At 50.7% G+C, this 55324-nt stretch carries 60 protein-coding genes and 1 pseudogene (2 of these 61 only partly in view); 30 read left to right on the top strand and 31 right to left on the bottom strand.

The window, feature by feature from the left end; all coding sequences use genetic code 11:
• Together HFD87_RS08465 and HFD87_RS08460 are read left to right on the top strand one after the other, a co-directional pair.
• Positions 1 to 1026, top strand: the 3' end of a protein-coding gene (locus tag HFD87_RS08465; protein WP_158132219.1) for a beta-galactosidase. Its footprint begins 1050 nt before the window's first position; only the last 1026 of its 2076 coding nucleotides appear in the window; its start codon lies off the left edge, out of view; the stop codon is at positions 1024 to 1026.
• A 511-nt stretch (positions 1027 to 1537) separates the two neighbouring features.
• Positions 1538 to 1861, top strand: a complete 324-nt coding sequence (locus HFD87_RS08460) for a glucose PTS transporter subunit EIIB (RefSeq protein ID WP_010259145.1) — start codon at positions 1538 to 1540, stop codon at positions 1859 to 1861.
• Positions 1862 to 1945: 84 nt separating this feature from the next.
• Here the strand turns inward: HFD87_RS08460 and HFD87_RS08455 are convergent, their stop codons facing one another.
• Positions 1946 to 3208 carry a maltoporin gene (locus HFD87_RS08455; RefSeq protein WP_167423229.1) on the bottom strand — a complete coding sequence of 421 codons (1263 nt, stop codon included), beginning with the start codon at positions 3206 to 3208 and terminating at the stop codon, positions 1946 to 1948.
• A gap of 265 nt (positions 3209 to 3473) precedes the next feature.
• Between HFD87_RS08455 and HFD87_RS08450 the strand changes: the two genes are divergently transcribed.
• Together HFD87_RS08450 and HFD87_RS08445 are read left to right on the top strand one after the other, a co-directional pair.
• Entirely contained in the window at positions 3474 to 4544 is a 1071-nt protein-coding gene (locus tag HFD87_RS08450) for a LacI family DNA-binding transcriptional regulator (protein ID WP_031594605.1), read from the top strand.
• Between the two features lie 185 nt (positions 4545 to 4729).
• Positions 4730 to 5056: a hypothetical protein gene (locus HFD87_RS08445; RefSeq protein ID WP_010259140.1), complete on the top strand. Its 327-nt coding sequence runs from the start codon at positions 4730 to 4732 to the stop codon at positions 5054 to 5056.
• Between the two features lie 100 nt (positions 5057 to 5156).
• Here the strand turns inward: HFD87_RS08445 and HFD87_RS08440 are convergent, their stop codons facing one another.
• The 5 genes from HFD87_RS08440 to HFD87_RS08420 all read right to left on the bottom strand — a co-directional run bounded on the left by HFD87_RS08440 (position 5157) and on the right by HFD87_RS08420 (position 9574).
• The gene (locus HFD87_RS08440; protein ID WP_132498911.1) at positions 5157 to 5930 is read right to left on the bottom strand and encodes a hypothetical protein; all 774 of its coding nucleotides are present in this window, start codon (positions 5928 to 5930) and stop codon (positions 5157 to 5159) included.
• A gap of 405 nt (positions 5931 to 6335) precedes the next feature.
• Positions 6336 to 7079, bottom strand: coding sequence for an SDR family oxidoreductase (locus HFD87_RS08435; protein ID WP_033761021.1), 744 nt, complete (start codon positions 7077 to 7079; stop codon positions 6336 to 6338).
• A gap of 54 nt (positions 7080 to 7133) precedes the next feature.
• Positions 7134 to 8237: an alkene reductase gene (locus HFD87_RS08430; RefSeq protein ID WP_167423228.1), complete on the bottom strand. Its 1104-nt coding sequence runs from the start codon at positions 8235 to 8237 to the stop codon at positions 7134 to 7136.
• 53 nt (positions 8238 to 8290) lie between these two features.
• Positions 8291 to 8872: a TetR/AcrR family transcriptional regulator gene (locus HFD87_RS08425; RefSeq protein ID WP_029519282.1), complete on the bottom strand. Its 582-nt coding sequence runs from the start codon at positions 8870 to 8872 to the stop codon at positions 8291 to 8293.
• Positions 8873 to 8935: 63 nt separating this feature from the next.
• Complete coding sequence (locus tag HFD87_RS08420; RefSeq protein ID WP_045139922.1) at positions 8936 to 9574, bottom strand: TetR/AcrR family transcriptional regulator; 639 nt, start codon at positions 9572 to 9574, stop codon at positions 8936 to 8938.
• 233 nt (positions 9575 to 9807) lie between these two features.
• Here HFD87_RS08420 and HFD87_RS08415 point away from each other — a divergent pair, with 233 nt between their 5' ends.
• Complete coding sequence (locus tag HFD87_RS08415) at positions 9808 to 10191, top strand: nuclear transport factor 2 family protein (RefSeq protein ID WP_163800035.1); 384 nt, start codon at positions 9808 to 9810, stop codon at positions 10189 to 10191.
• A gap of 433 nt (positions 10192 to 10624) precedes the next feature.
• Entirely contained in the window at positions 10625 to 11872 is a 1248-nt protein-coding gene (locus HFD87_RS08410) for a sensor domain-containing diguanylate cyclase (RefSeq protein ID WP_167423227.1), read from the top strand.
• Between the two features lie 292 nt (positions 11873 to 12164).
• On the opposite strand, the gene HFD87_RS08405 is transcribed toward HFD87_RS08410, so the two are convergent.
• The 3 genes from HFD87_RS08405 to HFD87_RS08390 all read right to left on the bottom strand — a co-directional run bounded on the left by HFD87_RS08405 (position 12165) and on the right by HFD87_RS08390 (position 14284).
• Entirely contained in the window at positions 12165 to 12416 is a 252-nt protein-coding gene (locus HFD87_RS08405; RefSeq protein ID WP_010670662.1) for a hypothetical protein, read from the bottom strand.
• Positions 12417 to 12614: 198 nt separating this feature from the next.
• Positions 12615 to 13001, bottom strand: a complete 387-nt coding sequence (locus HFD87_RS08400) for a hypothetical protein (protein WP_045139921.1) — start codon at positions 12999 to 13001, stop codon at positions 12615 to 12617.
• A gap of 509 nt (positions 13002 to 13510) precedes the next feature.
• Positions 13511 to 14284, bottom strand: coding sequence for a helix-turn-helix transcriptional regulator (locus HFD87_RS08390; protein WP_010259125.1), 774 nt, complete (start codon positions 14282 to 14284; stop codon positions 13511 to 13513).
• Positions 14285 to 14397: 113 nt separating this feature from the next.
• On the opposite strand from HFD87_RS08390, the gene HFD87_RS08385 reads away from it, so the two are divergent.
• The 5 genes from HFD87_RS08385 to HFD87_RS08370 all read left to right on the top strand — a co-directional run bounded on the left by HFD87_RS08385 (position 14398) and on the right by HFD87_RS08370 (position 17334).
• On the top strand, positions 14398 to 15123 hold the full coding sequence (locus tag HFD87_RS08385; protein ID WP_167423226.1) for a type 1 glutamine amidotransferase: 726 nt from the start codon (positions 14398 to 14400) through the stop codon (positions 15121 to 15123).
• Between the two features lie 66 nt (positions 15124 to 15189).
• The gene (locus HFD87_RS23060) at positions 15190 to 15495 is read left to right on the top strand and encodes a LysE family transporter (RefSeq protein ID WP_010259123.1); all 306 of its coding nucleotides are present in this window, start codon (positions 15190 to 15192) and stop codon (positions 15493 to 15495) included.
• Complete coding sequence (locus HFD87_RS23055; RefSeq protein WP_254072879.1) at positions 15462 to 15809, top strand: LysE family translocator; 348 nt, start codon at positions 15462 to 15464, stop codon at positions 15807 to 15809. The genes HFD87_RS23060 and HFD87_RS23055 overlap by 34 nt, the downstream gene beginning before the upstream one ends.
• Before the next feature lie 9 nt (positions 15810 to 15818).
• A complete protein-coding gene (locus HFD87_RS08375) occupies positions 15819 to 16757 on the top strand; it encodes a right-handed parallel beta-helix repeat-containing protein (RefSeq protein WP_131541962.1) in 939 nt (312 codons plus the stop codon).
• A gap of 124 nt (positions 16758 to 16881) precedes the next feature.
• Positions 16882 to 17334, top strand: coding sequence for a GNAT family N-acetyltransferase (locus tag HFD87_RS08370; RefSeq protein ID WP_060678986.1), 453 nt, complete (start codon positions 16882 to 16884; stop codon positions 17332 to 17334).
• 240 nt (positions 17335 to 17574) lie between these two features.
• Here the strand turns inward: HFD87_RS08370 and HFD87_RS08365 are convergent, their stop codons facing one another.
• Positions 17575 to 18306 (bottom strand): aspartate/glutamate racemase family protein, encoded by a 732-nt coding sequence (locus tag HFD87_RS08365; RefSeq protein ID WP_033780081.1) that lies wholly within the window; start codon positions 18304 to 18306, stop codon positions 17575 to 17577.
• A gap of 327 nt (positions 18307 to 18633) precedes the next feature.
• Between HFD87_RS08365 and HFD87_RS08360 the strand changes: the two genes are divergently transcribed.
• A complete protein-coding gene (locus HFD87_RS08360; protein WP_033786822.1) occupies positions 18634 to 19050 on the top strand; it encodes a GNAT family N-acetyltransferase in 417 nt (138 codons plus the stop codon).
• An 81-nt stretch (positions 19051 to 19131) separates the two neighbouring features.
• On the opposite strand, the gene HFD87_RS08355 is transcribed toward HFD87_RS08360, so the two are convergent.
• Positions 19132 to 19590: a GNAT family N-acetyltransferase gene (locus HFD87_RS08355; protein ID WP_071998026.1), complete on the bottom strand. Its 459-nt coding sequence runs from the start codon at positions 19588 to 19590 to the stop codon at positions 19132 to 19134.
• Between the two features lie 139 nt (positions 19591 to 19729).
• Between HFD87_RS08355 and HFD87_RS08350 the strand changes: the two are divergent.
• From HFD87_RS08350 to hemH, 3 genes and pseudogenes are all read left to right on the top strand, one after another.
• Positions 19730 to 19864, top strand: a pseudogene (locus HFD87_RS08350) (molecular chaperone DnaJ); the annotation flags it as partial.
• 199 nt (positions 19865 to 20063) lie between these two features.
• Positions 20064 to 20354, top strand: coding sequence for a Bor family protein (locus HFD87_RS08345; protein WP_033760039.1), 291 nt, complete (start codon positions 20064 to 20066; stop codon positions 20352 to 20354).
• A 625-nt stretch (positions 20355 to 20979) separates the two neighbouring features.
• Positions 20980 to 21951, top strand: a complete 972-nt coding sequence (gene hemH, locus HFD87_RS08340) for a ferrochelatase (RefSeq protein ID WP_052271242.1) — start codon at positions 20980 to 20982, stop codon at positions 21949 to 21951.
• A gap of 255 nt (positions 21952 to 22206) precedes the next feature.
• Here hemH and HFD87_RS08335 read toward each other — a convergent pair whose 3' ends face one another.
• Together HFD87_RS08335 and HFD87_RS08330 are read right to left on the bottom strand one after the other, a co-directional pair.
• Positions 22207 to 22731 (bottom strand): VOC family protein, encoded by a 525-nt coding sequence (locus tag HFD87_RS08335; protein WP_010670676.1) that lies wholly within the window; start codon positions 22729 to 22731, stop codon positions 22207 to 22209.
• Between the two features lie 43 nt (positions 22732 to 22774).
• Complete coding sequence (locus HFD87_RS08330; RefSeq protein WP_167423225.1) at positions 22775 to 23341, bottom strand: NADPH-dependent FMN reductase; 567 nt, start codon at positions 23339 to 23341, stop codon at positions 22775 to 22777.
• A gap of 127 nt (positions 23342 to 23468) precedes the next feature.
• Here HFD87_RS08330 and HFD87_RS08325 point away from each other — a divergent pair, with 127 nt between their 5' ends.
• Together HFD87_RS08325 and HFD87_RS08320 are read left to right on the top strand one after the other, a co-directional pair.
• The gene (locus HFD87_RS08325; protein WP_029519724.1) at positions 23469 to 24398 is read left to right on the top strand and encodes a LysR family transcriptional regulator; all 930 of its coding nucleotides are present in this window, start codon (positions 23469 to 23471) and stop codon (positions 24396 to 24398) included.
• 172 nt (positions 24399 to 24570) lie between these two features.
• Positions 24571 to 25758, top strand: a complete 1188-nt coding sequence (locus HFD87_RS08320; protein ID WP_167423224.1) for an MFS transporter — start codon at positions 24571 to 24573, stop codon at positions 25756 to 25758.
• A gap of 116 nt (positions 25759 to 25874) precedes the next feature.
• Here HFD87_RS08320 and HFD87_RS08315 read toward each other — a convergent pair whose 3' ends face one another.
• The 4 genes from HFD87_RS08315 to HFD87_RS08300 form a co-directional block, all read right to left on the bottom strand.
• Entirely contained in the window at positions 25875 to 26351 is a 477-nt protein-coding gene (locus tag HFD87_RS08315) for a glutathione peroxidase (RefSeq protein ID WP_132498942.1), read from the bottom strand.
• A gap of 161 nt (positions 26352 to 26512) precedes the next feature.
• The gene (locus HFD87_RS08310; protein ID WP_167423223.1) at positions 26513 to 27535 is read right to left on the bottom strand and encodes an NADP-dependent oxidoreductase; all 1023 of its coding nucleotides are present in this window, start codon (positions 27533 to 27535) and stop codon (positions 26513 to 26515) included.
• 201 nt (positions 27536 to 27736) lie between these two features.
• Complete coding sequence (locus HFD87_RS08305; protein WP_167423222.1) at positions 27737 to 28519, bottom strand: SDR family oxidoreductase; 783 nt, start codon at positions 28517 to 28519, stop codon at positions 27737 to 27739.
• 75 nt (positions 28520 to 28594) lie between these two features.
• The gene (locus HFD87_RS08300) at positions 28595 to 29683 is read right to left on the bottom strand and encodes an alkene reductase (RefSeq protein ID WP_010670683.1); all 1089 of its coding nucleotides are present in this window, start codon (positions 29681 to 29683) and stop codon (positions 28595 to 28597) included.
• A gap of 127 nt (positions 29684 to 29810) precedes the next feature.
• Here HFD87_RS08300 and HFD87_RS08295 point away from each other — a divergent pair, with 127 nt between their 5' ends.
• Entirely contained in the window at positions 29811 to 30359 is a 549-nt protein-coding gene (locus HFD87_RS08295) for a TetR/AcrR family transcriptional regulator (RefSeq protein ID WP_010670684.1), read from the top strand.
• A 180-nt stretch (positions 30360 to 30539) separates the two neighbouring features.
• On the opposite strand, the gene HFD87_RS08290 is transcribed toward HFD87_RS08295, so the two are convergent.
• Both HFD87_RS08290 and HFD87_RS08285 read right to left on the bottom strand, forming a co-directional pair.
• Complete coding sequence (locus HFD87_RS08290) at positions 30540 to 31340, bottom strand: SDR family oxidoreductase (protein WP_010670685.1); 801 nt, start codon at positions 31338 to 31340, stop codon at positions 30540 to 30542.
• 433 nt (positions 31341 to 31773) lie between these two features.
• Entirely contained in the window at positions 31774 to 32400 is a 627-nt protein-coding gene (locus tag HFD87_RS08285; RefSeq protein ID WP_022624675.1) for a LysE family translocator, read from the bottom strand.
• Between the two features lie 472 nt (positions 32401 to 32872).
• On the opposite strand from HFD87_RS08285, the gene HFD87_RS08280 reads away from it, so the two are divergent.
• Positions 32873 to 33346, top strand: coding sequence for an Lrp/AsnC family transcriptional regulator (locus HFD87_RS08280; RefSeq protein ID WP_122890074.1), 474 nt, complete (start codon positions 32873 to 32875; stop codon positions 33344 to 33346).
• A 490-nt stretch (positions 33347 to 33836) separates the two neighbouring features.
• Here the strand turns inward: HFD87_RS08280 and HFD87_RS08275 are convergent, their stop codons facing one another.
• Positions 33837 to 34811 (bottom strand): nitrilase family protein, encoded by a 975-nt coding sequence (locus tag HFD87_RS08275; protein WP_167423221.1) that lies wholly within the window; start codon positions 34809 to 34811, stop codon positions 33837 to 33839.
• Between the two features lie 100 nt (positions 34812 to 34911).
• Here HFD87_RS08275 and HFD87_RS08270 point away from each other — a divergent pair, with 100 nt between their 5' ends.
• Positions 34912 to 35787 carry a LysR family transcriptional regulator gene (locus tag HFD87_RS08270; protein WP_159226916.1) on the top strand — a complete coding sequence of 292 codons (876 nt, stop codon included), beginning with the start codon at positions 34912 to 34914 and terminating at the stop codon, positions 35785 to 35787.
• Positions 35788 to 35940: 153 nt separating this feature from the next.
• Here the strand turns inward: HFD87_RS08270 and HFD87_RS08265 are convergent, their stop codons facing one another.
• Positions 35941 to 36411 (bottom strand): DUF1203 domain-containing protein, encoded by a 471-nt coding sequence (locus HFD87_RS08265; RefSeq protein ID WP_071998027.1) that lies wholly within the window; start codon positions 36409 to 36411, stop codon positions 35941 to 35943.
• 477 nt (positions 36412 to 36888) lie between these two features.
• Here HFD87_RS08265 and HFD87_RS08260 point away from each other — a divergent pair, with 477 nt between their 5' ends.
• The gene (locus tag HFD87_RS08260; protein ID WP_010259093.1) at positions 36889 to 38229 is read left to right on the top strand and encodes an MFS transporter; all 1341 of its coding nucleotides are present in this window, start codon (positions 36889 to 36891) and stop codon (positions 38227 to 38229) included.
• A gap of 180 nt (positions 38230 to 38409) precedes the next feature.
• Here HFD87_RS08260 and HFD87_RS08255 read toward each other — a convergent pair whose 3' ends face one another.
• Positions 38410 to 39321, bottom strand: a complete 912-nt coding sequence (locus HFD87_RS08255; protein WP_029519295.1) for a LysR family transcriptional regulator — start codon at positions 39319 to 39321, stop codon at positions 38410 to 38412.
• An 89-nt stretch (positions 39322 to 39410) separates the two neighbouring features.
• On the opposite strand from HFD87_RS08255, the gene HFD87_RS08250 reads away from it, so the two are divergent.
• Positions 39411 to 40427 (top strand): NADP-dependent oxidoreductase, encoded by a 1017-nt coding sequence (locus HFD87_RS08250; protein WP_167423220.1) that lies wholly within the window; start codon positions 39411 to 39413, stop codon positions 40425 to 40427.
• Between the two features lie 63 nt (positions 40428 to 40490).
• Positions 40491 to 40793 (top strand): putative quinol monooxygenase, encoded by a 303-nt coding sequence (locus HFD87_RS08245; protein ID WP_167423219.1) that lies wholly within the window; start codon positions 40491 to 40493, stop codon positions 40791 to 40793.
• A gap of 167 nt (positions 40794 to 40960) precedes the next feature.
• Here HFD87_RS08245 and HFD87_RS08240 read toward each other — a convergent pair whose 3' ends face one another.
• From HFD87_RS08240 to HFD87_RS08230, 3 genes are read right to left on the bottom strand one after another with little or no spacing between them, the layout of a single operon-like run.
• Positions 40961 to 41821 (bottom strand): SMP-30/gluconolactonase/LRE family protein, encoded by an 861-nt coding sequence (locus HFD87_RS08240; RefSeq protein WP_010259089.1) that lies wholly within the window; start codon positions 41819 to 41821, stop codon positions 40961 to 40963.
• Positions 41822 to 41878: 57 nt separating this feature from the next.
• Positions 41879 to 42346, bottom strand: coding sequence for a DMT family transporter (locus HFD87_RS08235; protein ID WP_010259088.1), 468 nt, complete (start codon positions 42344 to 42346; stop codon positions 41879 to 41881).
• Positions 42347 to 42360: 14 nt separating this feature from the next.
• Positions 42361 to 43758 carry an amidohydrolase family protein gene (locus tag HFD87_RS08230; protein WP_010259087.1) on the bottom strand — a complete coding sequence of 466 codons (1398 nt, stop codon included), beginning with the start codon at positions 43756 to 43758 and terminating at the stop codon, positions 42361 to 42363.
• A 130-nt stretch (positions 43759 to 43888) separates the two neighbouring features.
• Between HFD87_RS08230 and HFD87_RS08225 the strand changes: the two genes are divergently transcribed.
• Complete coding sequence (locus HFD87_RS08225; RefSeq protein WP_010259086.1) at positions 43889 to 44806, top strand: LysR family transcriptional regulator; 918 nt, start codon at positions 43889 to 43891, stop codon at positions 44804 to 44806.
• 94 nt (positions 44807 to 44900) lie between these two features.
• Here HFD87_RS08225 and HFD87_RS08220 read toward each other — a convergent pair whose 3' ends face one another.
• Positions 44901 to 46091, bottom strand: coding sequence for an MFS transporter (locus HFD87_RS08220; RefSeq protein WP_029519302.1), 1191 nt, complete (start codon positions 46089 to 46091; stop codon positions 44901 to 44903).
• Between the two features lie 87 nt (positions 46092 to 46178).
• Here HFD87_RS08220 and HFD87_RS08215 point away from each other — a divergent pair, with 87 nt between their 5' ends.
• Positions 46179 to 46973, top strand: coding sequence for a helix-turn-helix domain-containing protein (locus tag HFD87_RS08215; RefSeq protein ID WP_010259082.1), 795 nt, complete (start codon positions 46179 to 46181; stop codon positions 46971 to 46973).
• 137 nt (positions 46974 to 47110) lie between these two features.
• Here the strand turns inward: HFD87_RS08215 and HFD87_RS08210 are convergent, their stop codons facing one another.
• From HFD87_RS08210 to HFD87_RS08195, 4 genes are all read right to left on the bottom strand, one after another.
• Positions 47111 to 47707: a glutathione S-transferase family protein gene (locus tag HFD87_RS08210; RefSeq protein WP_167423218.1), complete on the bottom strand. Its 597-nt coding sequence runs from the start codon at positions 47705 to 47707 to the stop codon at positions 47111 to 47113.
• A gap of 228 nt (positions 47708 to 47935) precedes the next feature.
• Positions 47936 to 48334 (bottom strand): TonB family protein, encoded by a 399-nt coding sequence (locus HFD87_RS08205; RefSeq protein WP_231113934.1) that lies wholly within the window; start codon positions 48332 to 48334, stop codon positions 47936 to 47938.
• A gap of 376 nt (positions 48335 to 48710) precedes the next feature.
• Positions 48711 to 49661, bottom strand: coding sequence for a hydroxyacid dehydrogenase (locus tag HFD87_RS08200; RefSeq protein WP_167423217.1), 951 nt, complete (start codon positions 49659 to 49661; stop codon positions 48711 to 48713).
• The gene (locus tag HFD87_RS08195) at positions 49661 to 50353 is read right to left on the bottom strand and encodes an RraA family protein (protein ID WP_010247523.1); all 693 of its coding nucleotides are present in this window, start codon (positions 50351 to 50353) and stop codon (positions 49661 to 49663) included. The genes HFD87_RS08200 and HFD87_RS08195 overlap by 1 nt, the downstream gene beginning before the upstream one ends.
• A 172-nt stretch (positions 50354 to 50525) precedes the next feature.
• On the opposite strand from HFD87_RS08195, the gene HFD87_RS08190 reads away from it, so the two are divergent.
• The 3 genes from HFD87_RS08190 (at position 50526) to HFD87_RS08180 (ending at position 53738) form a co-directional block, all read left to right on the top strand.
• Positions 50526 to 51236, top strand: a complete 711-nt coding sequence (locus HFD87_RS08190) for an IclR family transcriptional regulator (protein ID WP_010247520.1) — start codon at positions 50526 to 50528, stop codon at positions 51234 to 51236.
• 462 nt (positions 51237 to 51698) lie between these two features.
• A complete protein-coding gene (locus tag HFD87_RS08185) occupies positions 51699 to 52679 on the top strand; it encodes a DUF1852 domain-containing protein (RefSeq protein WP_033786847.1) in 981 nt (326 codons plus the stop codon).
• A 27-nt stretch (positions 52680 to 52706) separates the two neighbouring features.
• Positions 52707 to 53738 carry a methionine synthase gene (locus HFD87_RS08180; protein WP_061902257.1) on the top strand — a complete coding sequence of 344 codons (1032 nt, stop codon included), beginning with the start codon at positions 52707 to 52709 and terminating at the stop codon, positions 53736 to 53738.
• Between the two features lie 129 nt (positions 53739 to 53867).
• Here HFD87_RS08180 and HFD87_RS08175 read toward each other — a convergent pair whose 3' ends face one another.
• Positions 53868 to 54446, bottom strand: coding sequence for an XRE family transcriptional regulator (locus HFD87_RS08175; RefSeq protein WP_033780126.1), 579 nt, complete (start codon positions 54444 to 54446; stop codon positions 53868 to 53870).
• Between the two features lie 63 nt (positions 54447 to 54509).
• Between HFD87_RS08175 and HFD87_RS08170 the strand changes: the two genes are divergently transcribed.
• Both HFD87_RS08170 and HFD87_RS08165 read left to right on the top strand, forming a co-directional pair.
• Positions 54510 to 55022, top strand: a complete 513-nt coding sequence (locus HFD87_RS08170; protein WP_122889312.1) for a GNAT family N-acetyltransferase — start codon at positions 54510 to 54512, stop codon at positions 55020 to 55022.
• 195 nt (positions 55023 to 55217) lie between these two features.
• On the top strand, positions 55218 to 55324 hold the beginning of the coding sequence (locus HFD87_RS08165) for a LysE family translocator (protein WP_010670716.1). The gene runs 523 nt beyond the window's last position; 107 of the gene's 630 nt are visible here — the first part of the coding sequence; its start codon is at positions 55218 to 55220; the stop codon falls past the right edge of the window.

Below are 55324 nucleotides of genomic sequence, written 5' to 3'. Positions count from 1 at the left end.
TATTTTCAGTGGCGCAAGAGCCGGGGTTCGGTCGAGAAGTTTCATGGCGCAGTAGTCGATCATGTGGGTCATCTTGATACGCGCACCGGTCGTGAGGTGAGTGAGCTGGGCCGGATGCTGGCCGCAATGACGCCGGTGATGGGCAGCCGGGTTGAGGCGCGGGTGGCGATTATTTTCGACTGGGAGAGTCGCTGGGCGATGGATAATGCGCAGGGGCCGCGCAATCTCGGACTGCATTATGAGCGCACAGTGAACGAGCACTATCGTGCTTTCTGGGAGCAGGGCGTGGCGGTGGATGTGATTAACGGCGACTGCGATCTCAGTGGTTACGATCTGGTGATTGCCCCGATGCTGTATATGGTGCGGGATGGTTTTGCGGCGCGGGTGGAGCAGCATCTTGAGCGGGGCGGGCATTTCGTTGCCAGCTACTGGAGCGGCATCGTGAATGAGAGCGATCTGTGTTATCCCGGTGGCTTCCCGGGGCCGTTGCGGCCGTTGCTTGGCATCTGGTCAGAAGAGATCGATAGTCTGACTGATGAGGAGTTTAATGGTGTACGCGGGGTGCGCGGCAATGAGCTGGGTCTGAGCGGGCCTTATCAGGCGCGAGAGCTTTGCGAGCATATTCATCTGGAAGGGGCAACGGCGCTGGCCAGTTACGAGAGCGATTTTTATGCCGGTACCCCGGCGGTGACGGTGAATCGCGTGGGTCAGGGCAAAGCCTGGTATATCGCGTCGCGTAATGATCTGTCGTTCCAGCGGGATTTTTATGGTGCGTTGATTAAGCAGCTGGCGTTGCCGCGCGCGCTGGCGATTGATCTGCCACCGGGTGTGGTCGTTCAGCGGCGCACTGATGGCGAACAGGCGTTTCTTTTTGTGCAGAATTTTACCGGTCAGGTGCAGCAGCTGTCGTTGCCTGCTGGGCTCAGCGATTTGATCGATGGCTCGGTTGTGGGGGAATCGCTGGTGCTGGCGCCGTGGGGATGTCGCGTTCTGAGTGTGCCGCTAACTGAAGGCGCAAGCCTTTGACGTTAGTTTAATGCCGTTTGCTGGCCCCTGAGCTTTCAGTTTGGTAGTGACCTGTTGGGGAGTGCCTGGAACTGATGGCATGGAGCTGGTTTGGTGGAAGTTGCTGGGAGTCTGAGCACCGGCTCAGGGGGCATATGCCTTCCGCAAAGACGCAAAAGATGGCATCCCTGCCCGCTCAGCACGGGCCATCCCTGGCCCGTGATGCTTTGCTCCAGGCATATGCCCCCATCGCTTTGAGTTTGGGCATTGTCTGTGGCAGGAGGGTGCGGGAACTGTGGATAATGAGCAGGTTTGGTTAAATTTGTTGGCAGGCTGAGCTTTGAGCATGAGAGTTGTGTGTGGGAAGTTCTGCCGTGGCTTTAATTGCGGACTTTGTGGCAGAGGAATAGGGTTTGAGGGCAGGAAGAGTGTATTTTCTGTGAGTGCCCTGAAGCCATTCCCCCTCGTTTTCGTTTATCAGTCGTGAGTGGCGGGCAGCAGCCCGCCTTTTTATTATCTGGAGGAGAACAACATGGTGAGTCTGAAATCGTTTAAGCAATATTTCAGTCGGCAGCCGCTGACGGCGGAAGAGGTTGAGATAGACAGTGCGCTGCTGGAGCGTCTTGTAGAGTGCTTCGGCGGGCGTGAAAATATTCAGCAGGTGGACGCCTGTTTAACCCGGCTGCGGGTGAAAGTGACATCGCTGAGGGCGGTAGATACGGCAGGATTACAGAAGGCGGGGGCGATTGGCGTGGTGATTCTGGGGCAGGAAGTTCATGCCATCTTTGGTACGCAATCCGACCAGCTGCGTCAGTTGCTGGAAGCCCGATTCTTTAAGCCGCTTCAGCCGGAGTAAAAAAAAATGGATAACCGTCGCCGGTTATCCAAATAAGCCCCTGCATAAGAGCTTAACAATGATCACAATGAGGAGACTGCTTGGTTACCACCAGGCTTCGACCTGTACGCCGAAGTTCCAGGTGTTGTTACTGGTGTTGTCCTGGAAACTGTGTCCGTCTTCTGAGTCATTCAGGTAAGAGGCAAACAGACGCAGTTCCGGGCGTGACATAAATTCGGGACCGGCTGCAAGACCCAGCGCCAGCGTATATTTCTGACCCGCCTGTTTATAGTCACTGCCCACTTTGTTCTCATCTTTCTGCCAGAAACTACCCACTTCGCCGATGCCGCGGACATACTGTGTGAACTGATACTGACCACGACCCACCAGCGACAGCAGGGTGCTTTTGCTGGTCTGCGCGGTGACGTCATCCGCTGAACCCCAGGTAAAGACCTGATTCAGGGAGAACTTGTCGGTGATTGGCAGCAGGCCGGTATTGATTACGCGGTAGCCGGTGGCATCGCGGGTATCGTTCCACATGTCATACCAGCCGCCGCCCTGTGAAATCATGTTTTGTGCCAGGCCTTTATTGGCATACTGGAATACCAGTTTCTGATAGCCGCCCCACATATCCTGACTGATTTCACTGGTGAGCATAACGCCGTTTTCCGCATCATACAGGCCACCATACTCTTCCTGCTTTTTAGTCGTGTTCGGCATGGCGTAATCAATACCAAACTCGGTCCAGGCGCCGCTCCACGGTTTCCAGCCAGCATACCGAAGATCGAGGTAGTTAATGTTGACGTCGTTATCGCCATCCACCCGGTAATCGACGTCATTGGCATCGCCACGGATCCAGGCAAAGGAGATCGCGCCCGGGCCCAGAGTGTAATTTTCGATACCCGCACCGGAGCCGGAGATATTCCAGTATTTGGTATCAATGATGTGCAAATCGTGACGCTGGTAGTAACGTTTACCGCCCCAGATCACCGCATTCTTGTCACCCGGCACCAGCCCTTTAATCTGCAGATTAAGCTGACGCAAACCAAACTGCGCATCGTCACCGAAGGTGGTTTCGTTATCGTTAGAACCGTCGGAGAACATGCTGACCATGGTGTCGACGTAAAAACTGACGTCACCCTTTTTGTAGACTTCGCTGCCCAGCTCAACCTCGCCGTAGGTGTCGGCTTCATTGCCGAGACGGCCAATCTTGTTCTTTTGATACTCTTCAATACCGCCATCCTGCGATACGCCAACGCCACCACGCAGATAGCCATGGAAATCAATGTTGTCGATAGCAGCATAGAGCGTCGGGGAGGTCAGGGCCGCAGCGAGCGCCACAGCAGCAGTACGTAACCTTGTTTCCATGTTATCCTCAATTTTATTTGTAATACGTTCACATGACAGCGGCAGTTAACGCTTTTTGTCAGATGAGTGACAAACAAAATCGCGATAATGTGTGATGCAGTGCAAATAAAGTGGCGGTATTTGTAACGATTAGTGAATCAGATCACCAAATCTCGTGATGTGAAGGTATGACTTTTACTTTTTATCTGCGCAATGTGACTGCGGTAACCTGGCTTATTCGGCTGCTGTGATACCATTCCGCCATCGGTAATCAGGGATGCGAATTATGAAATCAAAAAATGCCACCTTAGAGGATGTCGCCCGCCATGCTGGCGTCTCTTATCAGACGGTTTCGCGGGTTTTGAATAAGTCGGCAAACGTCTCAGAATCAACGCGGCGCAAGGTGGAGAACTCTATTGAAACCCTGCGCTACGTGCCAAACAGACTTGCGCAACAGCTGGTGGGTAAGCAGAGCACAACGCTGGGTCTGGTGACCACATCGCTGGCGTTGCATGCCCCTTCGCAGGTGGCCGCTGCGGTTAAACGATATGCCAATGCCGCTGACTATCAGGTGCTGATCGCCATGATTGATGAGAACGTCAATCAAAGTCTGCAGAATTGTATCAATGAGCTGAAGTCGCAGCGCGTGGATAAGGTGATTATCAACGTCCCGCTGGAGAGCAGTGATGCGGAGCGGATCGTGCAGGAGAACGACGATATCCTGTGTCTGTTTCTTGATGTTGATCCGTACAGCGCGGTGTTTAACGTTTCGTTTAACCCGGCTGACGGTACCCGTGCCAGTGTCAAATATCTCTATGAGCAGGGGCATCGGGAATTTGCTCTGCTGGCCGGGCCAGAGGAGTCCGTTTCTGCCAATCTGCGGTTAAAGAGCTGGCTGGATACGCTGGAGAGCTATCGTCTGAAGCCGGTCAGCGTCAGCCACGGTAACTGGGATGCGCAAAGTGGTTACAACGGCGTGCTGCAGCTGCTGCGTGAAGCGCCGGAGTTCAGCGCGCTGCTGGTGGGAAACGATCAGATGGCACTGGGTGTGCTGAGCGCGCTGCATCAGCGCGGTGTAGCGGTGCCGGGGCAGATTTCGGTGATTGGCTACGATGACACCTATGAAAGTGCCTTCTTCCATCCGGCGCTGACCACGGTGTCGCTCGATCTTGATTTACAGGGCAAAGAGGCGGTCGCGCGTCTGTTGTTAGCCAGTGAGCAGGATGAGCAGCGTTCCTCTTCTATCCTTCCGGCAAAACTGGTGGTACGCAGCTCGACGGGTATCGCCGGTCAGCAGCAGCGGGATCTGAAGCAGATTGCTGAGCAGCTGCGGCTGCTCGCCAGTCGTCTTGAGTAGCAGAACACCGTAAGCAGATAAAAAAAGCATAAGAACGCGCCGCTGCTATGCTCAGATCAGGATAACGATTCTGCACGTCGGAAAAATTATCCGATCACTAAATCGGTCAGTGAACGGGCATTCTGCTTCGCGGTAATGCAGCCGACACGTTCAGCCCGGTTTCTCTACTCTCAGGGAGTGACATTATGCTGTGGCTTGAACAGGGGCTTTACCTCAGGATTGAAGAGTTAGCGCATGGCCCCAGGCCACTGCCGCTTTCCAGCGGTTTTACCCCGCAGACGGCTTATCGCGCGCTGGGCTGTTTTAACCCCTCTGAAACATCAGATGCTTACTACATTCTTTCAAATGACCGCGATGAAATATGGTTCATCTGTAACCGTCATCTGAGAACCGTTTTCCTTGATGCCAGCAACACGGCGTTTCGGGTGAAAATGCAGGAGCCAGCAGAGAGTCTGCCGGTACTCTCTGCTGCACCCGATGGTCAAATCGTCTCCTTTGAGCGCTCTGTCTGATGTAGCCTGTTACGCATCAGATAATAAAAAAGCCGCCATCGCTGGCGGCCTTGATTACGTTTAAGTCGATGCGTTATCTGTAAATCTGCCAGTGATGTTTTTAACTCGCCGTGGCGGTCTTCATTGCCGGGCGCTGGGGCAGTATCACCAGAAGAGCGATGATGATTAGCGCCAGCGTTAGCGAGGCACCGTAGCGGCTTAACGCGAGTCCGCCTGAGGCAAGGGGTTTGTCCAGAAAGTCGCCGACCACGGCACCCAATGGTCGGGTCAGGATAAAGGCCGCCCAGAAGAGCCCCGTACGCGAAAGTGATGTAAAGCGACTGGCCGCCCAGATGATTGCCAGCGCGCCAACAAACAGCAGGATCCCGCCATCGTAGCCCAGCCCTTCAGTGTCTGCCGTCCAGTCACCTAAGGCCGTGCCCAGGGTTTGTGAAAACATAATAGTGACCCAGTAAAAACTCTCTGTGACGCCGTTGTTCACCGAACTGACCGCGACTGTACCGCAGGTGATTTTCCACAGGAAAAGCGAGAGGATAAGCAGGGTGCTCAGCAGCAAGGTGCCCCCTAAATATCCTATGCCCAGTGAGCGATCGGCAAAGTCTGCCATCGTCGTGCCAACGGTGGTTGTGGCCACCACGGTGAACCAGTAAATCCATTTGTTGAAACTGTGGCGATTTATCTGCACCACCACCGCGACCAGAAAGATGATGGCAAAAATCAATGTCCCGGTCAGGTAACCGAGATTCATCGACATGGTCACCGCATCGCCGCCGGTTTCACCCAGGGTAGTCGCAGCGATTTTGGTTAACCAGAAAGCCGCGGTAACGGCCGGAACTTTACTGAGAGAGTGAGAAGCTGTGTTGTTATTTTGCATAGGGTGATACTCCGGAACAGCCCAACATGGGCTAATACAGAGACGATGTTATAAGATTAATCTTAAGAAAAGGTTAAGCTAAAGAAAACTATGACAGGAATTTTGATCACAGCTTGTCACTCACTAAGCCGGCATTTACCCTTTGATTTAATGTAATGTTTGCCCAGTCTGAGTGCAGTGTTTGGGCTGTTTTCCCTGTTAACATATAAGAATTAATTCTGAGTTACTCTGTTTTCTTCTTAATTTTCAGACGATGCAAAGAGTGATAGCCCGGCGGCTTAATCAGGCGAAAATTGAAGGAAAGTAGCATCAGGGCGTGCGAGCCATGCCGGGGCAGTATTGCCCTGATAATCAGCATCAGGACAGGGTGGATGGCATGGCAACCCCGACGCTGTTATCCGGATATCACCAGTTTTGTCTGGTGGGAGAAACGATCAGGTCGTTGACGGTAACGTTCTGCGGCTGATTAAGTGCATACACCACCGCATTAGCCACATCCTGTGGGCTGATGGCTAATTTATTGAGTTCCTGAGCCACTTTACGGCCCTGAGGATCGCCGACTTTATCGGCCCAGCCGGTATTGATTACGCCAGGGCTGATGGTATTGACGCGTATCCCGTTATTAACTCCTAAGTCTTTGCGCATCGATTCTGTCATGGCATGGACGAAGAATTTTGTTGCACTGTAAACCCCTGCACCCGCATCCACCTGATGACCTGCAACAGATGCCATATTCAGGATCTGTCCCTCATTTTTCTTCAGCATAACGGGTAACACAGAGGCAATGGCGTTCAGATAGCCTTTGATATTGACGTCGACCATTTTGTTCCACTCTTCCCATGCAACGTCACTCCAGCTTGAGAAAAGCATCAGGCCCGCATTGTTAATCAGTATGTCTATGGAGCCGAAGGTGTCACTGGCGAACTTCACCAGCGCCTGGGTTTCTTCCAGACGCGTAACATCGGTTACCAGGCCGACAGCGCGTCCCCCTTCAGCTTCAATCTGACGTACCAGCGTATCGAGGCCATCCTGGTCCAGTGCTGCCGCCACAATATTCACGCCATGACGCGCAAGTTCCCGCGCGGTAGCCGCACCAATCCCGGAGGATGCACCCGTAATAATGGCTGTTTTCTGTTGCAGGTAATTCATTTTTAATTCTCCTTCTGGTGAAAGGGGCGGGTAGTCACCCGCCATAAACCGTTATCAGCAGCTGGCTTCCGGCCAGTCGGTATAACCCTCTGCACCACCGCCGTAATAGGCTTCTTTCGGCGCGATGGTCAGCGCGGCACCGTAACGCAGACGCTTAACCAGATCCGGGTTGGAGATGAACAGGCGTCCAAAGGCAACCGCATCAATAATTCCGGCGTTGCGGCGGCTGATGGCCATCTCAAGGTCATAGTTGTTATTGCCAATAAACGGACCGTTGAACTGGGCGCTCAGCGCGTCCATGTCCACATCGGCAGGCACATCACGAGAGGTGGCCGTCGCGCCTTCAACGAAGTGCAGATAAGCCAGGTTGAACCGGTTAAGTTGCTGAATGAGGTAGCCGTAGATCGCCATAACATTGCTGTCTGGCGGCGTGTTACCGGCATCAGGTGTGACCGGAGAGAGGCGGATACCGACTTTGTCATTGCCCCAGATGTTGATGATGGCTTCTGTCACTTCCAGCGTCAGGCGGGCGCGGTTTTCAATAGAGCCACCGTAGGCGTCAGTACGGTGATTGGTGGAATCACGCAGGAACTGATCGAGCAGGTAGCTGTTGGCGGAGTGCACCTCAACGCCGTCAAAACCGGCACGCAGGGCATTTTCAGCTGCACGTTTGTATTGCTCAATGATGCCGGGGATTTCTTCTGTTTCCAGCGCCCGCGGCGTCGATACTGGCACAAAACCGTTTACGGTATAAGTCTGTCCTTCCGCTTTGATGGCAGAAGGTGCAACCGGACGCTGGCCCTCAGGCTGCAGTTCCACGCTTGAAAAACGGCCCACGTGCCATAACTGGCAGACGATTTTGCCGCCTTTAGCGTGAACCGCATCAGTGACTTTTTTCCATCCAGCCACCTGCTCTTCACTCCATATCCCCGGCGTAGCGGCATAGCCGCGTCCCTGCGGAGAGATGTTGGTGGCTTCAGAAATAATCAGGCCAGCCCCGGCACGCTGTGCATAGTAGGTAGCATGGAGTTCATCAGGCACACCCTCTTCACCGTAACGGCTACGCGTGACCGGTGCCATGACAATGCGGTTTGACAGCTGAAGGCTGCCCATCGAAACAGGTGAGAATAAATCGGTACGGGTACTGTTGTCAGTCATATAAACCTCTTAATAGTTGACCGGTCGTCTAGTAAATGGATAAAAAAAACCGGCTACCCAAGTAGCCGTGTTGTTGCGTTCATTGCCTGACTGAACGCTTTGTCAGGATCGTGGATTTTCGCCATCAGGGAAGCCCCCAGCCAGAGCTGATAGAGTTCTTCTGCCAGTTCAGTGGCATCCGTTACGGCGGGCAGGGAGCCATCTTCCTGACCGAGCCGGAGGCAGGCGGCAATTTTGAGCACAATTTCATGGGTGCCCGTTGCCAGCACATGCCGCATGTTATCGTACTGGTCGCAGACTTCTGCCCCCAGCTTGACCACGAGACATTTACTTTCAGGCAGGTCTGCGCCCTGGGTGGTTTTCCAGAAGGTAAAATAGCGCAGCAGTCGCTCTCTCGCCGTTCCTGTTCCGCCTAGCTGATGCTCTACTTCCAGCAAATAGTGGCTGAAGTAGTGCTCCAGCAGCGCCTCTGCAAACGCTTCCTTCGACGGAAAGTAGTAATAGAACGAGCCTTTTGGGATATCCGCCGCTTTTACAATCTCGGAAATCCCGACGGCGCTGTAGCCCTTATGAGTAATGATCGCCCTGGCCACATCAATGATGTGCTGCCGCATATCTGTCACGTTTCTTTTCATAATGTTCACACTCTAGTGAAAAACTGACCGGTCGTCTAGTAACTTTTAACCTTTTTCATGCTTTCAGTTTCTGATTGTGAGCGGGTGAAGCAGTCGGGTGGCGTGCTGCCCGATCAATTTCAGGCTCTGAAGCGTCGCACCGTCTTTCGCCTCTATCGACATGCCTTCCAGCAGCGTATTCAGAACGGTAGCCAGCGCGACGGTGTTGGTATCTGCGGGCAGTTGCTTCTCCTGAACCGCTCTGACCAGCCTTTTTTCAAACAGATCTTTTCCTTCCTGCCTGAGAACGCTAACCGCCCTGACAACATCCGTCGATTCTGCTGAAACATTGATGGCTGCCAGCACCACCATGCAGCCGCAGGGCGCTGAAGGGGAGAGCAGAATATCGGCTGCTTCGCTAAAGAAACCGTCAATCGCTTCACCAATATCCTGCGTCTCCTCAAGCCGCAGCCAGGTCGCTTTCCAGTACTTCGTTTCGTAGTAGTTCACGGCCTCCAGAAAAAGTTTTGCCTTGTTGCCAAAGGCGGAATAGAGGCTGGGTGGGTTGATTTCCATGGCAGCGCAAAGTTCGGCAACCGATGCCGGCTCAAAACCTTTGCGCCAGAAAAGATCCAGCGCCTTCAGCAACGCTTTATCACGGTCAAAGCTTCGTGGCCGGCCTTTCGGCTTTTCAGTGGCAGCAGGCTGGTCAGGTATTTTCATAGACGGCCTCAATCATTCTCTTGACATATTACATAGTGATCACTATACAATAATACTATTACGTAGTGCTCACTACAGAATTAAATCGACACAGTGGCTCGCCTTTTATCCCGCCTGCGCTCCTCCGGCAGGCTGCTGTCGCGCTGAGTCGGTACATGTCTGTGTCAGAAAATATCACCCAAAAGCGGGGTGTCTGAAGGGATACCTTATTAATCAGAACGGAGAGAAAACAGATGAATAACACGACCTATGTGCAGGACTATAACGCCATCGTGGCAGTGCTGAATCAGTATAACGAAGGAGGTAAGCAGGCGAAAAGTGAGCTCATGAAGCCCGCTTTCAGCGACAGGGCGACCATTTTTGGTCTCGACAGTGACGGCAACCTCAGCGGCGGTCCAATTCAGGGATTGTTTGACACCATCGACACCGCATTCCGTCCTTCACCCGAAGCAAAAGCGGCTATCGTGCGCGTAGATATTGTTGGGTATGCCGCCAGTGCCCGCATCGACACTGACGACATTTCTGGTTTCCGTTTCACTGATTTTTTTAACCTGCTGAAAGTGAACGATCGCTGGACCGTAGTCAGCAAGATCTATCACACACATACGGCAGACTGATCCAGGTCTGGTCAGCTGACCGTTGCAGCCTGCGTTTGCTGCGGGCTGCAAAAAAGTATTGAGACGAATAAAACAGTAAATTGATTTTACGCCTGATTATCCGGTTGCTATTAATCAACATAATCATACCCCAGCGCTTTTGGCAGAGGTGGCATCATTAAAGATTCTGGCCCGATCGGCCGATAAACACTGGCTCGTACTTCTGACACTGAATCCCGGGTTCGCTCACTTTTGTGCGGGCAGGGCGGCACCTCAGCAGCTGCAGACGGACAAGCGCAGCGTCAGCCGCCGTCAATGGCGGGTATTCTCGCAATGGTGAACCTGTCTCCGGATCCTCCTTCAGCTACAGGCGGACATTAACGGTTATAATCAGGTCTGTAGCGACGAGTATTGAGCCTGTTTAATATCGTCAGCGACGTCGGAGTCGGCCGCCATGAACACAATGATCAAACCCTCTTTTACCGCTGTCTGGTCTACAGACGCCCAGGGTATCTGCGTCGCCAGTCAGGAAAGCCCTGCTGGTCTGATGCCTGAACTGAAGGGTGTGACGCTGAGTTCATGGCTGAGACTGGCACAGGCCGACGACGATGCAAAGATCGCGCTGCAACTTACCGCCGCGCTTGATTTCCTGACGCCTTTTCATATTGAAGTGCCGATCAACTGTCTGGATGGCAAGACGCGTCGGGTTATTGTATCTGGCCTGCCGGATCGCCAGCCTGGCACGTCCCGTCTGCAGTATAACGGCTTCATTCTGGATGTGACCGGACAGCGTAAAGCGCTGGAAGATGCGCTGCGCACGGCGGCAGAATATCGTCTGTTAATTGAAAACAGCACCGATCTGATTGCCCATTGCGACGCGGATGGCCGGTACGTTTCAATCTCGCCCTCTTATAGCGAAATGATTGGCTGGACAGCCGAAGAAGTTGTCGGTCAGCTGGTGGTGGATTTCCTGCATCCCGATGACCGCGGCCCCGCCTTTGAAGCTCTGGCCTGCATCTTCAACGGGGGAGTGCTGCCGGACGTCGTTGAGGTGCGCAAGCTGCATCGTGACGGCCACTACATCATTCTGGGCACCAAAGCCTGTGGCGTCATCAATCCCTCTACCGGCAAAAATATCGGTGCAGTTCTGGTGTCGCGCGACATTACGCGAGACAAAGAGAGGATGCGCAATCTGGAGAAGCTGGCAACGCTGGATACGCTGACCGGGCTGCATAATCGTACCTGGATCAACGACCAGGTCGGGCGCATGCTGGCGAAGGTGGATGATGAGGCCTATACGACGGTGATGTTTATCGATCTGAATGGCTTTAAGGCGGTGAACGATTTGATGGGCCACGCGACAGGGGATGCCTTGCTGCAGCAGGTCAGTGAACGGCTGCAACGCTGTATGCGTCCGGGCGACTCACTGGCGCGACTGGGCGGAGATGAATTTGTTGTGGCGGCAAAGTGCAGAAATCGCGATACAGCCGCTGCCATTGCCCTGCGTATTATTGAAAGTCTGCACGCGCCATTCGCCATTGATAATATGGATGTGCGCATTGGCGCGGCTATCGGTATCAGCCTTGCCCGCTTTGGGACGGCATCGGCCAAAATATTATTCGAAAACGCGGATAAAGCGATGTACCAGGCCAAAGCCCGACGTGATGGGTCGTATCAGTTTTTTGAGTCAGAAGAGCCTTAGTCGATGCATATGATTGCTGGTATGACCTTCCGGATTTGAAGGTAATGGATCTTACGTTTAACGCTTTGCCGCCTGTTCCCGCAAGGATACATTTCCTGAACGCCTGATTAACCCGCCTAATATTCTGAAACCGCGCGCCACAGCAGAAAGATTTTCTGTTTCAGGCTCAAAAAGAAGTCTGTAGCTGATGACCAACATCTATGTGCGAGACAGGCTACTGAATTCATTCAAACGTCTGTGATGAACTGGCCTGAGTGACTTCGCGGAACTCCGCTTAAGGCAATTCATTGCCTCAGTTTATTATTTCTGTTGGTTTTTCACTTTCGGGAGACCAGTAACCCCCACTGCCATGATAGGTTTCAGCTCCCAGCACGAACGAGGTTCCGCAATGATTACATGCAAAATGGTAATCAACGATATCGCCCCAAATCATCTGTTCAGCACATTCAGAAAAGGTGTACTGATTCCAGTTATTGATGGTTGAAACTTCGGAAATGATCTCTTCTTTAACTGCGTTATGTGCAATACGTATTGCCAGGCTCAACTGACGAGGTTCCCGTATAACGTATTTAACACATAGATCCTGACAGAACTCACAACTCACTCTGTAAAACCTCTCTTTTATCTGAATGTTCAGGTGTAGAGCTATCGCAGGACACTGTTTTGCACTTTATATCCCACCTGAAGGGACAGTCGCTTTCACTTCAAAAAGTTTAAATGTGTTCTTTAGTACTCATTGTATTCATTGTGAGGCAGAACGCCGGTCAATGATTTCTTTCACGTAATGCTCAATAACAATGTGATGTTCATGGCTTATCTGAGAAATAAATGTTTGCAGGAAATCGGGTGTGGAGTGAAGGGTATTTGTGACCAGTTTATCGAAGTCTTTCTGGGTAAAGCGGTCATAGCCTTTTAGCGTCGAACGCTGGAGCAAGGTATGCGCAGTAATTTCGAGCACGGCACGTCTGTAATCATCGGAAAGCAGAATGTCCAGATCGTGCCGGCTGATCTCAAAGGCAAATTCATAGCTGATAAAACCAGAATCAACAGGCAATAAGTAGGTCAGTTTACCTTCCTCCTGTGTCACATGAGGTTCGTATCCATCACCCATGAGGTGAACTGATTGCATATTAATCTCCTGCTCTTTCAGCCCTGAGTTGTTACTTCCGCAGATTAAAACCACCGATATCGATATTATTCCGCTTCTGACGACCAGCGCAAATACTCACAATATCAGATTGTTCGATAGCGTAAGTTCCCGGTTGTTCACCTGTTCGCTAACGGCAAAACTGACAAAGTGGTATGCCTGTTACGGAGAGTCATGTCAACCGTGAGCATTGAGCTAAAGTTTTCCAGGTGACTTTATGAGCCGGTCGCCTCTCCCCGCTGGTTTTCTTGTCTGCCACGGATAAGCGCTTTCAAGCTGACCCGCCAGTGCCAGCAATAAATTCTCCTGATTAAATCCTGCACAGAACTGCATGCCAATCGGCAGATTATGGGAAGAAAGGAAGCCCAGAGGAACAGACATCGCGGGGGTTACGCACACGTTCGCCAGCGCAGTAAACGGTGACTGATTGAAAACGTGATGTTAGCGCATCGACTGGCTGCTTTGAGCGAAAAGCGGACATTGGCCATGTGCTAAAGAAGAAAATTGCGTGGTGTTAATTCCAGAATGGAACGAAATGCAGCGGTAAATGCAGCCGGACATGAGAAGCCCAGTTGGTAGGAGACCTGCTTAATTGAGATGCCATTGGCGAGGAGATCTAATGACGCACAAATTCTTGCTCTTTGCTTCCAGGTTCTGAAGCTGAAGCCCGTATCCTTAATAAACATTCGCGAGAAGGTGCGTTCAGACATATTGGCAATATGGGCCAGATCGCTTAGAGACGCTTCCCAGCGGTGACTGACCAGTAACTCTTTGGTTGCCCTGTTTAAGCGCTCATCATGCGGCATAGGTAGCTCCGCGGTCAAAGGCTTTGCCTCACTGAGAATTTCTAAAATTAACAGCGCCATTTTACGCTGGCTCGGTCCAGTGTAGTCGGCATTGAAAAGCCCGGCTATCAGCTCTTTCACCAGTGCGGTGGCTGTAATCACATGCACCTGACGACTCTTAGTAAAATTCAGGCATTCTTCAATAAGACTGCTACTGAAATAAATGGCCCGTAAGTCGGTGTGGGATAGCAGATTGTAGCTGTGAATCTGCAGAGGCGGTAGCCATAATGCCCGCTGAGGGGGGATCACCCAACGATTGCCCTCTGTTTCGACCAACATAACGCCCCTGGTAGCAAATAATAGCTGTCCTTCAATATGATGATGAGGAGGATCGGTCTCTCCGCGTTGATAGCTGATGGCGGTGCTAGACCATCCCGTCGCTTCATCATGTCTTGGCGCTTTATCTATGCTACCTGGCATTTCAAATTTAGTTCCTGCAGTTATCTTAGTTGGACTCACCCGATTCATAACATCCCGACAGGGTGAAACTTGAAAAATTAAGGTTAACATAAGCATTACAGGAGCATATTTAAATGCACGTGCATTTCATCATCCATGAAAGTTTTGAGGCTCCCGGCGCTTATGAGTCCTGGGCCATAGGCAAAGGTAATCACGTCACCTATTCACGAGTTTATGAAGGTGAGGCTCTACCGTCCAGCGTGGATGACATCGATTTTTTGATTGTTATTGGCGGTCCACAGGACCCGGCAACCACCCCTGAAGAGTGCCCGCATTTTGATGCAAAGGCTGAGCAGGCGGTCATCGCATCCGCTGTGCGCGCAGGTAAAGCCGTTATTGGCATCTGCCTGGGTTCCCAGCTCATTGGTGAGGCGCTCGGTGCTTCTTTTGCACACAGCCCGGAAAAAGAGATCGGCAAGTTTCCTGTCTCTCTGACGCAGGCAGGGCAACAGCATGAGCTGTTTTCACATTTCGGACACACGCTTGAGGTCGGTCACTGGCATAACGATATGCCTGGGCTGACGCCTGATGCCACGGTCATCGCCCACAGTGAAGGGTGCCCGCGTCAGATCGTCGCCTACAGCGATCTGGTGTTCGGTTTCCAGTGCCACATGGAGCTGACACCGGAAGTAGTCGAACTGCTTATTGCCCACTCCGAGAAGGATCTGGGCCGGGCGGGTGAATACCGCTTTGTCCATACGCCTGCACAACTGCGTGCACATGATTACCGGGAGATGAACCAGGCTCTGTTCACATTCCTGGACAAACTGGCCGGGCGTTACAACCAGAGCCATCAATGATCGTCTTTTGCGCAGATTATCCTGCTCAAAAGAGGCAATTCTGAAACTAACAGTGCAGGTAACACTATGACTGAATCGCCAGCCGCCCTTCTGACGATAGCCGGCGCTATCCTGGTAGGCGCCATGAGTCCCGGGCCAAGCTTCATCATGATAGTACGTACTGCCGTAGTCTCATCTCGCCTCAGTGCGCTGTCCGCCGCCGCAGGCATGGGCGTGGGATGCATGATTTTCTCAGTCATTGCGCTGGCCGGGCTGCACTCTCTGCTGGAGCTGGTTCCCTGGCTGTATGCCGCGCTTAAAACCGCCGGTGGGGTTTACCTTCTCTGGCTTGGCTGTGCATGCTTTTCAGAACGGGCAACAGCCTGGATCTGAGCCTGGGAGGCGAAAACGCACACCGTCCGGGCCGCGCGTTTCTTACCGGTATGGCGACTCAGCTCAGTAATCCGAATACAGCAATTGTATTTGGCAGTATTTTTGCTGCGCTGCTCAGTCAGCATATCTCGCCCTATCTTTATCTTTTGTTGCCCGGTATGGCGTTCTTCATTGATGCAGTCTGGTATGGCCTGGTGGCATGGCTGTTATCGGCTGAAAAGCCACGTCTCACCTATATGAAATACAAATCCCGGCTGGATAAAGCGAGTGGGCTGGTGATGGGGTATCTGGGGATCCGGCTCCTTCTGAGATGATCTCTGTCAGTGTTGACCTCTCTCTCTGTTCTTAAGTTAACTGTGAGCAAAATTACTTTGAAAGCCCTTTTACGCAATGTCAGTTTTATCGCTGGTTTCATGCTGGCATGTTACCTCCCCGCTGCAGTTGCTGCTGGCACGGTGGCGTGTTCATCTTCACAAAAACTGTCTGAATGCATTAAGCAGGTCGCCGGTGGCGGCACGGTACTGCTCGGTAAAGGTACCTGGTTTCAGGACAGCAGCCTGTTGCTGAGCAGCAATGTGGCACTTCAAGGCACGGGGCCGGGGACAGTTATCACCTGGAGTCCTGCGGTGAGGAGCACCATTAATGCGCCGCTGCTCTATACCACTGCCGCCAGCCACGTCACGATAAAGGATGTGAAACTGGTCGGCACCATTGACCAACGGTCTGACAGTCAGGATTTGAGGAGTAATCAGATTGGTCTCTTTTTTAACTGCAGAGGAGACCCGACCGCCGGTGAAAAAACCGGCTGTAATGATATTACTCTTCAGAACGTTGAAGTGGAGAACAGCAGCGATGGGATCCATATCAAAGGCGCCAGTCATGTCACGGCGACGGATCTGAAGTTGCATAACAATGGCAACACTGAGAATGACTATTTTCACAATATCTACCTTCGCCGCGTCGCAGATGTTCGTCTAATCCAGACCGGAAAAAACAGCGGAGGTTATTATGCCAGCCCACGCGGGCACGGCATTCGGGGTTCGCACCTGATCAACGTTTATATGAGCGATCTGGAGGTGCATGACAATGCCGATTACGGTATCCATATGGATACCGTCTTTAATGTCAGACTGCATAACATGCACGTTTATCACAATTGCCTCAGCGGTAAGCCTGCCTGCCAGCAGATACAATGCTTTGGCCCTCAGTGTGATGTTCATCTCAATGCGCCGGCTGAACCAGCGTCCATAACCTCCCAATAATTTTTGTCCGCTTTTGGCACAAAGCGAGCATTGATGGCAGTAGGAAGTATGAGAGTGCCATTGTCATACTGGACACAATCATAATTCTGTCCTGACTATGCAGATTGAAATCACTGGAAGAATCATGAATATCCAACTCACAAGCGTCACCCCGGACAGCCCAGGATTTACTGAGTTAAGATCGCAGAGCATGGCTGAAGGGTTTAACATGTTACACCGACTGGAAGACAACTGGCTTAGCGGACATAACCGCTTTGACAGACCCGGAGAAAAACTAATTGGGGCTTCTGTAGATGGATTAATCATTGGCGTGTGTGGACTCAACATCGACCCGTTTACACTAAAAACTGGCATCGGACGTCTGCGACATCTCTATGTAGACTCAGGATGGAGAAAAAGGCAGGTTGGCAGCGCTCTGCTCAGAGAGACACTTAAGAATTCTGGCCACTGGTTTGATTTTATCAACACAAACGCTCCTCCATCGGCATTCACATTCTATGAACGAGCTGGCTTTGTTGCTTTGACTGGCATAGAAAAAGTCACGCACCATCTCTGTCTCAGAGACCCAGTGCGTTGATATAGTCACGTCCTGGATAGGCCGCATATCCTGTCCAGTGAACCGCTTTTCAGGAACGCCTGCCGGGATACAGCACTGACATAACCAAACCACTTTCAGGCAAATCAGAGCAATTACAGGTAAATCCGCGCCGCTCTGGACACACTGCGTTTCTGACCAGGCATGCAGAACGGCTGCTTAAACTTCTTCAGGAAATCAAAGGAACTGACTGGCAGCTTTGAGCGAAGAGCGGACATCAGGTTAGCCGGTATTATGGGTGTCGCTTGTAATTTTCCCGGACAGACGTCTGTAGTTTTTAATGGTCGCACTGGAAAGGCTTGCAGCCGTATCCACGATAACAAAGCTGAAAGTGTTTTCTGTTATCAGGGGACTAAGATCTGTACAGGCAATAAGGAGAGCCTCCACCTTAAGAATTGCCACTACAGACATTAAATTCATCCACTCTGACTGTACACCAGAGTCATGAAAACCTTTCTTTTTAACCCGTCCAATTAGCGATGTGGTCATCTCACGAAGCAGAGGTGAATCAATAATCTCTTTGCCAGAAGCTTCTATCCGCTCCTGATAAAAACTCGCTTCCAGTGTAGGTTCCGTAGCCAGTACAGCAATCCTGGTTGCTTCTGCAGGCAGTGACTCAAGTGCACTGTCTGCGATATGCAGAAGTGGAATAGCGAAGCTCACCGCCTTCATTTCGGCAAAGTAGCAGTGCGCAAGATTACAGGGAACAGCTATCAGACTCACTTTGGCCCTGACGAGTTCGGCAATACCCTGCTGCAGGGTTGCGATCATCGCATTATCATCAACTTTCTTGCCAGGCCAGAAAGGTGTCGGCAACGAGATAATATGCATTTTAGGAAAATCCATATCATATTTCGCTCCGTACCCGATGTGACACTCTGTCACCAGCATATCAACGAAGGGGGCTGTGGAGCGGGGTCCCATTCCTGCAAGCACACCTATAGAAACAGTCATTGTCAGTGCCTCCTTTTAAGATCTTCTTTCCGCTTAACAAATTATAGCTAAGTTGCCTGCAAAATTACTGACGAACGGAATGAACATGCGGGAGGTCACTCAGAAAGGTGCAGGTGAACTGCCGCAATTGATCAACATATCATGATGCGGAGAGAGCAGGCTTCAGGCACAAAGCGGACCTACGCTCCGGAAGGTCCGCTATGAGCGAGGAGCAGACGTTTCACTTATGGCAACTGAATGTTCTAATACGTTAAACATAACTTCACTGTTGCGGATCATTGCTCATAAGCTTATAAAATCAGAAACCTATATGGAAATGAAGGCACTATGAACATTTCAATCAGAAAGTTACTGCCGCTAGAATGGGATCATGCTTACAGTCTGATTTCACAGCTACGGAACATTTCCAAAGAAAAATTTATCGAAAGCGTCAGAATTCAGACGTTGAACGGTTATGAACTTGTTGGCGCATTTGGCAATGAAAAAATGCTTGGCTTGATGGGTTTCCGTCCCGTTCATACTCTGGCCAGAGGATCACATCTCCATATTGATGATTTGATCGTAGATGAGGCTTTAAGAAGCACAGGGATAGGGAAAAAATTGCTGGATTTTGCCACCACTGAATCAGAAAGCAGGGATATGAACTTCGTGTTCCTTGATGCCCGACAGCAGGCGATACCGTTTTATGAACGGAATGGCTTTGTGGCTCACACATCACCTTCAATGAAAAAGCCTCTCCGATAAAACCAGATAGCCTGTTCATAGGTGGTGGTGCGGACATTATAACTTTGCATCTACACCCTTTAGCAACATAAAAACATGAAGTTAAGGAAGTTTTTTGCACATAAAAACACTCAACGGATCTGTTGCATAAGGTGGGAATGAATTGCATATCTCATAACCGCATCTACGATAAAGTGCTATAGCCGCTTGCTGGTGAATCCCTGTTTCAAGCTGCAATAGGCTCAAATTCTTTTCTGAAGCAATCGTCTCGATTGCGCTGACTATCTGTTCTCCGAGCTTCCTACGCCGATATTCCGGTCGAATATAAACCCGCTTAATCTCAGCTGAGCCATTTTCATGAAATAGCAAAGCACCACAACCTGCAGGTAAGCCACCTTCATCACGTACGATAATGCACCGGAGCTGCTCATCAGTAACTGTTGAAAGATCCAGGCAGTGATTACTTTCTGCAGGATATAGTGCGTTCTGAAAGGCATCGAGTTCGCTTACCAGCCACAGTAGGTCAGAATCACTTTTATCTACTTCTGAAATGCTAAACATTCGCTATCCTGGATTCAGTTTTAACTACTGAATCTAACATAATGTTCCATCTATGACGGCCTTCAGTATTTTACATAGGAGTGCATGTGAAACATCCGCTCCTGGCGCAAAGCGGACTGACGGCAGGCCAGGGTCCACTATGAGCGAGAAGCATAAGTCGCTGCTGCGTAAGCCGGAATAGAGCTTTGGTGGTGCGGCGGGCGAGAAGAATAGTCCGCATTCAAAAAGCTTTCTCGATGGCGTCAAAAAGTTCTTCGACGATTTGACTCGCTAAGCGGAAACGCTGCGGTAAACATAAAAAGCTCCTGCTGTGCAGGGGCTTTTTTTATTGCTGTACTATTCAGCAAAACGTATCCGTTAGGGGGTACTTAAAAATTTTTCTCATGTTTCCGCTTTCGTTGTCGATAACCTGATTGCTGGTTGAGTGATGATTTCACTCAGCATTTTTTTCATTTCAGGCGATAAGGATATTTATGAACAAGCTTTGTGTTGCGGCGTTTTTGGCTCTGAGTTTAACCGGCTGTGCGCAGCAGACTTTCGTAATGAAACAGAATCAAGTTGGCGCGGCGACGAAAACCACCAGCCAGCCGTTCTTTGTTTCAGGTATCGGTCAGCGTAAGAGCATTGATGCGGCGCAGGTGTGCGGCGGCCAGGAAAAAGTTAACCGGGTTGAAGTGCAGCAAACGTTTGTTAATGGCTTACTGAGCGTGGTGACGTTTGGTATCTACACGCCACGTGAAGCGCGCGTTTATTGCGCCATCTGATAATGCCTCAGGCCGGTTCGCCGGCCTAATCCTGCGGCTGTTATTAAATCGCATTAGTATATTGTAACTATTAAATTCTGCTCTCGCACCGCTGCTCGCCTGCTGACGACGATATCCGAAACGAGTTCAGGCAACGTCGTCCAGCCTGGTAAAAGCAGTGGTAAGCTGTTGAGGCATGTCAGTCCGCTTTGAGCGAGTAACGGACATTGCTAAAAGCGTTCTGTAAGGATTAACAGGGAGCAGGTCAGTCGCCTTCATCACTTATACGCATAAAAAGATCAAGCCTAAAGCATGCATCTGCGCGGGCATCCAGATCCGGTTTTTCTCACCTCCTCCAGCTAACTCCTCCACACCCCGACTTCAATGATGACGTCGCGTAGCCCCGCACCGGTTAAATCTGACGATAGAGAAAGTAATGTTTTCACTGATGATATGTCCTAAAATCATGATCATCGAGTAAAAACGATGGCTGCAATCAGATTCATAGCATCATAAGCCGTGAAACAGTCAATCTGCATTTCAATTATTTCTACAAAATGAGGTCAAATTGAGGCCTTTAAGACAAGCTGCTACGGAGTGACTGGCATGAGTGAGTTAGTGACAATGGCTTTGAGGGTCCCACCTGATGACGAATAAACAGGGTGTTTTGATTGTTAACCTTGGAACACCAAAAGAACCAACGCCTGTTGCGGTAAAGAAATTTTTATCTAAATTTCTGCATGACTACAGAGTGGTCGACTTACCAAGAATCATTTGGTGTCCCATTCTACATGGCGTGATTATCCCATTACGTGCAAGGCGAGTGGCGAAATTATATTCTTCGATTTGGATGGAGGAAGGCTCCCCTCTCATGGTTTACAGCGTCAGGCAAGCCCGTGCGCTTGAAGAAGTGACAGGTATGCCCGTCGAGCTGGGGATGAGTTATGGCGAGCCCAGTATAGGTAGTGCAATTGACAGGCTACTGGAAAAAGGCGTCGATAAAATTATCGTCATTCCTTTGTATCCCCAGTTTTCATCTTCGACCGTTTCTTCTGTTTGGGATAGCGTGAGCCGTCACCTGCAGATAATGAAGAACCGGTATACACCCTCCATAAATTTCATCAATGACTATGCCGATCACCCTGCCTACATTGAAGCGTTAAGAGCATCCGTTCAGGCATCTTTCGAAGCTAACGGCGTTCCAGATGCATTGTTAATTTCATATCATGGTATACCGGTAAGGTTTGTCAAAGAGGGGGACCGATACCAGGAAAGATGTGAGTTAACGACAAAATTACTCATTGAAGCAATCAATATGCCGTCACTGAAAATATTGATGACGTTCCAGTCAAGATTCGGCAGAGAGCCATGGTTAACGCCTTTTACTGATGAGACAATTAAAAATCTACCGAATGAAGGAATAAAAAGCCTGCAGGTAATCAGCCCGGGGTTTGCATCAGACTGTTTAGAAACGCTTGAGGAGCTTGATGAGCAGAACAGGGAGATTTTTATGCATGCGGGTGGTACATCGTTTACTTACATACCGGCGCTTAATGATAAACCGATTCATATCGAAATGCTGCGACAACTTGTGAACCTTAATCGGTTTCAGGGATGATTTTCACACTCTTGTGAGCGGATGTTGCAGGTGTCAACATTCATAGTGAAAGCAGAAGTGGGCCCTCCCGGACATGTATGTGATACGTGCCGGGGCGGCGTTATAGGGGCCGCCTGGAAATCCGCTACTCCAGCTGCAAGCAACTGTCTTGTACGAGGGTATGAGTCGGAGATTATTCGTGGGCAAGTTAGCTATGAGCGAGGAGCGGACGTTTAGTATTTACGGGTACGCCTGCGCTGGCGCACCCGGTTACACTCAGGGCTTCCAGCGGCGCAGAGAGGTATGGTCTTCATACGGCAGCTTTGAAGGTAAAGAAATTAGTTCAATGACGCTACCCCACGGCGTGCGGCCGTAACAGAAAAAGTTATTCTCTCCCACCTCAGTTGGAAACATCAGGGGCTGAGGAGAAGTAAACATTTTCCCGCCAGCCTGCTCGAACAGGCTGATAGCCTCGTTGATGTCATCAACGTAAACAGCAAAATGCTGCAGGCCATAATCGCTGGGTCGCACGGGCTGACTTTGCTCTGGCCCCTTCATTTCAAAAAGTTCCAGTCCCGGGCCGTGCTTCAGCTTCATCATTCTGACCGTGGTAATTTTCGTTCCCGGGAACAGGTTCAGAATATTTTCCGTTTCTTCGCCTTTTACGTCATCGTCTGAAGGCGAGACGGAGTCATAAATAACTTCTGCACCAAAGGCGTCAGAAAAGAAGCGGGTAGCCTCATCAATATCAGAAACGGTAATGCCGACGTGGTCCATACCGCGAATAACGTTGGTAGACATAGTTTTCTCCCTGTGGTTGTTCAGATGTGAGTGATGTTATTAATCAGCCCTGGCGGGCCGCCATTGTCGCGAGCGCACTAAGCTGAGCCGAAATATGGTCACGGGTGTCCGCATCCGTTATGTGGCCGGATTTTGGATCAAGCCGGGATGAGGCCTGTCCAATCATGACCTCTGGCTTGTTAAGCACTCTGCCGTCAAGAAAGACCAGAATCTGACGCAGGTGATACTGCGCCCTTGCGCCACCTATGGCACCGGGTGACGCAGTGATTATGGCGACAGGCTTACCGGCGACAGGGGTATCCGGAAGACGTGAAAGCCAGTCCAGCGCATTTTTCAGGGCACCCGGCACAGAATAGTTATATTCAGGTGTGACAATAATCAGGCCGTCTGCTGCCGCTATCGCTTGTCCCATTTCCACAACCGATTCAGGAAACCCCTGAGCCTGCAGGTCAGCGTCGTAATGCGGTATTTCCCCGACAGAGCTGAGCGCGCTGACATCCACGCCTGCCGGCGCCAGCAGGCTAAGATTGCGGACTACGACGGCGTTAAAAGAATCCGCGCGAAGACTGCCCAGCAGTGAGACAAATTTCAAAGGTCTTGTCTGTGACATGACTGCTCCCCGTGTTTTTAATATGGATACGCCGACAGATGCCGGCACTTTGTTTTCGAACTGACTTAAGCCTGGTATAGAATTACACATCGATAAACACGCTATGAGTCGCCAGAGAGTCAACTTTATGTCTACCGGGTTTACAGCCGAATCCTTGCGAGGAATCACGACTTTTGTCACAACGGCCAGGTCCAGCAGCTTTACTGAAGCTGCGGAGCAATTGGGCATTACAAAATCTGCCGTCGGAAAAAGCGTGGCGCGGCTTGAGGAGAGGCTGGGAACGCGTCTGTTTCACCGCTCAACCCGTAAGCTAAGCCTGACCAGTGACGGAGAGGCCTATCTCACCAGTTGCCTCTCTGCGCTGGAAATTCTGGACTCGGCTGAAAATACGCTAAGCCGGCGGCAGGACAATCCTGCCGGAACGGTGCGTATAGACATGCCAGCATCATTCGGACGCAATCTGATGATGCCGGTGCTGCTTGAAGTGATGAATCGTTATCCAGCCCTGCGTCTGGTGTTGACCTTTAACGACCGTCTGATTGATCCGGTTGAGGAGGGCGTTGACCTGGTACTGCGCCTGGGCGAACTGCAGAGTACCGATGAGCTGATTGCGCGTCGTCTGAGCCGGCAGCGCCTCATGCTCTGCGCATCTCCCGCTTATGTTGAGCGGCATGGTCAGCCCTTTGATGTCGATGCGCTAAAAAAACACTGCTGCATTATGGGGTACCGGCGGGGGGCGCCGCTTGCCTGGCGGCTGCGGCCAGCCGGGGAGCGGGAATTAAAGTTTATCTCGGCCTCGGCACACCAGATAAGCGACGGAGACGCCATGCTTCAGGCCTGCCTCGCAGGAGCAGGTATTGCCCAGTTTCCGGAATCGATGGTGAACAGCCATATTGATGAGGGCAGGCTTGTTGCTGTTATGCCCGATCATATGCCCGTACCCGTCGGGCTGAACGTTGTCTGGCCCCGGACAAGGCATCTGATCCCCAGGGTCAGGCTTATTGTCGATGAACTGCTGAGTAAAGCCGAAAAAGGATACTTTGGCACTCTTAAGTAGAATTTTTGTCACCACTCAGGCGATTTCAGGGCTGTTTATCAACTCTAAGCAAGCTTATATCCTGTCTGTCCTGCTGCCATCACCGTGTCATGTGCCGGTTCTCTAAACGAAAGCCGGCACGTGTTATGCGCAGCTCAGACAAAAAAATAGGTTAACTGACAGGATATTTGTTATGCCACTTGCTCTCTGGGCGCTGGCGATTGGTGCATTCGGTATCGGTACGACTGAATTCATCATTGCCGGCCTGCTTCCCGTTATTGCCGCTGATTTCAACGTTACTATTCCCGTAGCCGGAAATCTGGCAACGGCTTATGCGCTGGGTGTTTTTGTCGGCGCGCCGGCCCTGATTATTCTGGGCTCAAAAGTGCCCCGAAAAGCCATGCTGGTTTTCCTGATGCTGCTGTTTGTGGCGGGTAACCTCGTTACAGCCTTTGCGCCCACGCTGGGCATTGCCATTCTGGGCAGGATCATCACGTCTCTGACTCACGGCGCCTTCTTTGGTATTGGTTCGATCATTGCTGCCGATATGGTTGCGCCGTCTAAGCGGGTAAGGGCGATTGCATTCATGTTCATGGGACTGACCGTAGCAAATCTTATTGGTGTTCCCGTCGGTACCTGGATCGGGCAGCATCTTTCCTGGCGAGATGCTTTTATGGTTATTGCCGCAATTGGAGTTGTTACGGTTATCAGCGTCGGTATGCTTATCCCGCATCAGCCCCGTCCGGAGAACCATAATTTCGCACACGAGTTTAATGCCTTCCGCAACGTCAATGTTCTGCTGGCGATGGGCATAACGGTCTTTGGGCCGGGTGCATTTTTTACCTCCATTACCTATATCGCACCCATGATGATCGGGCTGGCCGGATACAGCGAAAGCAGCCTGGCATGGCTGATGCTGCTGTTCGGTCTGGGGCTATTTGTCGGTAATCAGCTGGGCGGCAGATATGCCGATCGCGCGCTTATGCCGATGCTTTACGTCACCCTGGCTGCTCAGGCCCTAGTCCTGCTGGTATTTAACTTTACTGCCCACAGCCAGGTCATGTCAGCGGTCTGTATTTTTCTGATGGCTGCGTTTGGGTTTGCGACCGTGTCCCCCATCCAGAAACTGGTGATGGACAAAGCGCGGGCGGCAGGGGCTCCGACGCTGGCTGCAGCCGTTAACATAGGTCTCTTCAATCTCGGTAATGCCCTGGGTGCATGGCTGGGAGGGGCAGTTATAGCGGCCGGCTTTGGTCTTCAGTCGCCTGACTGGGCAGGCGCGATACTCTCGGTTATAGCGCTGATTCTGGCAGTTATATCCGGACTGACTGACAAAACCGGGCATAGCGCTGCTATGCGTTCAGCTTCTCACAGTGAGTAACGTCCGCTTCTGGCCCTGAACAGACGTCGATGAGTTACAGGCGCTGCCAGATGGAGCGGAAAGAAACAGTTTACTGGTAATCCCGTCATTGACAGTGAGATGGTAAAACACCTCACTTAAAGAGCAGCAAGAATGGCGGATTCCATTTTCTCCGGGGTGGTGGTCGGGGCAAAGCGTTTGATCGGTTTTCCGTCGCGCCCGATCAGGAACTTAGTGAAGTTCCACTTAATACGACCACCCAGCACGCCGGGTAATTCATCTTTCAGGTAACGGAAAATCTGGTGCGTTGAGGTGCCATTGACCTCAACTTTCCCGAACATCGGAAAACTCACACCATAGTTGATGTGGCATGTCTGCGCGATTTCTTCGGCACCGCCGGGTTCCTGCTTTCCGAACTGGTTGCAGGGAAAACCCAGCACCACCAGGCCCTGCGCGGCGTACTTTTTATAGAGCGATTCAAGACCTGCGTATTGTGGCGTGAATCCACAATGGCTGGCGGTATTAACCACCAGAACCACCTTGTCAGCGTAGTCGGCCATCGGGATAAGCTGGCCATTCAGACTGGTGGCAGTGAGTTGATAAAAGGGAGACATGTCGCAATCCTCAGAGCAAAAACCGTATGGCGTTAACATTACCACAGAGTGCATAACGACAGCGGGGTCTGGAAAGCAGATGCTTAGTTAGCAGGTCAGGCATCCTGGCTTCAGGCGCTAACGCCTGAGTTAATGACTATTTCCCACGTCAGGTCTGGTTGTTATTCCTGATGAATTTCAACCACGACTTTACCCTTTGCATGTCCCTGTTCAAGGTAAGCCAGGGCATCTTTTGTGTCTGCAAATGGGAACACCCTGTCGATTACCGGTTTGATGTGTTCTGCTTCTATAAGTTTGCCGATTTGGGTGAGTTGATCGCCATCAGGACGCATAAAGAGAAATGAATAATCCAGACCGCGCTTTTTTGAAAGGCGCATAATTTTGCGACTCATCAGGGCAAAAATCATCCGCAGCAAGATATTCAGCTGCCGGGCTCGCGCGAAATTAACGTCTAATGGACCGACCAGCGAAACAATCTTTCCACCAGGTTTAAGAATCTGCATGGATTTTTCAATGGAATCCCCCCGCAGCGTGCCGAGTACGAGATCGTAGCCACTCAGCACGGTTTCAAATTCCTGCTTTTTATAGTCGACCACTTCTTCTGCGCCCAGCCGACTCACCCACTCTACGTTGGCTGAACTGGTCGTCGTCGCTACCCGGGCGCCAAGATGCTTTGCCAGCTGAATCGCAATAGTGCCAATTCCTCCCGAACCTGCCGGAATAAACACTTTTTGTCCTGCCCGCAGATGTGTTCTCTCTGTAAACGCCTGCCAGGCGGTGAGGCTAACCATCGGCAACGAAGCAGCCTCAATGAAATCCAGATTTTCAGGCTTAATAGCCGCGAGACGTTCAGGAACGCATGCAAAATCGGCGAGTGAACCTGTTCCCCTGTCGAAAATGCAGGCGAAGACTTCATCGCCCGGCTTGAAACGTGTCACCCGACTTCCTGTTGCAATCACCACGCCTGACAAATCACTGCCCAGCGTCGCCGGAAGTTTAAAATGCAGAATCGGTTTGAAAATTCCGCCGGGGATAATGTTATCAATGGGATTCAGACCAACGGCATAGACTTTTACCAGGATTTCATCGGCACCGGGGGAAGGGTAATCTACATTTTCAAATCCCAGCTCAGGTGATTTCCCGTAGCGTTTAAACGTAAAGGCTCGCATCGTCCTGGTTTTCATTTGGTGTTTATCCTCTGATGTTTAGCACTGACGTACTTTCAGCTGCCTCTGTTGCTGAGCAAAAAATCGGCTCCCGGGAGCAACGTAATCAATAATGGAATAAGGTTTTGCCGGTTAATATGCTCATGCCACCATTAAGAGATTCATGGTCGATTTACCGCTCAGCAGAACCCGTAAAAGGTTCTGCTGAGCAGGGCTTAGCTAAAGGGTTTTGTATCGCTCTGCGGCCTCTTCCTGTCGGATGTCCGAGAGCAGGCCCTGACGGGAGGCATCAAGAATATCCCAGCGCTCAGCTTTATGTAATGGCGGAATCGTCACGTGTTCGCGGCGGTCAAAACCCGCCAGAGCGGCGTCAACCAGTTCGCCCACTTCCATCATTTTTGAGGCGTTACTGATGTCGATACCGGCACGATCCCAGATTTCGGTGTACGTACCTGCAGGGAGCACCGCCTGGATATAAATGCCTTTTGAAGAGAGCTCAACGTTCATTCCCTGAGAGAGGAAAAGAACAAAGGCTTTTGTTGCGCCGTAAACCGTCATTGCAAATTCCGGGGCGAGTCCGACTACGGAACTGATATTGACGATCGAACCTTCTCCGGCTTCTGCGAACCGGCGTGCTGCAGCAGTGGCCAGTCTCGTCAGGGCAGTGACGTTAAGCGCGATAAGGCGTTCAATGGAATCAGGCGTCTGCTCGGTAAACGTGCCGGACTGAGCGATACCTGCGTTATTGATAAGAATACCTATCCGCGTGTCTTCCCGGAGGCGTGCTTCAACAGCAGCTAAATCACTCGCCAGCGTGAGGTCGGCAGGCAGCACATCGACGGAAATATGATTTTCCTGTCGCAGCCGTTCAGCAAGCGCCTCTAATTTCAATTTGTCGCGAGCAACCAGAACAAGGTCATGTCCACGACGTGCAAAGCGCTCAGCGTAAACAGCACCAATACCCGTTGATGCGCCTGTAATGAGGACTGAAGTACGAGTCATAATTTTATCTTCTTCATTTGTTTGATAAAAATCGCTGTTAGCGATGTAGGGTTAACCGTGATACCTGAAGAGTGATTAACTGTTACCGCTAAGCGATGGATAGTCGGTGTAGCCCTCCGCACCTCCGCCATACAGTGTTTCAGGATTAAGCGGGGCCAGAGGTGCTCCCGACTTAAGTCTTTCGACAAAATCGGGGTTAGAAATGAAGGGGCGACCGAATGCGAACAAATCGGCTTTGTCCTGTGCAAGATGGTCAGACGCCAGCGCCAGGTCATAGCCATTGTTACCGATGTAAGTGTTTTTAAAGCGGCGACGCAGCGAAGCGTAATCAAACGGTGAGGCATCACGGGGACCTCCCGTCGCGCCTTCAACAACATGCAGATAAACGATACCTGAAGCATCAAGTTGCTCTGCCAGGTAGTCATATTGTGGCTGCGGATCGCTGCATGAAATCGCATTAGCAGGTGAGACCGGTGAGATGCGAACGCCCGTCCGCGCTGCGCCGATCTTATCTTTCACGGCCTCCACGACCTCTAATAGCACACGCGCACGATTCTCAACTGAACCGCCATATTCATCGGTGCGCTGATTAGCACCATCTTTCAGGAACTGCTCAAGCAGATAGCCATTCGCACCGTGTATCTCTACACCATCAAAACCTGCGGTAATAGCATTGGCTGATGCCTTTCTGAAATCGGCAACAATGCCTTTTATTTCCTTCAGCTCAAGCGCTCTGGGTTCTGAAACATCAACAAAATGGTTGTTCACGAAGGTTTTGGTTTCAGCACGGATAGCTGACGGCGCGCCTGGTGCGGCACCTTCTGGCTGTAAATCGACATGTGAAATTCGACCTGTGTGCCACAACTGCACAAATATCCGTCCGCCTTTGTCATGTACCGCGTCTGTTACTTTACGCCAGCCCTCAATCTGGGCCTGCGTGTAGATGCCCGGCGTATCCTGATAGCCCTGCGCCTCTGCTGAAATCTGCGTAGCTTCGGTAATCAGTAACCCTGCTGTGGCACGCTGAGCGTAGTAAGTCGCTGCCAGTTCACCTGGCACCAGGCCTGCGCCTGCCCGGTTACGCGTAAGCGGGGCCATCACGATGCGATTCGCAAGCGTGACAGATCCCAGTTCATAGGGCTGAAATAAGGATTGATTCGTCATGGTTATTCCTTTGCGGATTAGCGGGTCAGTTAATTGATTTAATGATGATGATCGTAATCATTAAAGTCAACTGGTTTGATTATGATCATCATCAATGTATACTTAAGCTCAGTTTCAGGAGGAAAAGATGAAAGTGTCAAAAGAGCAGGTTCGCGAAAACAGGAACCGAATCGTTGAAACGGCGTCAGAACTTTTTCGTGAGCGGGGTTACGATGGGGTAGGCGTCGCTGAACTGATGTCAGCCGCAGGGTTAACGCATGGCGGGTTCTATAAGCACTTTGGGTCGAAAGCCGATTTGTTAGCCGAAGCGATGAACTGCGGCTTCGCGCAATCGGCGGAAAAAACTCAGGGTGTGAGTCGGGAAAAGTTCGTTGAATATTACCTTTCCCGCCAGCATCGCGATGATATGGCAAAGGGGTGTGTCATGTCGGCCCTGGGTACCGATGCAGCGCGTCAGTCTGAATCCATCCGCGAGACCTTTGCGGCCGGAATTGAACGACAGCTTGCCGTTTTAGAAACGGAACAGGTCACGCGTGCGGATCTGATCAATACGCTCGCGCAGCTTGTGGGTGCCCTGATGCTTTCGCGTGCCTGCCCGGATAATTCCGGGCTTGCTGATGAAATTCTGGAGGTCTGCCGTACGCGTCTGATCAGCCCGGATGCCTGTAAAGATTGAATCGATGCTCTTGCCGTTCAACCTTGCTAAAATCGTTGCGGCCTGGACTGAACGCACCAGCCCGCTGGCGTTTTATTATGAACGGCGGGAATGCGTAATCCGGACTTCCCGTTCCGGATACTATTCCCATCAACGGGCTATCGATCAGTCGGCCATCCACCTGGGACAGTGACGCATCACTCAGCCGTTGTCGCGGAATCCGGGATAAAGGCTCATTCCACCATCGATAAAAAGCGTGGTGCCATGAACGTAATCAGAGAGATCACTGGCAAGCCAGACGACGGCATTCGCCACATCTTCAGCCGCACCGATACGCCCGTAAGGGATGAGCTTTAACAGCGCTTTGCCCGCTTCACCCTGGGTGCTTTCCTCGTTGATAGCGGTAGCGATAGCGCCGGGTGCCACTGCATTGACACGAATACGTTCTTCACCCACTTCCTGAGCCAGACTTTTCATCAGCATGTCAACGCCGCCTTTTGATGCGGCATAGTTGACGTGTCCGGCCCAGGGAATGAGCTGGTGAACCGAGCTCATATGAATAATCTTACCGACAGCTTTGCTGATGTCCTTGCGATGCTCCTGACGCTTGAACTGCCGCAGCGCAGCACGCGCGCAGAGGAACTGGCCAGTCAGGTTCACGTCCAGAACGGTATTCCAGTCCTCTAGCGTCATCTCAATGGACGGGGCATCTTTCTGCAGTCCTGAGTTCGCCACCAGGATATCCAGCCTGCCAAATTCCCTGATCGTCTGGTCAAAAAGATTCTCTACATCCGCCTCTTTAGACACGTCTCCTTTTACAGCAATTGCACGGCCTCCATCGGCGCGGATTTTCTCAGCCAGCTCCTCGGCCGGTTCCGCCTGGCTATGGTAGTTAATCACTACACAGGCACCTTCTTTAGCGAGTGCTTCTGCGCAGGCATAGCCGAGACCCGAGCTGGCACCGGTAACCAGCGCAACCTGATTTTTGAGAGAAAAGATCATGAGGCATCCTTATTTCTGTAAATGATGAGCGTCTTAAATCCGGCCGGCATCATCAGGGGAGTGAATATCGATGTATAGCTGACACTACGATGTCCAGCCACCCCCAAACTGATTAATCGGCTAGCCGGATCGGGCGCATGGGCCTGAGTCACTGAATTATAGATGTGAAGTACAGGGTTAGCCGCTAATGCGGTCCTGGTGGATAGCCAGGAAACGTTGAAGCAGGAACATAAGCAGTAAAAAATGGGATATCTGAAAGGCAAAAAAGCAGCTATCAGAAGATAGCTGCTTTTGACGCTCAGGCTTTTCTGGCTGGAATCCCTTTTACTATTTATTGCTTATTGCCTGATAACCAGGCCAGAGCTTGATCATTTTCTATCGAGACCACGAGACCGGCCCCATTTTCCTGAGGCAGAGGAGGTGGTAATGAAAGCTAAAGAGTCTTTACCACCATTCCAGCCGCGGCCAGCATCATGATGGTACCGGCTGAACGGAAAAGGAGTCGTTGCGCTTTAGCGCTGGTCAGGAGGTGGCGTATCCTGAGGGCTGCAAAAATAAAAACGGCTCCCACACTCAAAAGGACTAACACGGTAAGCGGAACAAGCAGTCCTCCCCACATCTGAAAAGATACATTATCGAGAGAGATAACCAGAGGCAGTATAGCCAGATAGAAAGCGATGGTTTTAGGGTTTCCCAGCGTTATGGTCAGTCCTGAAAACCAGGCTGATGCCAGTTCTCGTTTTGTCGCTTTTTGATCGATATTTATTGCCTGAGGCTGGTGGCACCAGAACTGCCATGCCAGCAGGCATAGAAAGAGTGAGGCAGCCCAGTTAATCAGTGTAAAGAGAGAGGTATAGGTATGAGCGATCACCGCCAGACCAAATACCGCCACAGATAAATAAATCAAATCTCCGAGAATGAGACCGGCCAGCATCGTAAAGCCTGTTATTGCGCCCCCACTCACGCTGCGAGCGACTAATGCAGTCATCCCCGGACCCGGAATTGCAGCAGCTAAACCGAGTGCAGCAATATAAGATAGTATTTCAGTAGTTCCTGACATAGTTATTCCTGTTGAAATGCACTTCGGTAAAAGGGAACAGAGTTAGTTGTTCAAAAATGCCTGGTTCTGAGCGATGGTTGTCATATAAAAATCTTAATTAAGGGTTAAAGATATGCATCCTTTTTATCAGTTGGTTTAACGTTGAAATTGGAGGTTAGATTATTCCAAAGCGGATATTGCTGCATTAATTTAACTACGCAGATGACAAGTTTAATTTTCATGTGCGCGCAGTGCTCTATCCGATCCTCTCTTCAAGAGATGATCAGCTCCCGGCATTCTTTAAATTAAATTGGACAATATGCATTAAATCAGGGTTAAGTTTTCCCTTATGTTGTTTGTAATAACAGCCTGGAAAAGTAAATATATTATGCAGCAGGAAAGCGGAAAATTGTTACCTGTATTATTTACTTAATGCCTGTTTTTAGGTAAAAGTAACCTTAAACTGCTTCCACAAAGAAAGGAATTTCCCCTTATGGCGCTTAGCTCGACAGATATGAAAATTCTCGAAATTTTACAGGACGATGCCCGGGTAACTAACCAGGTACTGGCGGAGAAGATAAATATTTCAGCATCTCCCTGCTGGCGCAAAGTTCGTAAGCTCGAGGAAGATAAAGTGATTCAGGGCTATCGTGCTGTTATTGACCGCAAGAAAATTGGGCTGGGAGTAATGGTTTTCATTCGGGTCGTCATTGACAGCCATAGCGAAGCGGAGGCCAGAAAATTTGAAGAGGAAGTGACTGCCCTGGAGGATGTGGTTGCCTGTTATAGCATCGGTGGGGATGCTGACTTTCTGCTACAGGTTGTGGCTTCAGATCTGGACTCCTATGCTGATTTTGCAATGTCAGTGGTACGCAGATTGCCAGGAATTAAAGAAATGCAGAGTATGTTTGTGCTTAAAGAGATCAAACCACTCGTTAGTTATCCTATTAAGAAAATCTCTGAGTAGTTTATCGCTGCCGTGATGCCCAGTGACTGATTATCAATTCCGCATAGAGCGGATTTAATGATCAGGAATGCTACCTGCGTTATTCAGAGCACAAAACTGATATCCGGCATGATCTTACACAAGTTAATAGTGGCATAGCGTTAGCGAGCGTGCTGACTCTCCTCATTTTTCTGCTTTAACAACACGAGTATTTGTGATGACTTGATTGTTGATAACGACCAATAGTGCCTTTCAAACCGGAGCAGCCAGCAGCTTAAACTTTAATTCATAGCTTATCTTCAGGCTCTGTCAGCTTAAAAGAGACGCTTATTTACATGAAATTATGCCATCAATCTTCCTCCAGCCATAAAGTCCATGCTTTACCGTGACGATAACCGTTGTACCGGGATTTGCCGGCGTAGTTTAAGCTTTAATGTCAGGGCGGGGTTTTCACGATGCCGCGCCCTGACATTCTTTCTCGCGACTGGATGATTTCAGTCGCCGAGCCTATTTAAGGCGTCTCATCAGAAAATCGGGCGCTAATCGCATCACGTTCGTAGCCCTGCGGTTGTGTCAGAATATGGTATAAATCAGGACGGCGACCATGGATCCAGCGACGTCCGGTACTCATTGCAAGCAGACTCAAATCAAGGTCAGCGCTCACCATAAAATCTTCCGCTGCCCAGGTTTCATTAATGATTCTTCCATAAGGATCCAGGATCATTGCATTACCTGTGCGCACCTCATCATCATCTGCACCTACGCCGTTACTGAAGAGAATAAATAATCCGTTGTCATGCGCACGAGCGGGAAGCCATCTCATCAGCCATTCCCGACCATTTGCCCCTTTGAATGCAGCAGTAATTTCCTCCCTTCGCGTTTCCCGCTCCGCCCAGAGCGTCATCGGAATGGGTTTCATCGCATAAGGACTGCGGGAATCGGTACCGCCTGTCTGATGTGGCGCGAGAAGAATATCTGCACCCAGCAATGCCGTTGCACGCACATTTTCTACCAGATTATTGTCCCAGCAAATGAGGATACCTACTTTTACTCCCCAGGGCGTTTCAAAAACGGTAAAGCGGTCACCGCTGCTGATTGACGCATGTTCAAAAGCGTGGAGTTTGCGATGAGTGTGCATTGAGCCGTCGGGCATACAGGCAACATACGCATTATAGAGGCGGCCATCATCGGCTCTTTCGATAAGCCCGGCGCCAATCAGCATTTGATGTTTCATCGCCAGGGAACGAATCAATGTAAGGGAAGGACTCCCCTCGATCGGCTCGGCGAGAGCAGCTACCTCAGCCGAGTTGAGTTTGGGTACATGCCAGTAGCCAGTAATACACATTTCCGGGAAAGTGAGGATGTTTACCTGCTCAATCGCTGCCTGTTCAATAAATTTCTCCATTATCAGCAGATTATAATTTTTGTTATTTGCCTGATGCTGAAATTGCACGGTGGCAGCTTTTAAGGATGTATGGTTGCTCATAGTACTTCTCCGGTAGTAATCGAAACTGAATTACATAACCATTGCTGATAACTGTATAATCAAAAAATTTCCGGTTTCGATAACCTTTTGGAATGTAAAAATGAACATCCGCTTGCTTAAGGCCTTTTTGATGCTGGCTGAAAAAAGAAATTATGCCGACGCGGCACGGGCGTTGTTTATTTCGCAACCTGCATTGACCAAGCAGATTAATCTCCTTGAGTCCCTGGTGGAAACGTCACTTTTTACGCGGGGGCGTCATGGAGCCACACTCACGGGCGGTGGCAGGCGTCTGCTGCCAGAGGCTGAAAAAGTGGTCAGGCAATCCCGATTATTTATGCATCATGCAGAGCGGGTTTCAAAAGGGATTGAAGGGCATTTAGCCGTGGGGTTCGGTCTCTCAAGTTTTTATCTTGCACCACGCTGTATGGCAGAATTTCGTCTGGAGTGTCCGGGGATAGAGATGTCATTGACAGATCTTCCTTCCTTCCAGCAGTACGAACTTTTGCAAAATGATGAGCTCCAGATCGGTTTTGTCAGAGTTCCGCCTCCCGTAGCGCTGGATTACCTGCCATTGTTTACCGATCGATTGGTTTTGATTGCGCCTGCAAGTTCACCGTCATTGCCTGCTGCTGACTGGCTGAAGAAACGCCCTCTATTGCGACTTCATGCCAAGCGAGGACGGGGTTTAAATGCGCAAATTGACCGCTTTCTTCATGACAACGCGCTTTTTATATCATCCACTCAATTGAGTGATGATATACAAACTATTGTCGCGCTGGTCATCGCGGGCACGGGTGTTGCCCTTGTGCCATACAGTGTTATGCATATTGCACCGCCGGAGCTGGTTATTATTCCGTTAACAGGTGAGTCAATAAGCTGGAAAGTTGGCATTGCCTGGAACGCGAACCACGAGGATATAATCCGTGATAATTTTATTGCCGGTATAAAAAAGGGTATCGCGCTTCATGACGTCTGACCTTCCAGAAGCAGGCACTCCTTTTGCCATATTGGAAAGGGCAGGATTACTGACATAATTCTTAGCACCCTCTTCAGAACAGGGTCATGATACGAAAGCGACCCTGGCGACGAATAATTTCCTGTTGCGGATAGGGCTTCTCAATACAAACCGTCATTCAAAACGTTCTGCACAGCAGGAATAGCATCCCCGTTTCGCATTATGTATCTGGATATAACTAATCTGCGGATCGGCAAAAAAATGGCCGATGAGATCTTCGGCAAGTTTCCCCTCAGCTATATCCGCCTCTTTTAAAAAATGCTTTCCGTCATAGGCCCTTAATGACAGCGTTCTGCTTAGCAGGACTTCAGGTAATTCATTGATGTAAATGCCTTGCCGGGTGCATCCCTCCCATATATAGATTGCATGAGTACCAAAATAGGGCGTGTCGGCAGGCTGATAGATGTGATTAATCAGGAGGGCGCTTTCGCCAACGGGGATATCGCACAATGAGATTCTGTCGGGATAACCCGGATAGCATTCTACCGTTTGTCGTACTGCATGGTGTTTTCTCAGATATTCATCGCTCTGTCCAAAAAGATGAGCAAATTGCCCGGCGTTCAGGCCAGAAATTTTATATTTCATAGCATCCCTCTCTTTTCATCGTAACACCGCGAATAATGACGTTATCGAATACTGTGAGGAGAAACTCGCCGTTTTCGGTCAGGGAATTTTATGAAGTGGCCGTTCGACAGTGGCAGGCGAGTGCTTCATCAGTTGCAAACTTCTCAGACGCTGGCTGATACCTTCACACAAGTGCTAAGGCCTTACTTCCCGACCGCTGCACTCAAATTACTCTGTTCCCCCTCACTCTTTCCCGTTCTCCTGTCGTCACTTTATTAAAAAGATCGCTGAACTCCACCCGGTAACGACATACTCGTCACATAAACTAAGGTTGACGAATACTTTTTTGTGACAAATAACACAACCTCATTACATCTTCCGGCGGGAAAGAATTTTTATCGTGATAATGGTTTTACTCAGTACATTACAGTTTTACAGAGTAAAACAAAGCGCTTTGCGGATTGCACGTAAAGCGATGACAAAATTGTGAGGATCATCATGTCTGAAAAACAGCACATCCCGACTTTCTCTGCCGATATTGAGCAGCAGACCGTTAAAAAGGTGGTCTGGCGCATTTTGCCCTTCCTGATTGTTTGTTATCTGATTGCCATTATCGATCGCGGCAACATTGGGATGGCTTCGTTGCAGATGAACGAAGATTTAGGGTTGTCGAAAGCGGTATTTGGTTTTGCGAGCAGTCTGTTTTTTGTCGGTTACTTCCTGTTTGAAGTACCCAGCAATCTGGCCATGCAGAAAATTGGCGCAAAGATTTGGATCTCTCGCATCATGGTGTCGTGGGGTATCATCTCTGTCTGTACCGCCTTTGTTGAAAGTGCCAATACACTCTATATATTACGCTTTTTACTGGGTGCCGCTGAGGCCGGATTTTTCCCTGGCGTCATTCTTTATCTGACTTACTGGATCCCCGGAAAGTACCGTGCACGCGTGATTGCTACCTTTATGGTGGCCATTCCTGCGGCAAACTTTATTGGATCGCCCATTTCTGGTCTGATTTTGTCACTGGATGGCTGGTACGGTATGCGTGGCTGGCACTGGTTATTTATCCTGGAAGGTATTCCGGCGGTCATTCTGGGAATTGCAGCCTTCTTTTTACTGAGCAATCGTCCCACTAATGCCAGCTGGTTAAATCAGGAACAAAAAGCGTGGCTGAACAGCACACTCGAAGCCGAAAATGCGAAGAAGAAGGCGATAGGTCATATCTCTTTGTGGCAGTTGCTGCGTCACAAACATATCTGGGTGATGGCGCTGATTTATGCAGGCGCGTCTGCGGCGGGCTCAACGCTGAGCGTGTGGTCTCCGCAACTGCTTAAATCGTTTGGACTGGATAACTTTACCACCGGTTTAGTCAATGCGATTCCCTACGGCCTGGCCTCCATTCTGATGATTATTTGGGGCAGAAGTTCTGACCGCAGCGGAGAGCGTCGCTGGCACACTGCGTTAACGCTGTTCTTAATTGCAGGTGGCCTGCTGTCAGCCTTTATCACCAATAGTCTGACCGGCAGTGTGGTGATCCTGTCGCTGGTATTAATCGGGGCCTACTCAATGAAAGGACCTTTCTGGGCGCTGGCATCGGGATGGATGTCATCCACAACGGCCGCAGCGGGTCTGGCGGCTATCGGTGCGATGGCGAACCTGATCGGCGGTGGGGTGATGGTCAACGTTTATGGCATTATCAATCAGGCGACCGGCAGCCATACGCTGGCTATGGTGCCACTGGCTATCCTCTGTGGCATCGGGGGCATTGCCGTGCTGGTCATGGGCCGCAAAAAAGAGTTAACCATCGACGTTGAAAATAGCGCTTCGTCAGTCAGTAAATAAAGTAATCCCGCCTGCAGACGCTTAGCAGCGCCTCTGCAGGCGGGTTCTTCCGGCTTTATCTCTGCCATATAAAAATTCCACATCCTGTCATTAACTGAATCAGTCTGCTGGTTGTTGATGTCTGTTATGTGTCAGATGCGGAAAGAACTTACCTTTGGGGATTTACTGACAATACCCAGTTTAAGAGCGTTCAGAACTGTTAAGCATGAGATCAATAAAGGCGCGTACAGCAGGATTTGAACGCCTGCTCGCATGCCATACCGCAGAAATATTATGCCGCTCTACTGAAAAATCAGTGAGAAGGGGCACTAACTCCCCGCGCTTAACCCAGGAAGCAGCCATAAAACTCGACACCATGCCTATTCCGGCACCGGCCGCCACAGCCGCGATAACGGCCTCGCTTGCATCGACGATGACAGCAGATGATGGCACAATTTCAATCTCCCGCTCGCCAACCCGGAACGGCCAGCGAAAAATCTGCCCCGTATTTTGATATCGCAAATTAACCGTTTTATGCCCGATAAGATCATTGGGGTGTTCGGGTTCCGGGCATCGGGTCAAATAATCTGGCGAAGCATAACAACCTATCTGATAGGGCGACAGGCGACGCGACAGAAGATTTGAATCTGCGAGGTCGCCGATCCGAATGGCTATATCAATACTCTCGTCAACAATGCTTATTATGCGATCACTCAGCTTTAAGTCGATTGTCACTTTAGGATGAAGTGCACAGAATTGCGGAAGGAGAGGCGCGATCACATGAACACCAATCGGAAACGATGCCGCAATGCGTAATGTTCCCGCTGGCTCCTCTCGCGATCGCATGGCGACCTGCTCAAGCTCCTCCGCATCGCGTAATAACTGCAGCGTGCGCTCGTGCAGTTCACGACCCTCAGCAGTCAGCACCAGCGAACGGGTGGTTCGGGTGAACAATGTGATGCCAAGACGCTGCTCCAGTCTCTGGATACTTTTACTTATCGCGGAAGGGGATACTGCCAGCGAGCGAGCGGCAGCGGTAAAGCTGCCGAGCGATCCCGCACGAGCGAATGCAATCAGACCTGTCAGTCTTTCAAAGATTATTTGTTCCTTCATGGCAATATTAAAGCGAAATACAGCCCCATTATCAATCATCACAATTGGTCATATTCTGGCACCTGAATCTGTGTTGGAGTGAAATTACCATGACTGAAATGATGAAAGCAGTACAGCTACATGCGTTTGGTGGCCCGGAGAATCTCAGGTATGAAGATGCACCCCGCCCAACTATCGGGGCTGACGAAGTCCTTGTGCGCGTGCATGCCGCAAGTCTGAACCCACCAGACTTGTATCTGCGTGATGGTTATCGGCCGCTTCCGGCTGAGTGGCGGCCCGAACCCCACTTTCCCTTAATCCTGGGAACGGATGTTTCAGGTGTTATCGAAGCCGTGGGCGAAAATGTTTCCGCATTCAGCACCGGAGATGAAGTCTATTCAATGGTGCGTTTTCCTGATGGGGTAATGGCCGGTAGTGGAGCTTATGCCGACTATGTAAGCGTTCCTGCATCAGAGGTGGCGTTAAAACCTCAGGGAATAGACCATATCCAGGCAGCGGGTGCCCCGATGTCACTGCTCACCGCGTGGCAATTTCTTGTCGACGTCGGCCATGATGCGCCCAATCCGTTTCAATCTTTCAACCATAAACCGGTTCTGCTTGAAGGCCAGACGGTGATGGTTAACGGTGCAGGAGGTGGCGTAGGGCACATTGCTGTTCAGATCGCGAAGTGGAAGGGTGCGAGAGTCATTGCCGTCGCTTCTTCCCGTCATGAAGTGCTTATGCGCGAACTGGGCGCAGATGATTTTATCGACTACACCAAAGTAGCCGCTGAGAATGTAGTGAAAAACGTCGATCTGGTTATTGATGCTGTTGGCGGAAAGCATATAGAGCGCTTTTTAAGCTGCATCAGACAGGGCGGAGCACTATTTCTGGTGAATCCTTTGAGTTTTACCGGGCAGACTGAGGCCGCTCAAAAAGGGATTACTGTGTCAACAACGCAAGTGCGTTCAAGTGGTCTGCAGCTATCCGAAGCGGGGCTTTTACTGGAAAAAGGCATTATCAACGTCGTGATTGACAGCACCTATCCGTTAGCCATGGCATCAGCCGCACATCAGCGCGCTTCGTCAGGAAGTATCCAGGGCAAAATTGTGCTGACTAACTTCTGATTACCCCATACCTGATCAGCCATTTTCTGAGGGCGAGTAGTAGTCAGTTAAAGGAAAAATAAGATGCTTATCATTTCCGGTTATATGTACATTGATCCTTCTGTCCTGGAACAATTTATGGGAGAACTTAAGTTATTGGCGAATGCCGTTCGACAACGTGATGGAAACCTTTCATATAACGCTGCCGTGGAGGACTATCAGACCGGAAGATTGCTTATATCAGAACGATGGGTGGATCAGGACGCGCTCAATGCCCATCTTATAAAAACCGACACGGTAGAGTTTATAAACCGATGGCAGGGAAAAATGAAGGGGGAACTCTTCAAATATGACGCCTTTAACGAGAGAGGGCTTATGGATGGGTAAATAAAAATCTTATTAAAATCGAGAGTGCTATATTATCAAGCCTCGGATTTGTGAGTAATCGCTCTTCGCTCATAGCAGGCATAAGCCTGGACGATGGTCCGCTTTGTGCCAGAAGCGGACATTTTCTTTGAGCCTGAACTGGCAAAATTCTGTCAGAATCAAAACCGTTAAACTGTGTGTGCCGCAAAGCGATTTTCAGGTAAGCCGGGGCTGACATCAGATTCAGCTTTCAGCAATGCACCGTCATATTCAGACAGCGCAGTGAGTCCCACTGTAGCCGTGGTGCAATAGAGACGGGTAAAACCCTCACCGCCGAGTGTCGGACAGGTGCTCTGGATTCCAGGTGACGTCAGAATAGCGTCTGTGGTCCCAACCGGGCGGTAACGGACAACACGGTTTCCTCCCCATTCAGCATTCCATAGATAGCCCATGTCATCCACGCAGGAGCCGTCAGGCGCGCCGCTGCCTTCGATTTCGGCGAACACGCGCTGGTTCTGCAGCAAGGGGTAATCACAGCACATTATCCGACCCTGCATCGAGTCACAGTAATAGAGCGTACCACCATCGGGGCTGAAACAGATGCTGTTCGGTATAGCGACATCGGGCAGTGCAAGCGTCTCAACAGTCAGCGTTGCCGCGTTGAGTCGATGAAACTTACCGATGACTTTAACGGGATAACCGTCATCCATCGTCCCGAAGACAAAATTACCGGCACGGTCACATCGTCCATCACCTATGCGGGTCCCGATGTCTCCCGGTGAAGCGGCCACTGGGGTAATTAAACTGCTGTTGAGATCATAGAAAGCCAGCCCTGACGCGAATCCCATCAGCAGAATGTTACTCTTTTCGGTCAGTGCAAAGGAGCCAAGGCGTTCAGGCAGCGACCAGCGCATCACTGCATCATTGCCTTCTTCTATGGCGAGCAGTTCACTGGCTTCAATGTCAGTCCAGTAGAGTCTGCGGGTTCTCTCACACCAAAGCGGGCACTCTCCAAGCGTATTCCTGACTTCAGCTGCAATTGAAAACATGTTAATCCTCCGGATATAAAAGGTCGAACTGCACGATGGCAAAAGTGGATAACGCAGTTACTGCAGAAAACGTGCAGAGAGCCGATCGCCGAAAAGCATGACGGCAAGTCCGATCAGCATGACAACCATCCCCCCCAGCCTGAGTAACGAAACCGGTCGCCGCATAGCACCCAGCAACCCATAGTGGTCAATCATCTGCGAGGAAAGTAACTGTCCGACAATCGCCAGCCCGAGCAGAGCTGAAAACCCGATTTTCGGCGCAAGCACGACATAGCTGAACAGGGCACATGCGCCTATCATTCCACCCGTCAGACTCCAGAGGGGTTGCGACGGGATCGCCGCCAGCGATGTCATCAATCCTCCCCTCAGCAGCGCGTAAACCCCCAGACTTAACGCGCCCGCCGTAAAGGAAAACAGCGCCGCAGTGACCGGGTCGCCGCCCAGTCCCTTTGCCAGCTGGCTGTTCAGGGTCGTCTGCAGAGTGATCCCCAGACCTGCGGCAAAAGCGATTACGTAATAGATCATGCTTTTCATTCCTTTCAGTCTGCCTGCTCCAGCGGCAGGAAGGTGTCAGCAAAATTGTCGGGCTGGTAGCCAGAGGCGGCAAACAGGTGCTCACGTGACTCATCAATCGCCGCCCGCAGTCGCGTGCTGTCCACGCCCAGCACCTTACCGTTCTGCTTAACGATGCGTCCGCCGATCATGACGGTGTCGATATTGCTGCGCTCGGCGGCATGAACCACCGTACCAAAGGCATTGCCGGACGGGTAAAGATTGATATCACTGGTATTAATCAGCACCAGGTCAGCCTGTTTGCCTGGCGTCAGGCTGCCCACTTTGTCCTGCATCCCTGCACAGGCCGCGCCATCAAGAGTCGCGGCTTTAAGGAGCTGCGCCGCCGGAAGCGTTTTCAGCGCATGTTCAGAATCGCAGCACTGCTGCTGATGCATGCCCATCACGCGCTGCAGGTAAAAGGCGACGCGCATCTCCATAAACATGTCGGTGCTGTACGACGTTTCATTGTCTACGCTCAGGCCAGGATTGATGCCATGACGCTGCGCGGCCTCAATGGCGAACATTCCGCTTTCGATGCCATAGTGCGAATCTGAGCGCGGGCAGACGTTCACCCGGACACCGGCTTCGCGCAGAATTTTCCATCCCTCGTCAGGCAGCGCCGTGCAGTGATTAAAAATATTGTCCGGACCCAGCAGCCCCTGCTGATGCAGTGATTTAAGTTCAGCTCCCATCTCCGCACCAAAGAACTCAGTGACAATCGACAATCCCAGTCTGCGGGCCTCGGCCCACAACTCCGGCTCCAGCTGCGCCATGACGGCGAGAGAGACCAGGCTTTCAGGGTTGTCGTTGAAATACTTGTCCTGCAGACGCTGCCAGTTTCCCGGCCAGTGCGCTTTATCCCATTCGCCAGCTACCGGTGCGCCGGAAGCATGAATGGCACGAATGCCGGTATCAAGCAGGGCCTCGACGGCGGCATCGGAATGCGCTGCGGTTCGGCTGTTGTGCGAGTTATCGATCATCGTGGTGATGCCCGCGTCAATAGCGCCAAGCGCCGTCAGCAGGTTGCCAACATAGATATCGGCAGGACGGTAATATTTAGCGAACGAGAAGTGTGTGGCATTGCTGTAGTCGTCCAGGCAGGTAGCGTTTGGGTTAATGCGGCGCAGCTGTCCTTCCCATGCGTGACGATGAGAATCGACCATTCCCGGCATGGCGATCATGTTAGTGGCATCAATGACATGCGCACCCGGTACATCAAGGTTCTGGCCAACGGCGGTAATCGTTGAGCCGTTGATGAGAATATCGCCACGCTCAATGTTACCGACGTTCTCGTCCATGCTCAGTATCGTCGCGCCACGAATCAACGTAGCCTGTAAAGTGACATTCTGATTGTTAACAATATTTCTGATGTAGTCGGTCATTAAACCTGCCTCTTTCCTGATTAATGGGGAAACGATACGTCACGTAATTACCCTGAAAAAGATGCTTAAAGCGTTTTCATAATTCATAATTAGCGAATAATCAGACTCACTTTTACCCAGGAGCAGGACGATGGATCGGATTCAGGCTATGCAGGTTTTCACGCGGGTTGCTGAAGCCGGGAGTTTTGTACGCGCGGCAGAAACCCTGTCGCTGCCTTCTTCCACCGTCACCAGCACGATTAAAAACCTGGAGAAATACCTGCAGGTGCGTCTGCTGAACCGCACGACAAGGCGGGTCAGCCTTACTCCTGAAGGCCTGCAGTATCTGGCGCAATGCCGGGAGATCCTGTCGCTAATTGAACATAGTGAATCCAGCCTGACTGAATCCATCAGACGCCCTCAGGGGCGGCTGCGGGTTGATATGCCTGGTGGAATTGCCCATTTCATCGTCATGCCCAATCTGAAAGACTTTTACCGGCATTATCCGGATATTTACCTGATGATTGGTGTCAGCGACCGGCAGGTCGATCTTGTTCAGGAAGGAGTGGATTGCGTCATCCGAACCGGGGAATTAACTGACTCCACACTGGTTGCCCGTCCGCTTGGCCGGTTTCGCTGGGTAACCTGCGCCTCTCCGGACTATCTCAGGGAGTATGGTGTCCCTGAGACGCCGGAAGCGTTGTCGCAGCATCGGGCGATTCATTACTTTTCCGGTTCGGTAAGGCGCACTAATGAACTGCGTTTCACACGAGGCACTGAGCCCTTCTCTGTTCAGGTTGAGGGGGATGCAGCCGTTAACGAAACGGGACTCTACATCAGACTGTGTCTTGAAGGTTTTGGGCTGGCACAGCTTGCTGAGAATGTGATTTCGGAGAATCTGCAACAAGGCAAACTGATCGAAGTTCTGGCGGACTGGCAGCCACCCTCCGTGCCGGTGACGATGCTCTATCCGCATCAGCGTTTTCTCTCTCCTGCCGTGCGTGCTTTTGCTGACTGGGTTGCCGGACTTTTCAACGAAGGAGCAGGTGAGAAACGGTCTTCCCGGTAAAAGACGGCTCCGGTAACAGGTAAACGCTTCAGAACGACAATTAATAGCATCCTCAGCAGAGAAACCGATCGTTTCCCCTGCTGTGTCAGCTAATTCACCCCGGCTGCTGTACAGGTTCCAGGTGAGCGTTTCGTCCGGCAGCCATTCCGGTGCAGGCACCTGCGACTGCGATTGCTGCGGTTATCAGTAATGGTACCGTCCAGCCTCCGGACAACTCCTGTACTTTGCCCAGCAACAGCGGACCCATCGCCGCCATCAGATAACCGACACTCTGCGCCATGCCTGACAACGCGGCAGCATCACCGGCGTTTTTAGTACGCAGCCCGATGAAGGTCAGACCCAGCATCATGCTGGCACCTGAGCCAAAGCCGAGAAGCGCAGCCCAAAGCATCGCCAGATTCGGCAAATACAGGATGCCGATAAATGACACCCCGGTTAACAGGCTGACGCCAGCAGCAGCTAATTTCTGATCGTTAAGACGACGCAGCGTGGCTGCCAGAATCAGGCCGGGAATGGCGGTGGTAAGCTGAAGGATGCCATGTACCTCACCAGCCTGAGCTGAAGAGAGTCCACTGTCCGTAAGAATGGCTGGCAGCCAGCCGACAGCAACATAAAACGGCATCGCATTCAGGCCCATAAACAAGGTGACCTGCCATGCCAGAGGCGAGCGCCACACCGCGACGGTCGCCGCTTTTTTCTCACCCGCTACTGGCAGCTGATGCTTCTTCTTTAACTGGGGCAACCATAAAAGCAACGCAAGCAGCGGTGCTAAAACCAGCATGGCTAACGCGATGTTCCAGCCCCAGATCTGCGTCAGAGGAATGACAATGGCAGAGCCAATGGCGCCAGCGGCGCCCATGGTGATGGAATATGCCCCTGTTACGGAAGCCACGTTGCCAGAAAAGTCACGCTTTATAAGGCCAGGCAGCAGGACATTGCCCAGAGCAATCCCGATACCTATCAATATGGTTCCGCCATAAAGCGCCCAGACACTGCCTGTGGAGCGAAGCAGGATACCCCCCGAAATCACGGCCAGGGCACCAAAAAGGGTGCGCTCCAGACCGTACTTCCGGGAAATTGATGCACTCAGGGGAGAAAATGCGGCAAATGCCAGTAAAGGCAGTGAGTTAAGCAACCCAACGGCAGTGATACTTAGCCCAAAATCATGGCGAACGGACTCTAAAACGGGTGCGATAGCGGTAAATGGAACTCGCAGGTTAATGGCAATAAAAAGGATGCCGGTCGCAAGTATGATTGAAGACCACCTGTTCGTAGTGTAGGACATAAATTTTGCGTTCTCTGGTAAAAAGAAAGACTTTAAAGGACGCATGAGTTACACAATATAGATAACCTGACAACATATAACTAAATCATGCCAGTTAATAAAAAACCGGTGACCTCACCGGATGAGTTTAATGCCGATGCTTTCAGTCAGGCTGCTATCGCGCTGCATGTATCATCGTCAGGCGAGTATGCAGGTCAGAGTCCGCACGCTCACCGTAAGGGACAACTTATTCTCTCTTTGCGCGGTGCAGTGAGCTGTAAGGTTCAGGATGCGCTGTGGCTTGTTCCACCGGGACATGCTGTCTGGGTTCCGGGAAAAATCCCCCACAGTTGTCGGGTCACGAAGAATGCAGACACCTGCTTTTTATTTATTGAGCCCGGCGCGGCAGCGATGCCGGAAACCTGCTGTACCCTTGCTATTACTCCTCTGGTCCGCGAGCTGGTTCTTTTTCTGGCAGAGCAGGAACATGCTTATTCGCCTGACAGTAAAACCGCGAGGCTGGCAGCGGTGCTGCTGGAACATATACCGGATGTGCCGGTTAAAGCGCTCCACCTGCCTGTATCCGACCATCCTAAAATCCGGAATATGGCTGAGGCACTTTTTAATGATCCTGATGACCGGAGAACGCTAAAGCAGTGGGCTGCGCATCTGGCTACCAGCGAACGATCTCTGGCCAGGCTGATAAAAGATGCGACAGGAATGAGCTTTGGTCGCTGGCGTCAGCAACTGCATTTAATGGTTGCGCTGAGCCATCTGGCAGAAGGCCAATCCGTGCAGCACGTAGCCGGAACGCTGGGATATGATTCGGTCAGCGCGTTTATTACAATGTTCAGGAAAGCGCTGGGTAAATCGCCGACACAATATTTTTCGTCCCTAAACTAATGCAACCCAACACAAACCGGATTTTTACAAAGAACGCCAGCGTCCGCTTTTCGCTCATAGCGGACCCTGGCCTGCCGTCAGTCCGCTTTGTGCCAGAAGCGGACATCAATGCATCCTTAAGAGATGACAAAACCTGATTAGCGATTATTTATTTCCTGAGCCTTTAAGAAAGCGGAGCGACTCGTTGCTCTTGATATGTAGCTATCAAGCTCTTCGGTGATTTCCAATCCGCACAGTTTTGCCCATAACAACGTATGAGAAAGAAAAATATCGGCCAGTGTAAAGTTGTTACTCGCAATCCATGTTTGAGTTGGGTTAAACCTAATCTGAGAGATAACTTTATCTGCTTCCTTACTGAGGTAATTCATTAAATCTGGGGAACGTTGATTTTCGGGAGTGAAGACAACATGTTTGAGCAGACTCCAGACGGGGGCTTCCAGATCGGATAGCGTGAAGCTTAACCACGAATTAACGGAGGATTTTTCTTCAGCAGTTGCGGGATAAATAGAGATGTTTTTATGTTGTTCACACAGGTAAATACAGATCGCTAAGGTTTCACTGATTGACACTTCACCATCGGTCAAAAAAGGAACTTTTCCCAATGGATGGGGTGATTTAACCTCAGAAGCAGGGTTCAAAAGATCGACTCTGATAGACTCGTAATTCACTCCCATTTCTTCAAGAGCCCAGAGTACTCTTAATGATCGGCTTTTGGGGTAAGTATAGATCTTCATTTCAATATCCCTTTGTTGTGAAAACAATTTTATAAGGCAAGTGGGTAGCTCATGTCAAAATTTCTGCTCCTCGCTCATACCGAATCTTGGCCTGCATTTAGTCCGCTTTGTGCCAGAAGCGGACATCGGATAATAATTTATGTTAATATTTAGAAGAAGAACATTCAGCCATAATAACCTCCTGAATTACAGTCATTAATTTTCATTTATGCAGCCTTAAAATCAAATCTATTTTTGCACTTTTAATTTTACAGTCATGGGAAGATTCCTGGCAGGTTTGCCCTTTTCAAAACGCCATTTTGAAACGGCTGTTATTACAGCATCATCGAACAAGTGGTCTGGTGTAGACTCGATAATTCTCATCTGACTTACCCTGCCTTCTGCATCAACGTCAAAGTTAAACTTAACCATACCTTCTATCCGGTTCTTAGCCGCATAGTATGGGTAAACGGGTCGATCTTGTCGAAGGGGCTTGGGTTGTTCAACTTTAACAGGTGAATAAGTAGTACATGCATTGAGTACAAGAACAGCCAGAATCATCATAAACCCATACATAACAATATCCTTTTGTTGATAAACATTATCATTATACTTAAACATCAACGGAAGGACATTTGCTGAAATCATCGAATATCGCGTTATAATCCAAAAAAACAGTGGATATAACCCCAATAAATCCTGCTCCCGTCTTGCTGCAAACTAGTCATCCGCTCCTCGCTCATAGCGGACATATCCTTCATAACACATGACCTACAATGAACACTTCAAAGAAACCGCTGCAGGCAGCCACCTTATTCAATACGCGGGAAGAGTCGTTAACGATTGAAGGGTAATAAACCTATTAATGTGGGCGAAGGCAAGTAAGCCAGGACGGCATAGAACAGAATAAGATTCGTATCGGAAACCCTGACAGCTAAGCATTACGCTCTAATGCAGCAGATTTACCTATTAACCAGCCGACCAGAAAGCGCTGTTACCTGTCTGGTCGGCTGGAGAGGGCGGTTCAGACTACCGGACTTTCGTTTTTCAGTGGTTCTGCCAGTACATTTAATATGTTACTGGCCGCGACGGTACCCATCTTCACGTAGGAGTTATCGCTGACGCCGCCGATGTGTGGCGACAGAATCACATTTCCAACACTCTGCCAGATATGCGGCGCAGTCAGGGGTTCTGTGGCAAAACTGTCCAGTGCGGCCCAGGCGATAGTGCCATTATCCAGCGCGGCTAACAGCGCTTCTTCATCAATGAGACCACCGCGCGCCGTGTTCACCAGGATGGCGCCTTTTTTAAACAGAGCCAGTTTCTCAGCGTTAATCATCTGGCGCGTCTGTTCGGTTAACGGGCAGTGCAGCGAAATGACATCTGCCTGTTGCAGCAGGTCGTCAAGTGAGGAGGATTCACACTCATCGGGAAAGGTTCTGGCAAAAGGATCATAAGCGAGCACCTTCATGCCAAAAGCACGGCCAATGCGGGCAACACGACCGCCTATGGCACCAAGCCCTACCAGACCCAGCGTTCTGCCCTCCAGCTCCACCGACTTATGGGTCGATTTGTCCCAGTGTCCCTGGCGCATGCGCTGATCAAGCGGTATCACCGATTTTGCACAGGCTAAAATTAACGCCCAGGTATGCTCGGCCACGGCCGCTGCGTTGGCCCCCGGGGCTGACTGAACACTGATATGACGTTCAGCCGCCGCCTTTTGGTCGATAACGTCAATGCCGCTGCCGTGTTTGGAAATAACCCGCAGGTCAGGCGCGGCATCCATAATGCGGGCGTTGATTTTTCCGTATCGGACGATAATCGCCACAGGATTATGCTGCTGGCAGAGCTGGAACAGGCTATCTTCGCTGGGCTGTTTGCCGGCATAAACAATGCTGAAGTCACTAAGCAGGTTTACTGCCTGCGGTGCCAGGTCATTACCCGTCACCAGGATTACGGGAGAAGAGGTTGTCATCAGAGCGTCTCCCCATCGTCCAGCATGCCAGCGGTTTGCAGGGCTTTTTCTAACCACGGCGCGCGAAGGTCGCCATCACGAATGGCTGCAATACGGCTGGTCTCGAAATCGAGTTTTTTCTGTGCCAGTTCGAGCAACGCAGGAACGTCTTCACGCGGCAGAACCACCACGCCATCAATATCCCCGATGACGAGATCGCCTGGCTGAATGGCTGCGCCCGCCACAGAAACAGGGTAGTTGACCCGTCCCGCAATGGACTTGGTCGGGCCGCAGGGATTCAGGCCCGCAGAGAAAACCGGAAAGCCGTTCGCGCTCAGTGCATCGGCGTCACGCACCGCACCATCAATAATAATTCCGGCGATGCCGGAGGCTTCTGCCTGGGTGGACATTATCTCACCGATTAATGCACAGCTGATATCGCCTTTGCCATCGACCACAATGACATCGCCCGGCTGGGCAATCGCCAGCGCGGCGTGGATCGCCAGGTTGTCGCCCGGTCTCACCTCGACAGTGATAGCCGGTCCGGCGACTTTCATTGTGGGGGACACAGGTTTTACGCGACCGTGCAGCGTTCCGCGTCGTCCGGCAACATCAGCAAGGATCGCCGCCTGAAACTGAGCAGCCTGTTTTACGCGCTCTGGTGCGATACGGATAATGTCGCGATTGATGAAGGTATTCTCTGCATGGGGCATAGATTTATCCTCTTTGTTTTACCAGGCACAACTAAGTTGTACAATATAAAACTACTATATCGATGTTAATTGAGTTCGCAACAGTGTTAAGCATTCATTTGTGATGTAAATACGATATGAATCACAAATTGCGCGGTAAACTGCCTGCCGTCGCAAACAGGAGGACGTACCGATGGGGAATGAAGGCGTAATTGCCGTAGAAAAAGCGCTGGCACTGCTGGATTGTTTCAGGCCTGGTGAGGAATCACTGACGCTGACCGCGCTGGCGCAGCTTTCTGGGTACCATAAAACGACAGTTTACCGTCTGATGAACTCACTTGAGCGCATGAACTATGTCATTCGTCGCGACAATGGCGTTTATACCCTGGGGCCAAGACTGCTTTATCTGGGCAAGCTCTATGAACAGTCCTTTCATCTGGCCAGTATCGTTCAGCCTGAACTTCACGCACTGGCGACTGCGACAGGCGAAAGCGCCACATGGTATGTGATTGAAAACGGTCAACGACTCTGTCTTTTCAGAGCGGAGCCCTCTGAAGGATTGCGTGAAACACGTCTGCCCGGCACTTATCTGCCGCTGGATAATTCGGCCATCGGGCAGGTGCTTCGTTACTGGGGGCTGAATGAACCTCTGTTTGACTCTGTACCTGAACTCCCGCTGTTCACGTCAGGTATCCGCGATCCGCATATCGCGGCATTCTCCGTACCGGTGTTTGGTGAAGGTAACAAACTGCTCGCGGCGCTGGCATTAACCGGTCCGGCTTCACGCCTGACGCAGTCGATGCGCGACAGTGAGATGGGAAAACTGATGAAAGAGGCAGCGTGCAGGCTTTCGGTAAAATCAGGCGCACATAAAGTGATGTGTGATAACGTTTATAAAATTTAGTCGTCTTGCTTTGCTGTGACCGGAAGGTATTAGTTGCCCCATCCATGCTGCGTTTAACGCTCTGCGGGCGGGAACCGATGGAGTATCGCTAAATGACTAACAGCACGCTGGCGTGCCAGATTATGGGATCATGAAAGCCTCCGCGCCTTAAGTTGAGGCGAAAGATCACTCCACCTCTGACATCTCTTGCTAAGCCCCCTTAGTGCGAGGCTTTTTACACCCGGATTTTACATCGGGTGTTAAAAGACTCGCTGCCTCATGAAAATTTCCCCTCTTAAATACCTCAACATGAATTCCCTTCATGTTCGTTGAAATTTAATCACTTTTTTTCAACCGGGTGTTGAGGCATAAAGTAAGAATTGTTAATAACTTTGAGTCATATGAATAGTTGTAAAGGGATAGCCACGCTGGATAACCCTTAAATGCAACAACGCATATCAGCGACCAGGATACCCGATAGCGATGAACAACTTAGCCTTTACCCTCAAGCGCATTCGTTTCGACGAAAACTATAATCCTTCGAAAAATACGCGGGCGACGACTAACTTCGCTAATTTAGCGCGCGGCGAAAAACGTCAGGAAAACCTGCACAACGCCCTGGTGATGATCGACAATCGTTTCAACTCTCTGGCGCACTGGGACAATCCAAAGGGCGACCGCTACTCAGTTGAACTTGAGATTATTTCTGCTGAGCTGAATCTTCGTCCCGGAAGCAGCGACGAATCGTTCCCGGCGATTGAGATTTTAAAAACGCATATCGTGGATCATAAAACCGGTGAGCGCACCGAGGGGATTGTCGGCAATAACTTCTCTTCCTATGTGCGTGATTATGATTTCAGCGTTGTTCTGTCAGAACATAACAAAGGTCAGACTGAATTCAGCCTGCCGGATGATTTTGGTCAGCTGCATGGCAACATTTTCAAAAGTTTCGTGAACTCAGCGGTCTATAAAGAGAACTTCAGTAAATCGCCGGTTATCTGCCTGAGTGTATCGAGCAAAAACACCTACGTGCGCACCGGTAATCAGCATCCGGTATTGGGCATTGAATATCAGCAGGATGAACCTTCCCTGACTGATTTCTATTTCGGAAAAATGGGTCTGAAAGTGCGTTTCTTCATGCCGCAGGGCAGTGTTGCGCCGCTGGCTTTCTATTTCCACGGTGACCTGCTCAGCGATTACACCAATCTTGAGCTGATCAGCACCATCAGCACCATGGAAACCTTCCAGAAGATCTATCGCCCTGAAATTTACAACGCGAATTCTGCGGCGGGACAGTGCTATCAGCCCACGCTGCAGCATCAGGATTATTCGTTAACCCGGATTGTTTACGATCGCGAAGAACGCAGCCGCCTGGCCGTCGAACAGGGTAAGTTTACTGAGACGCATTTTATTAAGCCGAATCAGACACTTCTTGCGCAATGGTCTGCTGAATTCGTTCTTTGATTAATTAAATATAGAAGGTCACCTGCTATGAAAACCTTATTACCGACATCTACTGCTGGCAGCTTGCCTAAACCCTCCTGGATTGCGCAGCCAGAGGTGCTCTGGTCACCCTGGAAACTGCAGGATGAAGAGTTAGTCGACGGCAAAAGAGATGCGTTGCGTCTGTGTCTGGACGATCAGGTTCGGGCCGGTATTGATATCGTCAGTGATGGCGAGCAGACCCGTCAGCACTTCGTGACGACGTTTATTGAACACCTCAGCGGTGTGGATTTTGAAAAGCGTGAAGTGGTTCGAATCCGTAATCGCTATGATGCGAGCGTCCCGACCGTGGTGGGTGAAGTCTCACGTCAGAAGCCCGTGTTTGTTGAAGATGCGAAAATCCTGCGTAAGCTGACCGATCGTCCTATTAAGTGGGCGTTGCCGGGTCCGATGACGATGATCGATACCCTTTATGACAATCACTATAAAAGCCGAGAAAAGCTGGCCTGGGAATTCGCAAAGATTCTGAATCAGGAAGCCAAAGAATTAGAAGCCGCTGGCGTGGATATTATTCAGTTTGATGAGCCTGCGTTTAACGTCTTTTTCGATGAGGTGAACGACTGGGGCATCGCCGCGTTAGAGCGCGCCATCGAAGGTCTGAAGTGTGAAACCGCGGTTCATATCTGCTACGGCTACGGCATTAAAGCGAATACCGACTGGAAGAAAACTCTGGGAACAGAGTGGCGTCAGTACGAAGAGGTCTTCCCTAAATTACAGCGTTCGGCTATCGATATTGTGTCACTGGAGTGTCAGAACTCGCGGGTTCCGATGGATCTGATCGAGCTGATTCGCGGTAAGAAGGTGATGGTCGGTGCCATCGACGTGGCAACCCATACCATTGAGACACCTGAAGACGTGGCGAATACGCTGCGCAAAGCGCTGCAGTTTGTGGATGCTGAAAATCTCTATCCTTCAACCAACTGCGGCATGATTCCACTGCCGCGTCAGGTTGCCAATGGCAAACTGCATGCGTTAAGTGCGGGCGCTGAGATTGTCCGCAGAGAGATTCTGGGGAAATAATCTTTCCCTGAGCAGATTCAGTCCGGCTGACGATTTGATTCCTGAAAGGCGATCAACAGCCGGACTGAGTGACAATCATCCCTCTGCCAATGGCCGATTTACTCAGGGATTTATGCGCCCTCTGCCTGCTCAGGCAGGCCTGAGTACGATAACGGCATATCGACAGCCCTGAGTCGTTTTATTTCTGAACACGCAGTCAGCCGGATCGCCCAGTTCCAGACAGTCGCCAGCAGCCATCTCATAGGTGCTGGAACCTGCTTCAAAAGTAAGAGTTCCTTCAATTACCCATATCAGCTGGCGTCTTGAAACATAGGAGATTGCCGGCATCGGCACAGCGGTATTTGCCGGCAGTTCGACACTGACCAGATCGACCGGCATCTCGCCCGGTGAAACGTGGCGACGCAGATAGCCGGTTTCCGGATCCTGCCACACCGGCTGATTTTCATGCCTGACCAGCGTCCCGGTTTGCACTTCAGTCTGAGCAAGCAGCTGTGAGATAGTCATATCAAACGAGCCTGAGAGGCGCGCTAACAAAACCGCCGTCGGGCTGCTCTCCCCACGCTCAATCTTATGGATCATCGCCCGTGAAACGCCTGAGTTATCAGCCAGCTCGGTAAGTGACCAGCCGCGTTTTTCCCTTTCCTCTTTTACCTTCTGACCGATGCGGATGTTCAGGCTGTCTTCTTTGCTGGACTTTTTATCTAACATAATGGATAACTATCATAGTGAACAATTCATCTACTTTAGTGAGTGAACAAAGGGGTGTCCACCATGATTATCCGTGCGGCTGTAGAAAGCGATGCTGAAATCATCGCAGAGATTTATAACGACGCGGTGCTTAACACCACCGCGATCTGGAATGAAAATCGTATTGATGTGGCTAACCGCATCGCATGGATAAGCAGCCGCCAGCAGGCCGGTTTTCCTGTGATTGTGGCGGCAGACGACAATGAGGATACCGTGCTGGGATATGCCTCTTATGGTGACTGGCGTCCCTGGGACGGATATCGTCATACGGTTGAGCATTCGGTTTATGTTCATAAAGATGCACGATGTAAAGGCGCGGGTGCCGCCCTGATGCAGGGGCTTATCCAGCTTGCTCGCGAAGCCGGGAAGCACGTTATGGTGGCGGCGATTGAATCGGAAAATGCGGCATCCATTGCCCTGCATAAAAAACTGGGATTTATTGAGTCCGGCAGAATGACGGAGGTTGGAACTAAGTTTGGACGCTGGCTGGATTTGACATTTTTGCAACTGCATCTGGATGACCGTAAACGACCCTGAGTTGTCCCTTAAAGCGAATCCTTTGATGATACTTCCGGCAGGATGCCGATCCCCGCAGAAGAAAGCTATGTCTGGAAAACGTTTGATTGCGCAGATCGTTTAAAGCGAGAAACGAAGCCGCAGCGAACCAGGAGATAGCAAATTTGCACGTCAGCCGATATAACAGATAAATAACAACCCATCGCAGAGGACATCATGGCGCTTTCGCACGAATTAATCCTGATCTTCACCACCTACTTTGTCGCAACAGCCAGTCCCGGGCCAAGTAATATGGCGATAATGGGAACGGCAATGAAAAAGGG

The organism is Pantoea sp. EKM21T, assembly GCF_011800405.1.
GTDB classification, from domain to species: domain Bacteria; phylum Pseudomonadota; class Gammaproteobacteria; order Enterobacterales; family Enterobacteriaceae; genus Pantoea; species Pantoea agglomerans.
This window is presented reverse-complemented; position numbering and strand designations above follow the sequence as displayed.

Coding starts and splice junctions, on each gene's coding strand:
- HFD87_RS08460 (WP_010259145.1), top strand. CDS start 1,538: ATGGTGAGTCTGAAATCGTTTAAGCAATATTTCAGTCGGCAGCCGCTG.
- HFD87_RS08455 (WP_167423229.1), bottom strand. CDS start 3,208: ATGGAAACAAGGTTACGTACTGCTGCTGTGGCGCTCGCTGCGGCCCTG.
- HFD87_RS08450 (WP_031594605.1), top strand. CDS start 3,474: ATGAAATCAAAAAATGCCACCTTAGAGGATGTCGCCCGCCATGCTGGC.
- HFD87_RS08445 (WP_010259140.1), top strand. CDS start 4,730: ATGCTGTGGCTTGAACAGGGGCTTTACCTCAGGATTGAAGAGTTAGCG.
- HFD87_RS08440 (WP_132498911.1), bottom strand. CDS start 5,930: ATGCAAAATAACAACACAGCTTCTCACTCTCTCAGTAAAGTTCCGGCC.
- HFD87_RS08435 (WP_033761021.1), bottom strand. CDS start 7,079: ATGAATTACCTGCAACAGAAAACAGCCATTATTACGGGTGCATCCTCC.
- HFD87_RS08430 (WP_167423228.1), bottom strand. CDS start 8,237: ATGACTGACAACAGTACCCGTACCGATTTATTCTCACCTGTTTCGATG.
- HFD87_RS08425 (WP_029519282.1), bottom strand. CDS start 8,872: ATGAAAAGAAACGTGACAGATATGCGGCAGCACATCATTGATGTGGCC.
- HFD87_RS08420 (WP_045139922.1), bottom strand. CDS start 9,574: ATGAAAATACCTGACCAGCCTGCTGCCACTGAAAAGCCGAAAGGCCGG.
- HFD87_RS08415 (WP_163800035.1), top strand. CDS start 9,808: ATGAATAACACGACCTATGTGCAGGACTATAACGCCATCGTGGCAGTG.
- HFD87_RS08410 (WP_167423227.1), top strand. CDS start 10,625: ATGAACACAATGATCAAACCCTCTTTTACCGCTGTCTGGTCTACAGAC.
- HFD87_RS08400 (WP_045139921.1), bottom strand. CDS start 13,001: ATGCAATCAGTTCACCTCATGGGTGATGGATACGAACCTCATGTGACA.
- HFD87_RS08390 (WP_010259125.1), bottom strand. CDS start 14,284: ATGCCAGGTAGCATAGATAAAGCGCCAAGACATGATGAAGCGACGGGA.
- HFD87_RS08385 (WP_167423226.1), top strand. CDS start 14,398: ATGCACGTGCATTTCATCATCCATGAAAGTTTTGAGGCTCCCGGCGCT.
- HFD87_RS23060 (WP_010259123.1), top strand. CDS start 15,190: ATGACTGAATCGCCAGCCGCCCTTCTGACGATAGCCGGCGCTATCCTG.
- HFD87_RS23055 (WP_254072879.1), top strand. CDS start 15,462: ATGCTTTTCAGAACGGGCAACAGCCTGGATCTGAGCCTGGGAGGCGAA.
- HFD87_RS08370 (WP_060678986.1), top strand. CDS start 16,882: ATGAATATCCAACTCACAAGCGTCACCCCGGACAGCCCAGGATTTACT.
- HFD87_RS08365 (WP_033780081.1), bottom strand. CDS start 18,306: ATGACTGTTTCTATAGGTGTGCTTGCAGGAATGGGACCCCGCTCCACA.
- HFD87_RS08360 (WP_033786822.1), top strand. CDS start 18,634: ATGAACATTTCAATCAGAAAGTTACTGCCGCTAGAATGGGATCATGCT.
- HFD87_RS08355 (WP_071998026.1), bottom strand. CDS start 19,590: ATGTTTAGCATTTCAGAAGTAGATAAAAGTGATTCTGACCTACTGTGG.
- HFD87_RS08345 (WP_033760039.1), top strand. CDS start 20,064: ATGAACAAGCTTTGTGTTGCGGCGTTTTTGGCTCTGAGTTTAACCGGC.
- hemH (WP_052271242.1), top strand. CDS start 20,980: ATGACGAATAAACAGGGTGTTTTGATTGTTAACCTTGGAACACCAAAA.
- HFD87_RS08335 (WP_010670676.1), bottom strand. CDS start 22,731: ATGTCTACCAACGTTATTCGCGGTATGGACCACGTCGGCATTACCGTT.
- HFD87_RS08330 (WP_167423225.1), bottom strand. CDS start 23,341: ATGTCACAGACAAGACCTTTGAAATTTGTCTCACTGCTGGGCAGTCTT.
- HFD87_RS08325 (WP_029519724.1), top strand. CDS start 23,469: ATGTCTACCGGGTTTACAGCCGAATCCTTGCGAGGAATCACGACTTTT.
- HFD87_RS08320 (WP_167423224.1), top strand. CDS start 24,571: ATGCCACTTGCTCTCTGGGCGCTGGCGATTGGTGCATTCGGTATCGGT.
- HFD87_RS08315 (WP_132498942.1), bottom strand. CDS start 26,351: ATGTCTCCCTTTTATCAACTCACTGCCACCAGTCTGAATGGCCAGCTT.
- HFD87_RS08310 (WP_167423223.1), bottom strand. CDS start 27,535: ATGAAAACCAGGACGATGCGAGCCTTTACGTTTAAACGCTACGGGAAA.
- HFD87_RS08305 (WP_167423222.1), bottom strand. CDS start 28,519: ATGACTCGTACTTCAGTCCTCATTACAGGCGCATCAACGGGTATTGGT.
- HFD87_RS08300 (WP_010670683.1), bottom strand. CDS start 29,683: ATGACGAATCAATCCTTATTTCAGCCCTATGAACTGGGATCTGTCACG.
- HFD87_RS08295 (WP_010670684.1), top strand. CDS start 29,811: ATGAAAGTGTCAAAAGAGCAGGTTCGCGAAAACAGGAACCGAATCGTT.
- HFD87_RS08290 (WP_010670685.1), bottom strand. CDS start 31,340: ATGATCTTTTCTCTCAAAAATCAGGTTGCGCTGGTTACCGGTGCCAGC.
- HFD87_RS08285 (WP_022624675.1), bottom strand. CDS start 32,400: ATGTCAGGAACTACTGAAATACTATCTTATATTGCTGCACTCGGTTTA.
- HFD87_RS08280 (WP_122890074.1), top strand. CDS start 32,873: ATGGCGCTTAGCTCGACAGATATGAAAATTCTCGAAATTTTACAGGAC.
- HFD87_RS08275 (WP_167423221.1), bottom strand. CDS start 34,811: ATGAGCAACCATACATCCTTAAAAGCTGCCACCGTGCAATTTCAGCAT.
- HFD87_RS08270 (WP_159226916.1), top strand. CDS start 34,912: ATGAACATCCGCTTGCTTAAGGCCTTTTTGATGCTGGCTGAAAAAAGA.
- HFD87_RS08265 (WP_071998027.1), bottom strand. CDS start 36,411: ATGAAATATAAAATTTCTGGCCTGAACGCCGGGCAATTTGCTCATCTT.
- HFD87_RS08260 (WP_010259093.1), top strand. CDS start 36,889: ATGTCTGAAAAACAGCACATCCCGACTTTCTCTGCCGATATTGAGCAG.
- HFD87_RS08255 (WP_029519295.1), bottom strand. CDS start 39,321: ATGAAGGAACAAATAATCTTTGAAAGACTGACAGGTCTGATTGCATTC.
- HFD87_RS08250 (WP_167423220.1), top strand. CDS start 39,411: ATGACTGAAATGATGAAAGCAGTACAGCTACATGCGTTTGGTGGCCCG.
- HFD87_RS08245 (WP_167423219.1), top strand. CDS start 40,491: ATGCTTATCATTTCCGGTTATATGTACATTGATCCTTCTGTCCTGGAA.
- HFD87_RS08240 (WP_010259089.1), bottom strand. CDS start 41,821: ATGTTTTCAATTGCAGCTGAAGTCAGGAATACGCTTGGAGAGTGCCCG.
- HFD87_RS08235 (WP_010259088.1), bottom strand. CDS start 42,346: ATGATCTATTACGTAATCGCTTTTGCCGCAGGTCTGGGGATCACTCTG.
- HFD87_RS08230 (WP_010259087.1), bottom strand. CDS start 43,758: ATGACCGACTACATCAGAAATATTGTTAACAATCAGAATGTCACTTTA.
- HFD87_RS08225 (WP_010259086.1), top strand. CDS start 43,889: ATGGATCGGATTCAGGCTATGCAGGTTTTCACGCGGGTTGCTGAAGCC.
- HFD87_RS08220 (WP_029519302.1), bottom strand. CDS start 46,091: ATGTCCTACACTACGAACAGGTGGTCTTCAATCATACTTGCGACCGGC.
- HFD87_RS08215 (WP_010259082.1), top strand. CDS start 46,179: ATGCCAGTTAATAAAAAACCGGTGACCTCACCGGATGAGTTTAATGCC.
- HFD87_RS08210 (WP_167423218.1), bottom strand. CDS start 47,707: ATGAAGATCTATACTTACCCCAAAAGCCGATCATTAAGAGTACTCTGG.
- HFD87_RS08205 (WP_231113934.1), bottom strand. CDS start 48,334: ATGATTTCAGCAAATGTCCTTCCGTTGATGTTTAAGTATAATGATAAT.
- HFD87_RS08200 (WP_167423217.1), bottom strand. CDS start 49,661: ATGACAACCTCTTCTCCCGTAATCCTGGTGACGGGTAATGACCTGGCA.
- HFD87_RS08195 (WP_010247523.1), bottom strand. CDS start 50,353: ATGCCCCATGCAGAGAATACCTTCATCAATCGCGACATTATCCGTATC.
- HFD87_RS08190 (WP_010247520.1), top strand. CDS start 50,526: ATGGGGAATGAAGGCGTAATTGCCGTAGAAAAAGCGCTGGCACTGCTG.
- HFD87_RS08185 (WP_033786847.1), top strand. CDS start 51,699: ATGAACAACTTAGCCTTTACCCTCAAGCGCATTCGTTTCGACGAAAAC.
- HFD87_RS08180 (WP_061902257.1), top strand. CDS start 52,707: ATGAAAACCTTATTACCGACATCTACTGCTGGCAGCTTGCCTAAACCC.
- HFD87_RS08175 (WP_033780126.1), bottom strand. CDS start 54,446: ATGTTAGATAAAAAGTCCAGCAAAGAAGACAGCCTGAACATCCGCATC.
- HFD87_RS08170 (WP_122889312.1), top strand. CDS start 54,510: ATGATTATCCGTGCGGCTGTAGAAAGCGATGCTGAAATCATCGCAGAG.